General features: G+C 70.3%; 48 protein-coding genes, 1 tRNA gene and 1 pseudogene (2 of these 50 running past the window's edge). 25 read left to right on the plus strand and 25 right to left on the minus strand.

From position 1 onward, the window contains the following. Together ACIPC1_RS04585 and ACIPC1_RS04590 are read left to right on the plus strand one after the other, a co-directional pair. Positions 1-319, plus strand: a pseudogene (locus ACIPC1_RS04585) (ABC transporter ATP-binding protein); its annotated part reaches 341 nt to the left of the window's first position; the annotation flags it as partial. A gap of 149 nt (positions 320-468) precedes the next feature. After that, positions 469-1,812, plus strand: a complete 1,344-nt coding sequence (locus tag ACIPC1_RS04590) for an ABC transporter permease (protein ID WP_402513143.1) — start codon at positions 469-471, stop codon at positions 1,810-1,812. Positions 1,813-1,977: 165 nt separating this feature from the next. Here ACIPC1_RS04590 and ACIPC1_RS04595 read toward each other — a convergent pair whose 3' ends face one another. Further along, positions 1,978-2,514 (minus strand): HNH endonuclease, encoded by a 537-nt coding sequence (locus ACIPC1_RS04595; RefSeq protein WP_365436177.1) that lies wholly within the window; start codon positions 2,512-2,514, stop codon positions 1,978-1,980. A 272-nt stretch (positions 2,515-2,786) separates the two neighbouring features. On the opposite strand from ACIPC1_RS04595, the gene ACIPC1_RS04600 reads away from it, so the two are divergent. Further along, positions 2,787-3,878 carry a mechanosensitive ion channel family protein gene (locus ACIPC1_RS04600; RefSeq protein WP_402513144.1) on the plus strand — a complete coding sequence of 364 codons (1,092 nt, stop codon included), beginning with the start codon at positions 2,787-2,789 and terminating at the stop codon, positions 3,876-3,878. Positions 3,879-4,413: 535 nt separating this feature from the next. Here ACIPC1_RS04600 and murJ read toward each other — a convergent pair. Beyond that, positions 4,414-5,985: a murein biosynthesis integral membrane protein MurJ gene (murJ, locus tag ACIPC1_RS04605; protein ID WP_402513415.1), complete on the minus strand. Its 1,572-nt coding sequence runs from the start codon at positions 5,983-5,985 to the stop codon at positions 4,414-4,416. Between the two features lie 399 nt (positions 5,986-6,384). Between murJ and ACIPC1_RS04610 the strand changes: the two genes are divergently transcribed. The 13 genes from ACIPC1_RS04610 (at position 6,385) to ACIPC1_RS04670 (ending at position 24,271) form a co-directional block, all read left to right on the plus strand. Continuing rightward, positions 6,385-7,596, plus strand: coding sequence for an ROK family transcriptional regulator (locus ACIPC1_RS04610; RefSeq protein ID WP_402513146.1), 1,212 nt, complete (start codon positions 6,385-6,387; stop codon positions 7,594-7,596). A gap of 88 nt (positions 7,597-7,684) precedes the next feature. Next, positions 7,685-9,022, plus strand: a complete 1,338-nt coding sequence (locus ACIPC1_RS04615; protein WP_402513148.1) for an ABC transporter substrate-binding protein — start codon at positions 7,685-7,687, stop codon at positions 9,020-9,022. A gap of 7 nt (positions 9,023-9,029) precedes the next feature. Then, positions 9,030-9,974, plus strand: a complete 945-nt coding sequence (locus tag ACIPC1_RS04620; RefSeq protein ID WP_402513150.1) for a carbohydrate ABC transporter permease — start codon at positions 9,030-9,032, stop codon at positions 9,972-9,974. 4 nt (positions 9,975-9,978) lie between these two features. Next, on the plus strand, positions 9,979-10,875 hold the full coding sequence (locus ACIPC1_RS04625) for a carbohydrate ABC transporter permease (RefSeq protein ID WP_402513152.1): 897 nt from the start codon (positions 9,979-9,981) through the stop codon (positions 10,873-10,875). Between the two features lie 5 nt (positions 10,876-10,880). Then, positions 10,881-12,146, plus strand: coding sequence for a 6-phospho-beta-glucosidase (locus ACIPC1_RS04630; protein WP_402513153.1), 1,266 nt, complete (start codon positions 10,881-10,883; stop codon positions 12,144-12,146). Continuing rightward, positions 12,143-13,156 (plus strand): N-acetylglucosamine kinase, encoded by a 1,014-nt coding sequence (locus ACIPC1_RS04635; RefSeq protein WP_402513154.1) that lies wholly within the window; start codon positions 12,143-12,145, stop codon positions 13,154-13,156. The genes ACIPC1_RS04630 and ACIPC1_RS04635 overlap by 4 nt, the downstream gene beginning before the upstream one ends. Positions 13,157-13,556: 400 nt before the next feature. Further along, positions 13,557-15,065 carry a hypothetical protein gene (locus ACIPC1_RS04640; protein ID WP_402513156.1) on the plus strand — a complete coding sequence of 503 codons (1,509 nt, stop codon included), beginning with the start codon at positions 13,557-13,559 and terminating at the stop codon, positions 15,063-15,065. Between the two features lie 14 nt (positions 15,066-15,079). Continuing rightward, positions 15,080-16,105, plus strand: coding sequence for a glutamate ABC transporter substrate-binding protein (locus ACIPC1_RS04645; protein WP_402513158.1), 1,026 nt, complete (start codon positions 15,080-15,082; stop codon positions 16,103-16,105). 71 nt (positions 16,106-16,176) lie between these two features. Next, entirely contained in the window at positions 16,177-17,502 is a 1,326-nt protein-coding gene (locus ACIPC1_RS04650) for a hypothetical protein (RefSeq protein WP_402513159.1), read from the plus strand. 71 nt (positions 17,503-17,573) lie between these two features. Further along, the gene (locus ACIPC1_RS04655; RefSeq protein ID WP_402513417.1) at positions 17,574-20,081 is read left to right on the plus strand and encodes a tetratricopeptide repeat protein; all 2,508 of its coding nucleotides are present in this window, start codon (positions 17,574-17,576) and stop codon (positions 20,079-20,081) included. After that, the gene (locus ACIPC1_RS04660) at positions 20,082-21,431 is read left to right on the plus strand and encodes a protein phosphatase 2C domain-containing protein (protein ID WP_402513161.1); all 1,350 of its coding nucleotides are present in this window, start codon (positions 20,082-20,084) and stop codon (positions 21,429-21,431) included. 106 nt (positions 21,432-21,537) lie between these two features. After that, on the plus strand, positions 21,538-22,884 hold the full coding sequence (locus ACIPC1_RS04665) for a VWA domain-containing protein (protein WP_402513162.1): 1,347 nt from the start codon (positions 21,538-21,540) through the stop codon (positions 22,882-22,884). A gap of 73 nt (positions 22,885-22,957) precedes the next feature. Continuing rightward, a complete protein-coding gene (locus ACIPC1_RS04670) occupies positions 22,958-24,271 on the plus strand; it encodes an FHA domain-containing protein (RefSeq protein WP_402513163.1) in 1,314 nt (437 codons plus the stop codon). Positions 24,272-24,283: 12 nt separating this feature from the next. Here the strand turns inward: ACIPC1_RS04670 and ACIPC1_RS04675 are convergent, their stop codons facing one another. After that, a complete protein-coding gene (locus ACIPC1_RS04675; protein ID WP_402513164.1) occupies positions 24,284-25,264 on the minus strand; it encodes a methyltransferase domain-containing protein in 981 nt (326 codons plus the stop codon). A 106-nt stretch (positions 25,265-25,370) separates the two neighbouring features. Between ACIPC1_RS04675 and ACIPC1_RS04680 the strand changes: the two genes are divergently transcribed. Further along, complete coding sequence (locus tag ACIPC1_RS04680) at positions 25,371-25,775, plus strand: globin (protein WP_384373772.1); 405 nt, start codon at positions 25,371-25,373, stop codon at positions 25,773-25,775. Between the two features lie 21 nt (positions 25,776-25,796). Here the strand turns inward: ACIPC1_RS04680 and ACIPC1_RS04685 are convergent, their stop codons facing one another. From ACIPC1_RS04685 to ettA, 3 genes are read right to left on the minus strand one after another with little or no spacing between them, the layout of a single operon-like run. Next, complete coding sequence (locus ACIPC1_RS04685; protein WP_402513165.1) at positions 25,797-26,489, minus strand: hypothetical protein; 693 nt, start codon at positions 26,487-26,489, stop codon at positions 25,797-25,799. Further along, positions 26,486-26,896: an acyl-CoA thioesterase gene (locus ACIPC1_RS04690; protein WP_402513166.1), complete on the minus strand. Its 411-nt coding sequence runs from the start codon at positions 26,894-26,896 to the stop codon at positions 26,486-26,488. Before ACIPC1_RS04690 ends, ACIPC1_RS04685 begins: the two co-directional genes overlap by 4 nt. A gap of 6 nt (positions 26,897-26,902) precedes the next feature. Further along, positions 26,903-28,567 (minus strand): energy-dependent translational throttle protein EttA, encoded by a 1,665-nt coding sequence (ettA, locus tag ACIPC1_RS04695; RefSeq protein ID WP_402513168.1) that lies wholly within the window; start codon positions 28,565-28,567, stop codon positions 26,903-26,905. 179 nt (positions 28,568-28,746) lie between these two features. On the opposite strand from ettA, the gene ACIPC1_RS04700 reads away from it, so the two are divergent. After that, positions 28,747-29,019 (plus strand): DUF1876 domain-containing protein, encoded by a 273-nt coding sequence (locus ACIPC1_RS04700; protein WP_385732533.1) that lies wholly within the window; start codon positions 28,747-28,749, stop codon positions 29,017-29,019. Positions 29,020-29,085: 66 nt separating this feature from the next. On the opposite strand, the gene ACIPC1_RS04705 is transcribed toward ACIPC1_RS04700, so the two are convergent. The 5 genes from ACIPC1_RS04705 to ACIPC1_RS04725 all read right to left on the minus strand — a co-directional run bounded on the left by ACIPC1_RS04705 (position 29,086) and on the right by ACIPC1_RS04725 (position 33,737). Beyond that, positions 29,086-31,119 carry a sigma-70 family RNA polymerase sigma factor gene (locus ACIPC1_RS04705; RefSeq protein WP_402513169.1) on the minus strand — a complete coding sequence of 678 codons (2,034 nt, stop codon included), beginning with the start codon at positions 31,117-31,119 and terminating at the stop codon, positions 29,086-29,088. 114 nt (positions 31,120-31,233) lie between these two features. Then, positions 31,234-32,184 carry a class I SAM-dependent methyltransferase gene (locus tag ACIPC1_RS04710; RefSeq protein ID WP_402513171.1) on the minus strand — a complete coding sequence of 317 codons (951 nt, stop codon included), beginning with the start codon at positions 32,182-32,184 and terminating at the stop codon, positions 31,234-31,236. 92 nt (positions 32,185-32,276) lie between these two features. Next, on the minus strand, positions 32,277-32,870 hold the full coding sequence (locus ACIPC1_RS04715; RefSeq protein ID WP_402513173.1) for a helix-turn-helix domain-containing protein: 594 nt from the start codon (positions 32,868-32,870) through the stop codon (positions 32,277-32,279). A 10-nt stretch (positions 32,871-32,880) separates the two neighbouring features. Continuing rightward, positions 32,881-33,087 carry a hypothetical protein gene (locus tag ACIPC1_RS04720; RefSeq protein ID WP_402513174.1) on the minus strand — a complete coding sequence of 69 codons (207 nt, stop codon included), beginning with the start codon at positions 33,085-33,087 and terminating at the stop codon, positions 32,881-32,883. A gap of 2 nt (positions 33,088-33,089) precedes the next feature. Further along, a complete protein-coding gene (locus ACIPC1_RS04725) occupies positions 33,090-33,737 on the minus strand; it encodes a TetR/AcrR family transcriptional regulator (RefSeq protein WP_402513175.1) in 648 nt (215 codons plus the stop codon). Positions 33,738-33,931: 194 nt separating this feature from the next. Here ACIPC1_RS04725 and ACIPC1_RS04730 point away from each other — a divergent pair, with 194 nt between their 5' ends. Beyond that, complete coding sequence (locus tag ACIPC1_RS04730; RefSeq protein WP_402513177.1) at positions 33,932-36,130, plus strand: MMPL family transporter; 2,199 nt, start codon at positions 33,932-33,934, stop codon at positions 36,128-36,130. Between the two features lie 159 nt (positions 36,131-36,289). On the opposite strand, the gene ACIPC1_RS04735 is transcribed toward ACIPC1_RS04730, so the two are convergent. The 5 genes from ACIPC1_RS04735 to ACIPC1_RS04755 form a co-directional block, all read right to left on the minus strand. Further along, positions 36,290-36,481 carry a hypothetical protein gene (locus ACIPC1_RS04735; RefSeq protein WP_402513178.1) on the minus strand — a complete coding sequence of 64 codons (192 nt, stop codon included), beginning with the start codon at positions 36,479-36,481 and terminating at the stop codon, positions 36,290-36,292. Positions 36,482-36,755: 274 nt separating this feature from the next. Beyond that, entirely contained in the window at positions 36,756-37,391 is a 636-nt protein-coding gene (locus ACIPC1_RS04740) for a TetR/AcrR family transcriptional regulator (protein WP_402513180.1), read from the minus strand. A gap of 184 nt (positions 37,392-37,575) precedes the next feature. Then, positions 37,576-38,985 carry an aldehyde dehydrogenase family protein gene (locus ACIPC1_RS04745; RefSeq protein ID WP_402513181.1) on the minus strand — a complete coding sequence of 470 codons (1,410 nt, stop codon included), beginning with the start codon at positions 38,983-38,985 and terminating at the stop codon, positions 37,576-37,578. Between the two features lie 65 nt (positions 38,986-39,050). After that, complete coding sequence (locus ACIPC1_RS04750) at positions 39,051-40,520, minus strand: MFS transporter (protein ID WP_402513183.1); 1,470 nt, start codon at positions 40,518-40,520, stop codon at positions 39,051-39,053. Between the two features lie 492 nt (positions 40,521-41,012). Next, positions 41,013-42,224: an FAD-dependent monooxygenase gene (locus ACIPC1_RS04755; protein ID WP_402513185.1), complete on the minus strand. Its 1,212-nt coding sequence runs from the start codon at positions 42,222-42,224 to the stop codon at positions 41,013-41,015. Positions 42,225-42,876: 652 nt separating this feature from the next. Here ACIPC1_RS04755 and ACIPC1_RS04760 point away from each other — a divergent pair. Both ACIPC1_RS04760 and ACIPC1_RS04765 read left to right on the plus strand, forming a co-directional pair. After that, positions 42,877-43,611 carry a DJ-1/PfpI family protein gene (locus ACIPC1_RS04760; RefSeq protein ID WP_402513186.1) on the plus strand — a complete coding sequence of 245 codons (735 nt, stop codon included), beginning with the start codon at positions 42,877-42,879 and terminating at the stop codon, positions 43,609-43,611. A gap of 54 nt (positions 43,612-43,665) precedes the next feature. Continuing rightward, complete coding sequence (locus tag ACIPC1_RS04765; protein ID WP_402513188.1) at positions 43,666-43,908, plus strand: hypothetical protein; 243 nt, start codon at positions 43,666-43,668, stop codon at positions 43,906-43,908. Between the two features lie 40 nt (positions 43,909-43,948). Here ACIPC1_RS04765 and ACIPC1_RS04770 read toward each other — a convergent pair whose 3' ends face one another. From ACIPC1_RS04770 to ACIPC1_RS04800, 7 genes are all read right to left on the minus strand, one after another. Then, positions 43,949-44,245 (minus strand): PLP-dependent transferase, encoded by a 297-nt coding sequence (locus tag ACIPC1_RS04770; RefSeq protein ID WP_402513190.1) that lies wholly within the window; start codon positions 44,243-44,245, stop codon positions 43,949-43,951. Beyond that, a complete protein-coding gene (locus ACIPC1_RS04775) occupies positions 44,242-45,531 on the minus strand; it encodes an MFS transporter (protein ID WP_402513192.1) in 1,290 nt (429 codons plus the stop codon). Before ACIPC1_RS04775 ends, ACIPC1_RS04770 begins: the two co-directional genes overlap by 4 nt. Further along, positions 45,528-46,412, minus strand: coding sequence for a sulfurtransferase (locus ACIPC1_RS04780; RefSeq protein ID WP_402513193.1), 885 nt, complete (start codon positions 46,410-46,412; stop codon positions 45,528-45,530). Before ACIPC1_RS04780 ends, ACIPC1_RS04775 begins: the two co-directional genes overlap by 4 nt. Further along, positions 46,409-47,524: an acetyl-CoA carboxylase biotin carboxylase subunit family protein gene (locus ACIPC1_RS04785; protein WP_402513195.1), complete on the minus strand. Its 1,116-nt coding sequence runs from the start codon at positions 47,522-47,524 to the stop codon at positions 46,409-46,411. The genes ACIPC1_RS04780 and ACIPC1_RS04785 overlap by 4 nt, the downstream gene beginning before the upstream one ends. Next, positions 47,521-48,078, minus strand: a complete 558-nt coding sequence (locus tag ACIPC1_RS04790) for a hypothetical protein (protein ID WP_402513196.1) — start codon at positions 48,076-48,078, stop codon at positions 47,521-47,523. Before ACIPC1_RS04790 ends, ACIPC1_RS04785 begins: the two co-directional genes overlap by 4 nt. A 639-nt stretch (positions 48,079-48,717) precedes the next feature. Next, positions 48,718-48,900, minus strand: a complete 183-nt coding sequence (locus tag ACIPC1_RS04795; RefSeq protein ID WP_402513198.1) for a hypothetical protein — start codon at positions 48,898-48,900, stop codon at positions 48,718-48,720. Positions 48,901-49,645: 745 nt separating this feature from the next. After that, positions 49,646-49,721: transfer RNA gene (locus tag ACIPC1_RS04800), tRNA-Arg, on the minus strand. Between the two features lie 309 nt (positions 49,722-50,030). On the opposite strand from ACIPC1_RS04800, the gene ACIPC1_RS04805 reads away from it, so the two are divergent. The 4 genes from ACIPC1_RS04805 (at position 50,031) to ACIPC1_RS04820 (ending at position 56,084) form a co-directional block, all read left to right on the plus strand. Then, on the plus strand, positions 50,031-51,638 hold the full coding sequence (locus ACIPC1_RS04805) for a dynamin family protein (RefSeq protein WP_402513199.1): 1,608 nt from the start codon (positions 50,031-50,033) through the stop codon (positions 51,636-51,638). Further along, entirely contained in the window at positions 51,635-53,689 is a 2,055-nt protein-coding gene (locus ACIPC1_RS04810) for a GTPase (RefSeq protein WP_402513200.1), read from the plus strand. The genes ACIPC1_RS04805 and ACIPC1_RS04810 overlap by 4 nt, the downstream gene beginning before the upstream one ends. 273 nt (positions 53,690-53,962) lie before the next feature. After that, a complete protein-coding gene (locus tag ACIPC1_RS04815) occupies positions 53,963-54,409 on the plus strand; it encodes a single-stranded DNA-binding protein (protein ID WP_402513202.1) in 447 nt (148 codons plus the stop codon). 265 nt (positions 54,410-54,674) lie between these two features. Then, complete coding sequence (locus ACIPC1_RS04820) at positions 54,675-56,084, plus strand: Cys-Gln thioester bond-forming surface protein (RefSeq protein WP_402513204.1); 1,410 nt, start codon at positions 54,675-54,677, stop codon at positions 56,082-56,084. Between the two features lie 366 nt (positions 56,085-56,450). Here ACIPC1_RS04820 and ACIPC1_RS04825 read toward each other — a convergent pair whose 3' ends face one another. Both ACIPC1_RS04825 and ACIPC1_RS04830 read right to left on the minus strand, forming a co-directional pair. Continuing rightward, on the minus strand, positions 56,451-57,176 hold the full coding sequence (locus ACIPC1_RS04825; RefSeq protein WP_402513206.1) for a YcnI family protein: 726 nt from the start codon (positions 57,174-57,176) through the stop codon (positions 56,451-56,453). 30 nt (positions 57,177-57,206) lie between these two features. Next, positions 57,207-57,671 carry the 3' portion of a hypothetical protein gene (locus tag ACIPC1_RS04830; RefSeq protein WP_402513208.1) on the minus strand. The gene runs 117 nt beyond the window's last position, so 465 of the gene's 582 nt are visible here — the last part of the coding sequence; its start codon lies beyond the right edge, outside the window; it ends in the stop codon at positions 57,207-57,209.

A 57,671-nucleotide genomic window follows, 5' to 3' on the forward strand; every position in this document is an offset into this window, starting at 1 on the left:
GCGTACGGCGGCCCAGGAGCGGGCGGGCGAGTGGCTGGAGCGGTTCGGCGTACGCGGGCAGGAGATGCTGCGGCCCGGCGAGATGAGTGGCGGGCAGGCCCAGCGGGTGTCGCTCGCGCGGGCCCTGGTGACCGGCCCGAAGGTCGTCTTCGCGGACGAGCCGACCGGCGCGCTGGACTCCCTCGCCGGGGAGCAGGTGATGACCGCACTGATCCACACGGCCCACGAGTCCGGTACGGCGGTCCTGCTGATCACGCATGACGCGCAGGTGGCCGCGTACGCGGACCGGGAGGTCGCGCTGCGGGACGGGATGGTCGTCGGTTGCGAAGCCGAGCCCACAGCAGGCTCCGAAACCCCGTCCACAGCAGACTCGGAAGCCCCGTCCACAACAGGTTCCGAAGCCCAGTCCACAACAGGCTCCGAAGCGGTCGGCTCCGAGGCCGCCGACGCGTCCGCGGAGGTGACCCCGTGAGGACCGATCTCCGGCTCGCGCTGCTGCTGACCCGTGGTTCCGACCGGCGGGAGTGGTGGCGGGTCGCGCTCACGGCCGTGGGGGCGGGGCTCGCCACCGGCTTCATGCTGGCGGCGGCCGCGGTCGCCTCTCTGCAGGGGCGATACCACGTGTCCATCGGCAACGGTCTGCTCGACCAGCCCGGCGAGCGCTCCGGCATCGTCCTCGCGCTGCTCCTCCTGCTCGTCCCGGTGCTCGGCTTCCTCGGGCAGTGCGCCCGGATCGGTGCCGTGCACCGTGACCGGCGGCTGGCCGGGCTGCGCCTGGCGGGGGCCTCACCCGCCCAGGTCCGGCGGATCGCCGCGCTGGAGACGGGGCTCGCGTGCCTCGCGGGCTCGGCGGTCACCACGGTGTTCTCCGTGCTGCTCGTGCTGGGTGAGTGGCGGAATCCGCCCGCTCTTGCCTGGGCGGGGTTCGCGGGTATCGCGGTGGCCGTGCCCCTGCTGGGTGCCCTGGTCAGCACGCTCGCGCTGCGCCGCGTGGTTGCCTCACCGCTCGGCTGGGTGCGGCGGGTGCGACCGAGCAGGGGCCGGGGACCGGGCGCCACGTTCCTCGGGGCGGCACTGGTGATTCTGGTCGTGGGGCTCTTCACGGCCCCGGTCACCTTCGGCGGGTTCGACACTGCGCCGGCGCTCGTCTTCGGCGTGGTGATTCTCACCGGCGTGGGCGCCGTCTGGGTGACCGGCGCCGCCGCCCGCCTCACCGGCCGCCGGCTCGCCGCCCGCACCGGAAACCCGGCGACGCTCATCGCCGCCGAGCGCCTGCGCGACGACCCGTGGGCGGCCGCCCGCACCCACGCGGCGGTCCTGCTGGTGACCGTCGTGGGGACCGGTTTCACCGGCATCGGGCAGGTACTGCTCGACGAGCTGAACGGACGCGACCGCGACTCCCTCGCCGCGGACATCTCCTTCTACGCCACCGGGGTCAACCTCACCGGCGCCGCCATCCTCGTCGCCCTCGCGATCACCCTCTCCGGCCTCGCCGTAGGCACCGCCGAGTCACTGGCCACCCGCCGCCGCGGGCTGGCCGCGCAGGCCGCCGCCGGGGTGCCGTACGCCGTACTCGGCCAGGCGCTGCTCCTGGAGACGGCCCTGCCGCTGGCCCCCGCGGTCGCGCTGGCCGGCGCCGGGGGCATGGCGATCAGTACCTGGTACGCGTGGCTCGCCGCCGGCGGCGGAACGGTGCCGCTGCTGCCCCTGTTGGTCCCCGTGGCCGTGTACGCCGCCTGCCTACTGGCCGCCGCCACGTCGCTGCCGCTGCTGCGCCGCTCCGTCCATCCGACCGAACTACGCTTCACGTGACATTTCACACAGCTCCGGCACACGGATAGGTGCGGAAACGACCGCCGGCTCCCCGGGAGGCACAGGGGTCCTCCTGGGGAGCCGGAACGGGGCGACAGGGTGCCGCTCGACGTACCACGCCAGTGGCGCCGTACGACCGTTGACGGCAACACGAAGGCCCGGATCTCAGGCGGAAATGCCGTCGATCCGGGCCATCGCATCCTCCGCGCCGTACGGCTGCAGGTAGGGCAGCCAACGCGGGTCCCTGTGTCCGGTTCCGATGATGCGCCAGGCGAGCCCCGTCGGCGGGGCGGGTTTATGGCGCAGGCGCCAGCCGATCTCGACCAGGTGGCGGTCGGCCTTGGTGTGGTTGCAGCGGCGGCATGACGCCACCACGTTCTCCCAGGCGTGCTGACCTCCGCGGGAGCGCGGGATGACGTGGTCGACGCTGGTTGCGACGCCACCGCAGTACATGCACCGGCCGCCGTCGCGGGCGAAGAGCGCGCGACGGGTAAGTGGAACGGGCCCCCGATAAGGGACCCGTACGAACCTCTTCAGCCGGACCACGCTGGGTGCGGGGACAGTAACGGTCGCGCTATGCATAAAGGCGCCGGATTCCTCGAGGGAGACAGCCTTGTTCTCCAGGACGAGGACGAGCGCGCGGCGGAGCGGTACGACGCCGAGCGGCTCGTACGACGCATTGAGGACCAGGACGTGCGGCACGGATGCCTCCTTGTACGCCGGCGGCGCGTGGCTCGCGCCGGGACGATCTGTGGCCAGTGTCCCCGAATGCCTGGTGGAAGCGCCACCATGTGCTGGTAACGGGCTGGGAGTGTTTTCGACCACACCCTCTTCATCCCCAGGTGGGCACGGCCTCTCCCCCCAACATGGCAACGATCGACACACAATGCCCCGTTAGTGTGGTGGTTCTGCCCGATCGGTACCCCTCATATGTCCCTGCCGCGGGCGGACAGCTACGCCTGGAGGTACCCGCTGTGTCCTTGCACGTCCTACTCGCCGCCGTTACGCCGTCGCCGTCCCCCACCCCCTCGGCCACGGACCCGGCGGCGGCAACGCTTCAGGGCGCCCAGGAAAGCGCGACCAACGCCGCGAGCTGGGTCGAGCAGAACTGGTCGACATGGCTCAGCATCGGCCTGCGGGTCCTGCTGATCGTGGTCATCGCAGCGGTGCTGAGAGTGGCGGTACGGCGGGCGATCAGCAAGCTGATAGAGCACATGAACTCCACCGCCCAGGCGGTGGACGGCACGGCGCTCGGCGGTCTCCTCGTGAACAACGAGCGCCGCCGCCAGCGCTCCCAGGCCATCGGCTCGGTGCTCCGCTCGGTCGCGTCCTTCGTGATCATGGGCACGGCCTCGCTGATGGTCCTCGGCACGTTCGAGATCAACCTGGCGCCGCTGCTCGCCTCGGCGGGTGTCGCGGGCGTGGCGATCGGTTTCGGCGCCCGCAATCTCGTCACGGACTTCCTCTCCGGCGTCTTCATGATCCTTGAGGACCAGTACGGCGTCGGGGACACGATCGACGCCGGCGTCGCCTCCGGCGAGGTCATCGAGGTCGGCCTCCGCGTGACCAAGCTCCGCGGCGACAACGGCGAGATCTGGTACGTCCGCAACGGCGAGGTCAAGCGCATCGGCAACCTCTCCCAGGGCTGGGCCACCGCCGGCGTCGACGTCACGGTCCGCTCCTCGGAGGACCTGGACCGCGTCCAGTCCGTCCTGAACGAGGTCGGCGAGGGCATGAGCAAGGAAGAGCCCTGGAGCGAGCGCCTCTGGGGCCCGATCGAGGTCCTCGGTCTCGACACCGTTCTCCTCGACTCGATGGTCTTCCGCGTCTGCGCGAAGACCATGCCCGGCAAGGCGCTGACCGTCGAACGCGAACTCCGCTGGCGCATCAAGCGCGCCTTCGACGCCGCCGACATCCGCATGGTCGGCGGCCTCCCGGCCCAGCCGGAGGACGAGCCCGCGGCCGACCCGACGGCAGGCATGTCGGCCCCGTCCGCCTACGCCTCCTCCACATCCCCGCAGTCCCAGGCCGCCTCGCCACTGGCCCCGCCGAACGTGTCGAAGTAGGCGGCCAACAGCCGTAGCGGTTCAGCACGCTCGTTCGCGTGAACGGGTGCGGTATTTCTATGCCGTACGACGTCAGGGGTGCTCCATGGTTCTGCCGCGGCACCCGCCGCGGGCGTAGCCTGGCACCAGCCGGAAGCACGAGCTCGGGCCGGGGAATGAGCGGACCCCCCCCCGTCCGCGTACGGCATGGTCATCGGCCGCCTCTTCTGCTCGTTCAGCACCCTTCCGGCACGTGCCCACACTGGTGCTCTTCCCGTCGCTCCTCCGCACACGGGGGATGAACGCATCGAAGTCGCCCGAAGGCCCGATACTTCGCCTGTCCCCCACCGCCTGGGCGGAGTTCACCGCGTCGCTGGACTGAGTCAGTGCCACCCCGGCACCACGCGGCCGCCGCCCCGGCCGAGACGAGAGCCGAGAACCCCGGCCGGGCCACGATCACGCGCTCAAGAACCCGCCGAAGCCACCCTGCCGGGAAACAGCGCGGGACCCAGCCGACCGGAAGGCGAGTTACAAGTCCTGGTCTCGGTGTCGACCGTCACCTCAAGCCCGGAAGCCTCCGCAACTCGCTGATCCTCAGCAGTCGTGCGAGCAGCAGGTACGCCAGTGCCATGGCGGCCGTTCCTGCGGCCAGTGTGAGTGCGGTGCCCCACGTGCCCGTGTCCAGCGTGCCGGCGCAGACACGAGCGATTCCCCAGCCCGTGGCACCGGCCACCGCCGCAGCGAGTATCAGTTTGGCGTAGGTGCGGCGCAGTGCTCCGTCGTTGTCGATGCGGCTGCCCAACTTCTTGCGCAGCAGCCACGCGGTGAGTGCGACGCCGGACACGTACGACAGTGCGTATGCGGCTGCCATGCCGGTGACCGCCCAGCGTGCGGGCAGCAGCAGATGGCAGGCCGTGGCCAGCGCGAGGTTCACCACGGCGATCCAGGCGGCCATGAGGAACGGGGTGCGGGTGTCCTCAAAGGCGTAGAAGGCACGCAGGAGCAGGTACTGCGCGGAGAACGGGATCAGTCCGAGCCCGAATGCCTGCAACATCTGGCCAAGAGGCTGGGTGGACGCAGCATCCGCCGCGCCGTGGGCGAACAACACCGTGGAGATCTGCGGGCCCAGTGCGAGGAAGAGAAAGGCGGCGGGCACGATGACGACGCCGGTGATGCGCAGGACCCGAGACAGGTCGGCGCACAGATCCGGTATGCGGCCCTCTGCGGCTGCCTTGCTCATGCGGGGCAGCAGCGCGGTCACCAGAGAGACGGTGACGATCGACTGCGGCAGCATCCAGATGGTCTGTGCGTACATGTAGGCCGAGTAGCCGGCGCCGGCGTGTGGCAGTTCCTGGTCGGCGGCGTTTGCGTAGTTGGTCACCACGGTCAGGGCGACCTGATTGGCCAGGACGAACAACAAGGTCCACTTCGCGGCATGGATGCTCTTGCCCAGGCCGGTCCCCCGCCAGTCGAACCGGGGGCGGAACCGGAAGCCGGCGGCACGCACGAACGGGATCAGCGCGAGAGCCTGCAGGACGATTCCTGCTGTGGTCCCAATGCCCAGGAGCTGTACCTGTGTGGTGGTGATGTCCTCGACCCGTTCCGGGATCGTCATCAGCCCCAAGTAGGTGCCGAACATGCCGATCAGCACGATGTTGTTCAGCACCGGAGTCCACATCATCGCGCCGAACTTCTCGCGGGCGTTCAGGACCTGGCCAAGAATGCTGAAAAGGCCGTAGAAGAAGATCTGCGGCAACAGGAACCGTGCGAACACAACCGTCAGTTCGAACGACTCGTGGCTGTCGGGGGTGTCGCGCATGTACAGGCTCACGATGTTCGGGGCCGCCCACACCGCCAGCGCGGTCCCCACGCCCAGGACACACAGCACGAGCGTCACCAGCCGCTGCTCGTAGGCGCGGCCCCCGTCCGGCTGCGTCGTCCTGGCCCGGACCAGTTGGGGCACCAGAACCGCGTTGAGCGCCCCGCCGATCAACAGCGTGTACAGGCTCGTCGGCACGGTGTTCGCCGTGTTGTACGTACTGGCCAGCAGCCCCGTGCCCAAGGCGGCTGCCTGCAGTACCTGCCGAATCAGACCCGTGGCCCGCGAGACCATGGTGCCCAGCGCCATCAGTAACGACGAACGAGCCAATCCCCCTTTGGCCGCCTTCGTCACAGGGGCGGCATGCCGTCCACCTTCGTACTCGTCCGTCGACTGAGACTTCATCGCGGCCTTCACCCCTCCACCATGGCGCCAGCCTATGCCGCGAAGATCACCGGACCCTCATGCTCCGCATCTCGCCTGCCTGGCCCACCGGTTGGGCAGCGAGGTCGCCCCTGTCCGAGGGTGACCTTCCCGGCACCCCGCAGGTAACGACTTTGTTGCCACCGTCGGCCGCTATTGACGCCCCCATCTGCTGCGGCTTACTTTCCTCCCACCAATAGGAAACATTCCTAACAATGATCTTCCGGTGGACTTCCCGGCGGCCACGCTGAGAGGCTGTGCGGCGGAAAGGCAGGTGGCGCACACATGGCAGGATCCGCCGGCACGCCGGGCACTCCAAGCGTTCTGCGTGCCATGAACGACCGCGCCGCCCTGGACCTGCTGCTCGCGCACGGCCCGCTGTCGCGGACCAGGATCGGGAAGCTCACCGGCCTCTCGAAGCCGACCGCCTCCCAGCTTCTGGCGCGCCTGGAGGCGGCCGGGCTCGTGCTCGCCACCGGGACCATCGAGGGCCGCCCCGGCCCCAACGCCCAGTTGTACGTGGTCAATCCGGGCGCGGGTTACGCGGCGGGACTGGACGTCACCTCGGAGCGCATCCTCGCCGCTGTCGCCGACGTGACCGGGCGGACGGTGGGCGAGTACGAGCTCCCCACGCCCGGCAGGCGCCCCGCGCAGTCCGTCGTACGCCAGGTCACCGACGCCCTCGACGGCGCGGTGAAGGCGGCGGGGCTCGCCAGGGACGACGTCCGCCGGATCGTCATCGGGACGCCCGGCGCCTTCGACCCCAATACCGGGCGGCTGCGATACGCCTCCCACCTGCCCGGCTGGCACTCCGCCGGGATCCTCGACGAGTTGGCGGCGGCGCTGCCGATGCCCGTCGAGTACGAGAACGACGTGAACCTCGTCGCCATCGCCGAGCAGCGGCTCGGTGCGGCGCGCGGACACGAGGACTTCGTACTCCTGTGGAACGAAGAGGGGCTCGGTGCCGCGCTCGTGCTCGGCGGGCGGCTGCACCGCGGCTGGACCGGCGGCGCGGGCGAGGTCGGCTTCCTGCCGGTGCCGGGGGCGCCGCTGGTACGGCAGGTCACCAAGGCCAACAGCGGTGGCTACCAGGAACTGGCCGGTTCGCAGGCCCTCCCCAAGCTCGCCCGCGAGCTGGACATCCGGCCCGTACCCAGCGGTCCGCACGCCGAGGTCGCCGCCGCCCTCGTCCAGCGGGCCGCCGCCCACGACGACGGCCCCCACCGGCAGCTCCTTCAGACGTACGCGACCGGGCTCGCCACCGGTCTGGCCTCGCTGGTCTCCGTGCTCGACCCCGAGCTCGTCGTGCTCAGCGGCACCTCGCTCACCGCCGGTGGCGAACCGCTGCGCGCCCTGGTCCAGGCCGAGTTGGAGGAGCTGGCCGCGTCCCGGCCGCGCCTCGTGCTCGGCGACGTACATGAACACCCCGTGCTGCGCGGCGCGTTGGAGAGCGCCCTGGCGGCCACCCGCGACGAGGTGTTCGACACCTCCCGCTGAAACCCGTAGACCCCACTTCCGCAGTTCCGCCGAACCCGTAGCAGCACCTACCGCGAACACCTTCACCCTGCCCTAGGGAGACCCCGCCATGCCCGGAATGTCCCGACAGGTGGCCGTCGCGCTCGCCGCCTCCGCCTCCATAGCCCTCCTCACCTCCGCCTGTACCGGCCAGACCGAATCCGCCGCGAACGACGACGCGTCCGCGGAGACGACCATCAACTTCTGGCACGCCTGGAGCGCGCCGAGCGAGGTCGCGGCCGTGAAGTCCCTGGTCGCGGGCTTCGAGAAGGCGCACCCCAACATCCACGTGAAGATCGTCGGCAACATGACGGACGACAAGGTCAACCAGGCGCTGCGCGCGGGCGGCGACAAGGCCCCCGACGTCGTCTCCTCGTTCACCACCAACAATGTGGGCAAGTTCTGCTCGTCGGGCGCCTTCGTCGACCTCAACCCCTTCTTCGAGAAGGCGGGCATCGACCCGGAGAAGACCTTCCCGAAGGCCATGAACGAGTACACCCAGTTCGAGGGCAACCGCTGCACGGCGCCGCTGCTCGGTGACGCGTACGGGCTCTACTACAACAAGACCGCGTTCGAGAAGGCGGGCATCTCCAGCCCCCCGAAGACCTGGTCCGAATTCGAGGCCGACGCCAAGAAGTTGACCATCTCCAAGGGCGACAGCTACTCCCAGCTCGGCTTCATGCCGAACTACCACGGCTGGGAGTCGACGACCGAGCACTACTTCGGGCAGTTCTCGCCGACGTACTTCGACTCGGCCGGCAAGTCGAACGTCGCCAACGACCCTGCTTTCGAAGCCGGGTTCACACTCCAGAAGAAGCTCGTCGACGAACTCGGCGGCTTCCAGAAGCTGGAGACGTACCGCTCCAAGCTCGGTGACGAGTGGGGCCCCAAGCACCCCTTCCAGACCGGCCAGGTCGCCATGCAGCTGGACGGCGAGTGGCGGCTCGGCATGGCCGAGGAGGCCAAGCCCGGCTTCGAGATCGGCGTCGCGCCGCTGCCCGTCCCCGACGACCAGGCGGACCAGTACGGCAAGGGCTACATCACCGGCACCATCACCGGCATCGCCGCCACCAGCAAGAAGCAGAACGCGGCCTGGGAGTTGGTGAAGTACATGACCACGGACACCGCCGCCGTGGTCGGATTCGCCAACGCCATCCACAACGTGCCCTCGACGCTCGCCGCCCTCAAGTCGCCCGACCTGAAGTACGACCCGCGCTTCAAGACCTTCCTGGACATCGCGGCGAACCCGAACTCGACGACAACTCCCGCGTCGATCAACGGCGGTTCGTATCTCGTGACGATCCAGGAGCTCGGATACGACTACGAGAGCGGCAAGGAAACCGATCTGAAGGCGGGCCTGAAGAAGGCCGCCGCGCAGATCGACACGGACATCGCGCAGGCGAAGTAGCAGCGTCATGAGCGCCACGTACACACTGCGCGCCAAGCGCCGCCGGGCGGCGCTGAAGACGGCCGCCTTCATGTCGCCCTGGCTGATCGGTTTCGCGGTCTTCTTCGCGTACCCGCTGCTGTCGACGGTCTACTTCTCGTTCATGCACTACGACGGCTTCCAGCCGCCGACGTGGGTCGGGACGAAGAACTGGAAGTACGTCTTCGAGAACTACCCGCTCTTCTGGCCCGCCCTGCGCAACACCCTGTGGCTCGTCGTCATCATGGTGAGCCTCCGGGTCCTCTTCGGGCTCGGCGTCGGCCTGCTGATCACGAAGATCAGGACGGGCACGGGTGTCTTCCGGACCCTCTTCTATCTGCCCTACCTCGCCCCGCCCGTCGCCGCCACGATGGCCTTCGCGTTCCTCCTCAACCCCGGTACGGGGCCGGTCAACTCGATCCTGGAGAACATCGGGATCCCGGCGCCCGGCTGGTTCAACGACCCGGCCTGGTCGAAACCCGCGCTCACCATGCTGGCCCTGTGGGGTGTCGGCGACCTCATGGTCATCTTCATGGCGGCGCTGCTGGACGTGCCCAAGGAGCAGTACGAGGCGGCCGAGTTGGACGGCGCGTCGGCGTGGCAGCGGTTCCGGTACGTGACGCTGCCGAACATCTCGCCGATCGTGATGTTCGCGGTGGTCACCGGCGTGATCCAGACCATGCAGTACTACACACAGCCGCTGATCGCCGGGAAGGTCGCGTCTGGCGTCATCCAGGGCGCCGGAACCCAGTTCGTGCCCGGCTATCCCGACAAGTCGACGCTCACCCTCCCCCAACTCGTCTACAACCTCGGCTTCCAGCGCTTCGACTACGGCTCCGCCTGTGTGGTCGCGCTCGTGCTGTTCGCCCTGTCCATGGTGTTCACCGCGTTCCTGATGCGGCGCCGGGGCGGTCTCATCCAGGCAGGTGACTGACACCATGACCACTCAAGTACTGGACAAACCCACGGAGTTGAAGGTGCCCGTCTCGCCCGCCGAGCGCACCGCCCGCCGCAAGGCACTGTTGGAGTGGATCGCCGTCCACGCCCTCGGCGTCGCGACCGCCCTCTTCTTCGTACTCCCCTTCGTGTTCGTTCTCCTGACCTCGCTGATGAGCGACACCCAGGCACTCAGCCGCGATCTGATCCCGCACACCTGGGAATGGGGCAACTACAGGAAGGTCTTCGACACCCCGGGCTTTCTGACCTGGTGGAAGAACACCCTCCTGTACGCCGGTGTCGGCACCGTCCTCAGCGTCGTCTCCTCGATCCCGGTGGCCTACGCACTCGCCAAGTTCCGCTTCCGGGGCCGGAATCTGTCGCTGATGCTGGTCATCTCGATGATGATGCTGCCGCCGCAGGTCGTGATCATCCCGATGTACCTGTTCTGGGCGAAGCAGCTGGACCTGTCCGGCACACTCTGGCCGCTGATCATCCCGATGGCGTTCGGAGACGCTTTCACGATCTTCCTGCTGCGCCAGTTCCTGATGACGATCCCGAACGAGTACCTGGACGCGGCGAAGGTCGACGGCTGCGGAGACCTGCGGGTGCTCCTGAAGATCGTCCTGCCGATGGCCAAACCCGGTATTGCCGCGGTCGCCCTCTTCCAGTTCTTCTACGCGTGGAACGACTACTTCGGGCCCCAGATCTACGCTTCCGAGAACCCCGGCGCCTGGACGCTCTCCTACGGCCTGGAGTCGTTCAAGGGCGCGCACCACACCGACTGGAACCTCACCATGGCCGCGACCGTGCTGGTCATGGCCCCCGTGATCCTCGTGTTCTTCTTCGCGCAGAAGGCGTTCGTCGAGGGTGTCACGCTCACCGGAGTGAAGGGTTGACACGAATGAAACTCACCGTGGTCGGGGGAGGGTCGACCTACACCCCCGAACTCATCGACGGCTTCGCCCGGTTGAGGGACACCCTGCCCATCGAGGAGCTGGTGCTCGTCGACCCGGCGGCGGAGCGCCTTGAGCTGGTGGGCGGACTGGCCCGGCGGATCTTCGCGCGGCAGGGACACCCCGGCAGGATCGTCACGACCGCCGACCTGGACGCGGGCGTCGAGGGCGCCGACGCCGTACTGCTGCAACTGCGCGTCGGCGGACAGGCGGCACGCAACGAGGACGAGACCTGGCCGCTGGAGTGCGGCTGCGTCGGGCAGGAGACGACGGGTGCGGGCGGCCTCGCCAAGGCGCTGCGCACGGTGCCCGTGGTCCTCGACATCGCCGAACGCGTCCGCCGCACCAACCCGGACGCCTGGATCATCGACTTCACCAACCCGGTCGGGATCGTGACCCGCGCCCTGCTCCAGGCCGGCCACAAGACCGTCGGACTGTGCAATGTGGCGATCGGCTTCCAGCGGAAGTTCGCCGCGCTGCTCGGGGTCACCCCCGCCGAGGTGCACCTGGACCATGTGGGCCTCAACCACCTCAGCTGGGAAACCGGTGTGCGCCTGGGCGGCCCCGAGGGAGAGAACGTCCTCCCCAAACTCCTCGCCGAACACGGCGACACCATCGCCGACGACCTGCACCTGCCTCGCAGCATCGTCGACCGCCTCGGCGTCGTCCCGTCGTACTACCTGCGCTACTACTACGCGCACGACGAGGTCGTACGAGAACTGCGGACCAGCCCTTCCCGGGCCTCCGAAGTGGCGGAGATGGAACGGCAGTTGCTGAAGATGTACGGCGACCCGACGCTGGACGAGAAGCCGGAGCTGCTCGCCAAGCGCGGCGGCGCGTACTACTCGGAGGCGGCTGTGGACCTCGCGGCGTCGCTGCTCGGCGGGGGCGGCAGCCCCTACCAGGTGGTGAACACGTACAACAACGGAACGCTCCCCTTCCTGCCGGCCGACGCCGTGATCGAGGTGCAGGCCGCGATCGGCCACCAGGGGCCGACACCACTGCCGGTGCCGCCCGTGGACCCGCTCTACGCGGGCCTGATGGCGAACGTCACCGCCTATGAGGACCTGGCCCTGGAAGCGGCCCTGCGCGGCGGCCGGGACCGCGTGTTCCGCGCTCTCCTCGCCCATCCCCTCATCGGCCAGCACGCGTACGCCGACACCCTCACCGACCAGCTGATCGCGCACAACCGGGAGCACCTCGCGTGGGCATGACCTCATCGGGATCCGGCGCCGCCGCGGCCGCCGGATCCGCCCCCGTGGCCCTGGTCCTGGCCATCGACGCGGGGAACAGCAAGACCGACGTGGCTGTACTGGCCGCGGACGGACGGGTGGCCGGGACGGCACGCGGCGGCGGTTTCCGGCCGCCGGTCGTCGGCGTGGAGACGGCGGTGAACTCGCTGGCCGAGACCGTCGGCCGGGCCTTCGCCGAGGCCGGCGTCACCTCGGTCGCCCATGTCTCCGCCTGCCTCGCCAACGCCGATCTCCCCGTCGAGGAGGAGCGGTTGGCGGCCGCGCTGCACGCGCGTGCGTGGGGGGCGAGTGTGGAGGTGCGCAACGACACCTTCGCGATTCTGCGGGCCGGGATCGCCGAGCCGCGCGGGGTCGCGGTGGTGTGCGGGGCGGGCATCAACTGCGTCGGTATGCGGCCCGACGGGCTCACCGCCCGTTTCCCCGCGATCGGGCGTATCTCCGGGGACTGGGGCGGTGGTGGGGGGCTCGCGGAGGAGGCCCTGTGGCATGCGGCGCGTGCCGAGGACGGCCGGGGCGGGCCCACCGCTCTCGCCCGCACCCTCCCCGCCCACTTCGGGCTGGGGTCCATGTACGCCCTCATCGAGGCGCTGCACCTGGGACATCTCGGGGAAGCCCGGCGGCACGAGCTGACGCCGGTTCTGTTCGCCACGGCGGTCGACGGCGACCCGATCGCCCGCTCGCTCGTCGACCGCCTCGCGGAGGAGGTGGTCGCGATGGCGACGGTCGCCCTGACCCGCCTGTCCCTCCTGGAGGAGCCCACCCCGGTCCTCCTCGGCGGCAGCATCCTCGCCGCCCGCCACCCCCAACTCGACACCCATATCCGGTCCCTACTGTCCGACCGCGCCCCCAAAGCAGTCCCCCAGGTGGTCACAGCCCGCCCGGTCCTGGGCGCCGCCCTCCTGGGCCTGGACCACGTGGGGGCCCCGGCCGAGACACACACCCGCGTGCGGGCGTTCTACGAGGGTGCCTGAGAGCTTCTTTCGCCCCCTCCGCCCCTAAACCGCCACTCCTCAAACGCCGGAGGGGCTAGAGGTTTTCAGCCCGTCCGGCGTTTGAGGACGAGGCCGTCCAGGCCGACAGCGGGGGCCTGGGGGCGGCAGCCCCCGGAAACGGGACGGGAAGGGGCGGAGGGGGCGAAAAAAGCCCGACCCCGACCCCCGCCCCCCGAACGGGAACCGAACACATACCCGGCGCGTGTTCAGGGGAAGGGGGGCTTGCGGGGAGCTTCGCGCTGCGCTGTGATCCGAACAAGATCGAGTCAAGATCTGTGCGGATGGCGGTCCCTGCGACGATACTTGCGGCCGTGCACCTCGTCCGTGCTCCTCGCACACAGGACAGAGGTGCCGGACGGATGACCATGGGGGAGGTCGAGTGACACACCCGCCGAACGGCAGCACCGCACCACCGGGAACACCGGGGGTCCCACCGGCACGCCCGGCCGCACCCACGATGCCGGCCCTACCGCCGCAGTCCGGCCCACCGGCACCGCGACCGACAGGCCCCGAGAGGCCCAACAGCGCACACACACCCGCGCAGACCCCCTCCCCCGCTCCCCCACGCCGCACGGCCTGGGCGGAAGGCGTGGACACCCTGCGCGCCGCGGCGACGACGGAACCGGGCCGCCTACGGATCATCGGCGCCGTACTCGCCCTGCTGGTCGTCGCGTTCGGCGCGGTCACCGCCTGGCAGATGACGGACCGTTCGGCCGCCGCGGACGACGTGCTGAACAGCAGCCAGCCACTGAGCGCCAGCGCGGCGGACATCTACCGCTCGCTCGCGGACGCCAACACGGCGGCCTCCAGCGGCTTCCTGGCGGGCGGCCAGGAGACGGAGGCGTCCCGCATTCGGTACGAGGCAGACATCCAGACGGCCGCCGAGAAGCTGGTGACGGCCGCGGCCAACTCGGATCCGGGCTCCCCGTCGGCCGACACCATCACCAAGCTCAACAAACTCCTGCCGGAGTACAAGGGCCTGATCGAGCGGGCCCGCGCCAACAACCGGCAGGGCTTCCCGCTCGGCGGCGCCTACCTGCGGTACGCGAACGCGACGATGCAGGACGAGATGCTCCCGGCGGCCAAGGATCTCTACACCAAGGAGAACCAGCGCCTGGAGGCCGACTACGCCGACGCCACGCCCTACCCGTGGGCCGCGATCGGCCTCGGCCTGCTCGCACTCGGCGGCCTCGCCTGGGCCCAACGGCGCAACTACCGGCGTACGAACCGGGTGTTGAACCAGGGCATGGCCGCCGCCACCGCCGCCTCCGCGGTCGTACTGCTCTGGCTCGTGGTCGGGCACAGCGTGGCCCGGGCGGGACTCGACGAGTCCTACGACCACGGCGTCCGTTCCCTGAACGTGCTGAACGACGCCCGGCTGGCGTCGCTGAACGCGCGCGGTAACGAGAACCTGACGCTGGTCAGCCGGGGCGCGGAGACCAAGGAGTTGAAGGACGGCACGGTCGTGGACGCCTTCGACGACGACTTCCAGCGGGAGATGGACGACCTCACCAAGAAGCTGGCCGCCGCCTCCGCCCTCGCCGACGACAAGGCGGGCGAGCAGCCCGTGGCGACCGCGACGGGCAACATGGAGGAGTGGAAGGTCCGGCACCTGGACGCCCGCGCGGCCGACGACGACGGCAACTACCAGGCGGCGCTGGACAAGGTGATCGGTTCCAAGAGCGACAAGCCGACGGGCGAGTGCTTCGACGGCGTCGACAACAACCTGGCGCTGGCACTGGCGCACGAGGAGACCGAGTTCAAGCAGTCGGCGGGCAACGGCCTGGACGCGCTGACCGGTCTGCCGGTGGGTGCGGCGATCCTCGCGGTGCTGGCCGCGGCGGGCGCGGTGCTGGGCGTCGGACGCAGGCTTTCGGAGTACCGGTGAGAGGAGGAGCGGCAATGAGTGCACGACGTCTGAGGGCAAGCCTGAAGGGCTGGGGCGGCGTGGGTGCGATGGCCGTCGCCTGCGCACTCACCGCGGTGTTCGCCCTGTTGCTGCCGTTGAGCAACGCGCGCGGTGACGGCAGCACCGGCATCGGCGGCCAGGGCGCGGGCCAGGGCGAGCAGGCGAAGGCCGAGGAGTGCACCGATCCGCAGGACCAGAGTCTGACGCCGTCGAGCTTGGACGGGCCGGCGATCGAGGCCATCAAGAACCGGCCGGCCAAGGACCGGCGGCTGATCGTCGGCGTCGACCAGAACAGCTTCCGCTGGGGCTACCGCGACCCGAACAACACGGAGAGCGGCAGCGACCTCGAAGGCTTCGACATCGACCTCGTGCACGCGATCGCCGAAGACATTCTGGGCGACCCGTCCGCCGTGCAGTTCCGCGCCATCCCCACCAACCAGCGCATCCCCGCCATCCAGGAGGGCAAGGTCGACATGGTGGTCCGCACCATGACGATCACCTGCTCCCGGCTTGAGGATGTCGCCTTCTCCGCGCCCTACTTCGAGACCGGCCAGCAGGTCCTGGCCCCCATCGACTCGACCATCACGGGGTACGACAAGTCGCTGGCGAACCAGAGGATCTGCACGGCCACGGGCTCCACGGCGTACGAGAAGCTGGACGCCGACAAGAAGGCGGGCAAGCTCGCCTCCACCGCCGACATCTCGACGACGGTTCCCAACCAACTCGACTGCCTGGTAAGGCTCCAGCTCGGTGAGGTCGACGCCGTGGTGACGGACGGCGCGCTGGCCGCGAGCCAGGCCGCGCAGGACCCCACGGTCGAGCTCAAGGGCACGACCTTCACCACCGAGTACTACGGCGTGGCGATGAAGAAGGGCGCCGACGATCTGGTCCGCCGGGTCAACCAGGTCCTGGAGAACTACCGCCAGAGCGGCTGGCGGACGGCGTACGACAAGTGGCTCTCCCCGACCCTGGGGGCGGACTCCCCGTCGTCGAATCCACCCGCCGCGCAGTACAAGTAGCGGGACGGGCAGCAGCGGCAGTAGTGGTAGCGGTACACCTAGCCGGACCAACCGAAAGCGAGAGGTGATCGATGGGCGTCACGGGACCCCCCGAGCCGGTGCTGGACCGGGACGAGGTGGACCGTGCGCTGGCGCGGCTCGGCGCGGAGCACGAGGCCATCGAGACCTCGCTCCTCGCCCTCCAGGACCACGCGGGCCGCAGACTCCTCGAAGGCGCCGAGCTCACCGGCACGACGAAGGAGCGCTGGTCGGCCGCCGATGCCTCGATCACCCTGCTCTGGGCGTACTTCGACGCGTACACGGACGCGATGCACTCCGCCCGCGAGATCCGCTCCCGCAGACGCTGGTCGAGCCGCGAGGACCTGGTGGAGCTGACCGAGCTGCTGCGCGGCGCGAGCATCACGGTCGCCGGTTCCGCCACGGCGACGGCGAACGCGCCGACGCTCGCCGGCTCCGGCAAGCTCAGCGAGCGGTTCTCGCTGGTCGCGCTGGTGAACCGGATGAACGAGCTGTACGCGTCCTCGCTCGACATGATCATCGCCGCGGACGCGGTCTGGTCCGCGCTGCCCGCCAGGATCGATCTACTGGCCGCGGAGCTCCACCGCACCCGCCGGCTCGCCCACTCCGTCGGCGTACGCCCCGGTGAGCACCCTTCGGGCGACGACCTGGAGCGGATCACCCGCACGCTCACCACCCTGCGCGAGCGCGTGGTGTCCGACCCGCTGGCCTTCTGGCTGCCCGCGCAAGGGAGTTCGGCGCCCGGCGGCGGACGCCCGGACACCACGACGTACGACCGCGAGGCGCGTTCCCTGGAGGATGTGCGCCGGGAGATCGACGCGGTGCTCACCGTCCGGCAGGACGCCGAGGCGCGGCTGGTGAAGCTGCGGGACGTACTCAGCCGCGCGGACCGCACCCTCTCCGAGGCGAGGAGCGCCCGCGGTGAGGTGCTCGCGAAGATCGCCGCGTCCGAGGTGCCCGCGGTCAGCGGCCCGCCGACCGTGCTCCAGGAGCAGTTGGCGACGGCCGCCGAGTACCGCAGGCACGCCCAGTGGCACCGTCTCTCGCCGCTCCTGGAGGCGCTGGAGGAGAAGGCGGAGGACGAACTGCTGCGCGCCCGCGAGTCGTTGTCCGCGGTCACCCAGCCACTGGCGGTCCGCGCGGAGCTGCGCGGCCGCCTGGACGCGTACAGGGCGAAGGTCGCCCGGCACGGGCTCGCGGAGGACCCGTTCCTCATCGAGCGCTACGACGCGGCGCGCCGCATGCTGTGGAGCGCGCCCTGCGACCTGCGGGTCGCGGAGGACGCCGTACTGCGCTACCAGCACGCGGCGGCCGACCTGTTCAGCCCGCGGGTGCCCGAGCAGGGCAACGGGCCGCAGGACCGTAAGGGGGAATCGTGAGTCAGCAGTCTGAGTCTGTGGGTGAGCAGCAGAAGTGCCAGCGGCCCGGTTGCTCGGGTTCGTACGAGGACATGGGCGGCGGTGAGCTGTACTGCGACACCTGCGGTCTGGCGCCGGTCGTGTCCGCGGGCGGGATGGTGGGTTCGCCGCCGACCGGGATCACGGCGGGCGGCCGGAGCTCACGGGGTTCGGCCAGCTCCAACAGCCGCAGTTCACGGGCGAGTTCGCGTACGTCGTCACGCTCCTCGCAGTCGCGGCGCTCGGTCTCCGGGCGCCTCTCCCGCTCGCTGTCCGGCACCTCGACGAGCCGCTCGGTGTCGGTGCGCAGCTCCGGTTCGGCCGCCGGTTCCACCGGGCGCGGCCGGCTCGGTGTCGGCCTGGTCGAGGTGCCGGGGGTGCCGCGGCCCGACCCGCGCGGGATGGTCCAGGAGAACCCGGAGGTGCCCGAGCGCAAGCGGTTCTGCTCGCGCTCCGACTGCGGTGCGCCGGTGGGGCGTTCGCGCGGTGAGACGCCCGGGCGCACGGAGGGGTTCTGCACGAAGTGCGGCAACCCGTACTCGTTCGTGCCGAAGCTGTCCGCGGGTGACATCGTGCACGGCCAGTACGAGGTCGTGGGCTGTCTGGCGCACGGCGGGCTCGGCTGGGTGTATCTGGCCGTCGACCGTGCGGTGTCCGACCGTTGGGTGGTCCTCAAGGGCCTGCTCGACACGGGCGACCAGGACGCGATGGCGGCCGCGATCTCCGAGCGCCGCTTCCTCGCCGAGATCGAGCACGCCAACATCGTGCGGATCTACAACTTCGTCGAGCACCTCGACCAGCGCACCGGCTCCCTCGACGGCTACATCGTCATGGAGTACGTCGGCGGCAAGTCGCTGAAGGAGATCGCCAACGACCGTCGTACGGCGGCCGGGAAGCGGGACCCGCTGCCGGTGGAGCAGGCGTGCGCGTTCGGCATCGAGGCGCTTGAGGCGCTTGGCCATCTGCACAGCCGCAACCTGCTGTACTGCGACTTCAAGGTCGACAACGCGATCCAGACCGAGGACCAGCTCAAGCTGATCGACATGGGCGCGGTGCGCAGGATGGACGACGACGAGTCGGCCATCTACGGCACGGTGGGCTACCAGGCGCCGGAGGTGGCCGAGGTCGGCCCGTCGGTCGCCTCCGACCTCTACACGGTGGCCCGGACGCTGGCCGTGATGACCTTCGACTTCCAGGGCTACACGAACGTGTTCGTGGACTCCCTGCCGGACCCGGACAACATCGAGGTCTTCCGCCAGTACGAGTCGTTCTACCGGCTCCTGGTGCGGGCCACCGATCCCGACCCGGCCCGCCGGTTCGCCTCCGCCCAGGAGATGGCCGAGCAGCTGACCGGCGTGCTGCGCGAGGTCGTCTCCGTCCAGACCGGCCGCGCCCGTCCCTCGCTCTCCACCCTGTTCGGGCCCGAACTCAAGGTCACGGACACGGAGTTGTTCGGAGAGCTGGACGGGGACGTGTCGCGTCTCGGCGCGCGGGTCGTGCCGGTGGGGCGCCGTCAACGGGCAACTGTTGACGCGGCCGCGGCCGCGGCCGCGGCCAACGGCGGTGGACTCGCCATCACTTCGGCCGCCGCGGGCCGGGCCGGCACCGTCAGCCTGGTCAGGCCCGTCCCGGCCGCCGCCACCGCACTCGCGCTGCCCGTCCCCCGGGTCGACCCGGGCGACCCCAACGCCGGTTTCCTCGCCGGGCTCATGGCCTCCGCGCCCGCGGAGCTGATCACCGCACTGCACGCGGCGCCCACCGGCTCCCTGGAGCTGCGCCTGCGCGAGCTGCGGGCCCGTCTGGAGATGGGCGAACTGACCGCCGCGGCCAGGGCACTTGAGGCACTGGAAGCGGACCAGCCGGACGACTGGCGGGTGGTCTGGTACCGGGGCGTCGCGGCGCTGGCGAACGGCGAGCAGGAGACCGCGGCGCTGTCCTTCGACGCGATCTACGACGCGTTCCCCGGCGAGCCGGCGCCCAAGCTGGCCCTCGGCGTGTGCGCGGAGGTCCTCGGGCAGCTGGACAACGCCGCCGAGTACTACCGCCTGGTGTGGACGACCGACCCCAGCTATGTGAGTTCGGCGTTCGGCCTGGCCCGCGTGCAGCTCGCGTCGGGCGACCGCCGTGGCGCCGTACACACACTGGAATCCGTACCGGAGTCGTCGATCCACTACACGGCGGCGCGGGTCGCGGCCGTACGGGCGCGGCTGCGGCAGCGACTCGCCGAGGAGGCGCCCGCCGCGCCGTTCCTCGACGAGCTGACGGCGGCCGCGGGGCAGGTCGAGGCGCTGGGCGGATACGGTCTCGACGCGGTGCGACGCGAGCAGTTGTCCACAGAAGTACTGGGCTGCGCCCTGGACTGGGTACTCTCCGGTAGCCAGGTGTCCGTTCCGGCCTCCGGCGGTGGACGTGCGCTGCTCGGCAGCGAGCTGGACGAGCGCGGCCTCCGCTTCGGTCTGGAGCGCTCGTACCGGACGCTGGCCCGCCTCGCTCAGGGCGGCGAGGAGAGGATCGATCTGGTGGAACGTGCAAACCGTTACCGCCCCCGGACGTGGGTGTGATTGATGTCCCAGATGCCCCAGCCGACGGCCCTTTCGCGGTGCCCCAGTTGCGAGGAGCCGCTGGAGGCGGGTGACCGCTTCTGCGGTGCGTGCGGGTACGACCTGTCGGCGGTGCCCGCACCGCCGCGGGACGAACCGACGATCACCATGAACGGCACCGCGCCGCACCCCCCTTCGGCCGTCCCGTCCGTGGACTGGCCCGTCGCGCCGGAGGTGGACAGCTCCCACGCACCGGCGCCGGTGCACCGGGCGGCCGACATCCAGGGCACCGACTCCGGCGGCTCCGAACTCCCGCACCCGGCGGGCGAGTCCGCGGGCGTACGGTTCGACAGGCCACGGGAGCCGGACGAGTACCCCTTGGCTCCCCCGGCCGAGGCCTCTTCCGCGCCCCTGGCCGACCCGCGCACCGCCGAGCTCGCGACACCCGCCGCGGGCACCAGGCTGTGCGTCGCCTGCCGCTCGGGCAGTGTCGACAGCGACGGCTACTGCGAGAACTGCGGGCACGCGCAGCCGCGCGAACGCGATCACATGGAGCAGGAGTTGAGCGCGGTCTCCGCGGTCAGCGACCGGGGCCTGCGCCACCACCGCAACGAGGACGCGTTCGCGATCTCCTCGACCGCGCTGCCCGACGGCTCACCCGCCGTGGTGGCGATCGTCTGCGACGGCGTCTCCTCGGCGACCCGCCCCGACGAGGCCTCGCTCGCCGCGTCCCGGGCGGCCAACGAAGCACTCCTGGCGGCCCTGCCGCTCGGTACCCACCCGCAGCAGGCCATGCACGAGGCGATCATCGCCGCCTCGGAGGCCGTCAACTCCCTCGCGGACGCGCCCGCTTCGCACGACGAGCACGCCCCGCACGTGAACGCGCCCGCCTGCACCCTCGTCGGCGCCGTCGTCACCCCCACCCTGCTGATCATCGGCTGGGTCGGCGACAGTCGCGCCTACTGGGTTCCCGTCGACCGCGCCTCGCCCCCGGCCCGCCTCACCGAGGACGACTCGTGGGCGGCGCAGATGGTCGCCGCGGGCCTGATGAACGAGGCGGAGGCGTACGCCGACGAGCGCGCCCACGCCATCACGGGCTGGCTCGGCGCCGACTCCTACGAACTGGAGCCGCACACCGCTTCCTTCAAGCCGGACCGGCCGGGTGTAGTGGTGGTGTGCACCGACGGGCTGTGGAACTACGCGGAGGCGGCCGAGCACCTGGCCGAGGTCGTACCCCTCGACGCCGCCGAGCGTCCACTGCACAGCGCGCAGGTCCTGGTCGGCCACGCCCTGGACGGCGGGGGCCACGACAACGTAACAGTGGCGGTCCTGCCGTTCCCGGCCCCCACGCAGGGGGCAGGATCGGCCTGAGGCCGCGAACGGGGAGCGGCCTCGGACCGGAGGGGACCGGTCCGGACACAGTCATCACCCCGTAGTACGTACGTACTACGGGGGCCTTGAGGGGGACGAAGAAGGCATGGCCAATTTCTCGAAGTCGAACGTGCCGCAGTTCTCGGTCGACGTCTACCAGAACGAGTACCTGCCCGACGGCGCCCGCGAGGTCAGCGCGATCGTCACGGTGAGCGCGACGGGCGGCGGCACCATCGGAAGCGCGGTCGCCGCGCCCCACCTGTACACCGCCGGGCAGGGCCCGGACGCCGCCGTGGCGATCATGGTCGACTGTTCGGGCTCGATGGACTACCCGCCGACCAAGATGCGCAACGCCCGGGACGCGACGGCCGCCGCGATCGACACCGTGCGCGACGGCGTGCACTTCGCGGTGATCGGCGGCACGCACGTCGCCAAGGAGGTCTATCCGGGCGGCGGCCGGCTGGCGGTCGCCGACGCGGCGAGCCGCGAGCAGGCCAAGCAGGCGCTGCGCAAGCTGACCGCCGGCGGCGGTACGGCGATCGGCACCTGGCTGCGCCTCGCCGACCGCCTGCTGTCCTCGGCGGACGTCTCGATCCGGCACGGCATCCTGCTCACCGACGGCCGCAACGAACACGAGTCGCCGGAGGATCTGAAAGCCGCCCTCGACTCCTGTGCCGGGCGTTTCACCTGTGACGCGCGCGGTGTCGGTACGGACTGGGAGGTCAAGGAGGTCACCGGGATCGCCTCGGCGCTGCTCGGCACCTCCGACATCGTCGCCGATCCGGCCGCCCTCGCCGCCGACTTCACGCACATGATGGAGACGGCCATGGGCAAGGAGGTCGCGGACGTCGCGCTGCGGCTGTGGACGCCCGTCGGCACGGAGATCAAGTTCGTCAAGCAGGTCGCCCCCACCGTCGAGGAGCTGACCGGCCGCCGTACCGAGGCGGGCCCGCGTGCCGGTGACTACCCGACCGGATCCTGGGGCGACGAGTCCCGCGACTACCACGTGTGCGTGGAGGTCCCCTCGGCCGGCATCGGCCAGGAGATGCTGGCCGCCCGCGTCTCGCTGGTGATCCCGCAGAGCGACGGCAGCGTGCAGAACCTCGGCGCACAGGGGCTCGTACGAGCGGTGTGGACCGACGACATGGCGGCTTCCACTTCGATCAATCCACAGGTCGCGCACTACACAGGTCAGGCGGAACTGGCACAAGTCATCCAACAGGGCCTGGACGCCCGCAAAATGGGAGATGTCGACGGAGCAACGGCCAAGCTGGGACGTGCCGTTCAGCTCGCGAGCGCTTCGGGCAACGCCGATACTGCGAAACTGCTTGCGAAGGTGGTGGACGTGGTCGATGCCGCTGCAGGTACTGTGCGATTGAAGGCAAGGGTCGAGGAAGCAGACGAAATGACCCTTGAGACACGGTCCACAAAGACTGTTCGTGTAAAGAAGTAAGCGAGCCCGGCTCTCCCAGGAGCCGGAGTAACCCGGCCCTACCGGCCGGAAAAGGAGAGGGGGAAGCGCCGACATGCCGACCTGCCCGAACGGACACCAGTCGGGTTCCGACGACTGGTGCGAGGTCTGCGGTCACCGCATGGCCGGTGCCGTGCCCCCGCCCCCGCCACCACCGCCGCCCGCAGCCGGGTACGGCTACCCGGCGCCGCCCGGCCCCGGTGGCCCCGGCGGACGTGCGCATCTCTCCGCCGTGCCCGACCCCGTTCCGGAGCTCTGCCCGCAGTGCCGTACGCCCCGTGAGGGCGCGGCGCCGTTCTGCGAGCAGTGCCGGTGGAACTTCCTCACCAACACGGCGACCTCGTACACGCCTGCCGCGCCGCGCCCGCAGGGGCCGCTGCCGGGGTCACCCGGCGGCCCCGGGGGACCTGGCGGCTCTCCTGGAGGCCCCGGAGGACCTGGCGGTCCAGGGAGCCCGAATCCGGCGCAGCGGTTCCAGCAGGGACCGCCCACCGGTCCCGGTCCTGGTCCCGGTCCCGGTCCCGGTCAGGATCCGTACGAGTACCAGGGCTCGCGGCCCTCGCAGGTGAACCGCCCCGCCGAACCGATTCCGCCGGGTCCGCCCGCCCCGTACGGCGGCGGCCCCTCGCCCTTCGGCGACCCGTCACGTCCGGTCCCGCCGCCCCCCGGGCCCACACCCGGCGGCCCCGACGCCCGGCAGGCCTTCACCCAGCAGCCGGCCTCGCCCGGGTACCCCCAGACCACCCAGCCCGGTCCTCCCGGCCCGCCCTTCGGCGGCGGTGACGACGACTGGGTGATCTCCCCGCCGTCGGCGGGCAGTCCCGGCGGGCCGGGCACGCAGGCCCGCCCCGGCGGCCCGAACGGTCCCGGCCCGGCCCAGGGCGGCGGCTACGGCTACCCGCAGCCCGGCTCGCCCCAGGCACCGCCCGGCCCCGGCAGCCGCCCGCCCTACCAGCAGCAGCCGCTGTCCTGGACCGTGACGATCGGTCCCGACCGCGAGTACTTCATGGCGATGATGCAGCGCTCGGGCCCCGAGGCAGCGGGCCTGAACCTGCCCGCGTACTCGCCCGAGCAGCAGCGCCCGCTCACCGGCAACCAGATGACGATCGGCCGCCGCCGGCACTCCACCGGCGAGTCCCCCGACATCGACCTGTCGGTGCCCCCGGAGGACCCGGGCGTCTCGCACCAGCACGCGGTCCTGGTCCAGCAGCCGGACGGCAGCTGGGCGGTCGTCGACCAGAACTCGACGAACGGGACCACGGTCAACGGCGGCGAGGAACCCATCCAGCCCTTCGTGCCGATACCGCTCCAGGACGGCGACCGGGTGCACGTGGGCGCCTGGACGACGATCACCATCAGGCGGGGCTGACCGGGAGCCGCGTCACGGCAGCGGCCAGGCATACGGCCCCTCGGGGTCGTCCAGCCACGCCCAGGCGCGCTCGCCGCTGACCGTGACCCCGTACCGCTCCCGCACCGGCCGCTCCTCGCGCTCCCACAGCGCGTACGCCTCGTACGGATCCAGGCTGCCCGCCGTCAGGGTCAGCAGGAACCGGAACAGCTCGTCGCTCCTGGCCCGGGGCGGCAGCCCGCCCAGGTGCGGCGGCTCGGGCTCGGGCCGACTGCCGCCGCGCAACGGCACGAAGTAGGCGGCCGTGTGCAGAAAACGCCCCTCGGCGTGCCCGCCGTCCCGCACCCGCAGCGTGATCAGGCCCGTGGCCAGCGGCGCGAGGATACGGGCGCCGGGGGTGCACTGGGGCAGCCAGGCGTGCGGGACCGTGGGCAGCGTGCAGGTGACGATGATCCGGTCGAAGGGGGCGCGCTCGGGGACTCCGCGGGCGCCGTCGCCCGTGACGACGGTCGGGTGGTAACCGGCGGTGGCCAGGTGGCGGCGCGCGGACTCGGTGATCTCCGGGTCGAGGTCGACCGTGGTCACCAGCGCGTCGCCGAGACGATGGGCCAGGAGAGCCGCGTTGTACCCGGTGCCGGCCCCGATCTCCAGAACGGCGTCCCCGTCCCGTACCTCCAGCTCGGTCAGCATCTTCGCCATCAGCGACGGCTGGCTGCTGGACGAGAGCAGCTCACCGTCCCGTACCCGGGTGGCCAGCGGCCCGTCCGCGTAGGCGCCGCGCAGCCAGCGCTCCCGGCTCCGCGGGTCGGGATCCTCGCCCCACACGCGCTCGAAGCCGCCCCCTCCTCCGACGTAGTAGTACGGCACGAAGAGATGGCGCGGAACCGCCTCGAACACCTCCCGCCAGACCGGATCGGCGTCCCAGGCCCCACTTCTGTCGATCTCCCGCACCAGCGCCGCCCGTACCCCCGTGGCGAGGTCGTCGGGTTCCTGGTCGAGAGCGTGCGCGCTCATACCTCCACTGTGCTGCCGGAGGGACCGGGAGGCGAGCGCCGGGCCCACGGCCGCGGGTGGACCTAAGCCTTGAGTCCTCGGTCACCGCGTCTGAGACCATGGACGGGTGACAGAGATCCGGCGCGGCACGCTTCAGGAGCAGACCTTCTACGAGCAGGTCGGCGGGGAAGAGACCTTCCGCCGCCTGGTGCACCGTTTCTACGAGGGAGTCGCCGGGGACCCGCTGCTGCGGGCCATGTACCCCGAGGAGGACCTGGGTCCCGCCGAGGAGCGCTTCACGCTGTTCCTGATCCAGTACTGGGGCGGCCCGACGACGTACAGCGAGAACCGCGGCCACCCCCGGCTGCGGATGCGGCACGCCCCGTTCGCCGTCGACCAGGCCGCGCACGACGCCTGGCTGAAGCACATGCGCGTCGCCGTGGACGAGCTCGGCCTCTCCGAGGAGCACGAGCACACGCTGTGGAACTACCTGACGTACGCGGCGGCTTCGATGGTGAACACGGCCGGCTGACCTGGCTCAGGGCCCTGCCAGTCAGCGGACGCTGACGTCCAGGGCGCCGAGTCCCGCCCGGCGTACGGCGATCGACCCGAACGGGGTGCGCAGCCGCAGCCACGCGCCGGACGAGTACAGCCCCAACGGGCTTTCATCGGGCGGCATTTGGCGGGCGGGGCGCAGGAAGCCCAGGGACTGCGCCGCGTGCGCGGCCCGTACCGGCAGGCTGGTGTCGCCGATCGGCCGGGACCAGATCTCCCGCCCGATCCGGTCGAGTTCACCGCGGGTACGCCGCTCGACCGCCAACTCCTGCGTACGGAACCGGAATTCGGCCACGGCGGCGGTGACCATCGCCCGCACGGCGTCCGGCGCGGGCAGCCCCGGTTCCGGACGCCAGCCGCGGCGGGGCGGCAGCACCCCGGCCCACGGCGGCCCCGTGACGGCCCCCGGGACGGCCGTCGTGGCCGCCGACTCGTCGATGGACTCCAGGAGTTCACCGGCCGATACGGTCACGTCCAGCAGGACGTCGAGCCCGTCCTCGTACGGCTTGGCGAGGCGCGCCGTGCGGATGGCGAGGACCTCGAACGACGGCGGGCGCCCGAAGACCGCGAGCGTGCTGCCGGACGCCTGGAGCCGTACGGCGGCGGCGCGGTCGTAGTGGACCAGGCGCCCGAGGAAGGCGGCGAGGTCCGCCGCCTCCCCCTCGTCGGCGAGGTGCAACAGGGCCGTCATGCGGCGACGGCCTCGTCCTTGTCATCTCGGTACTCCGCGAGGAACTCCTGTTCCTCGGCGGTGAGTCGGCGCGGCCGCTGGGCCTCGAAGTCGAACGGCACGACCATGGTCGCGGCCCGGACGTAGAGCTGATCCGCGTCCTTGACCTCATAGGCGATCGTGAAGGACGCCGCGCGGATCTCCGAGACCCACAGCTCGATGTCCACCGGCGTGTGCCGGTGGACCAACTGCCGCTTGTAGTCGATCTCATGGCGTGCCACCACTGACCCCTGCCTGAACTCCTTGTCCGGGCGGTTCAGGAAGTCGATACGTGCCTCCTCCAGATAGCTGAGGAAGACCGCGTTGTTCACGTGGCCGTACGCGTCCATGTCCACCCAGCGCATTGGGCAGCGGTAGATGTGCCGCAAGATCGATCAGCCCCGGGTCAGCTTCTTGTAGGTGGCACGGTGCGGGCGCGCCGCGTCCGGGCCGAGTCGCTCGACCTTGTTCTTCTCGTAGGACTCGAAGTTGCCCTCGAACCAGTACCACTTCGACTCGCCCTCGTAGGCGAGGATGTGCGTCGCGACCCGGTCCAGGAACCAGCGGTCGTGGGAGATGACCACGGCCGCACCGGGGAACTCGAGCAGCGCGTTCTCCAGCGAGGAGAGGGTCTCCACGTCGAGGTCGTTGGTGGGCTCGTCGAGGAGCAGCAGGTTGCCGCCCTCCTTGAGGGTCAGCGCGAGGTTCAGGCGGTTGCGCTCACCACCGGAGAGGACACCGGCGGGCTTCTGCTGGTCCGGGCCCTTGAAGCCGAAGGCGGATACGTACGCCCGCGACGGCATCTCGACCTGACCGACGTTGATGTAGTCGAGCTCGTCGGAGACGACGGCCCACAGCGTCTTCTTGGGGTCGATGCTGGCGCGGCTCTGGTCGACGTAACTGATCTTGACGGTGTCGCCGACCTTGATGGAGCCGGAGTCCGGGGTCTCAAGGCCCTGGATCATCTTGAAGAGGGTGGTCTTGCCGGCGCCGTTCGGGCCGATGACGCCCACGATTCCGTTACGCGGAAGCGTGAAGCTCATGTCGTCGATGAGGACCTTGTCGCCGAACGCCTTGGAAAGGTTCTGGACCTCGACGACGATCGAGCCAAGACGGGGGCCCGGCGGGATCTGGATCTCCTCGAAGTCCAGCTTCCGCATCTTGTCGGCCTCGGCCGCCATCTCCTCGTAACGGGCCAGGCGCGCCTTGGACTTGGTCTGACGGCCCTTGGCGTTGGACCGGACCCACTCCAGCTCTTCCTTGAGCCGCTTCTGCCGCTTCTCGTCCTTGCGGCCCTCGACCTTGAGACGGGTGGACTTCTTGTCGAGGTACGTCGAGTAGTTGCCCTCGTAGGGAATCGCGCGACCGCGGTCCAGTTCGAGGATCCACTCGGCGACGTTGTTCAGGAAGTACCGGTCGTGAGTGACGGCGACGACGGCGCCCGCGTACTTCGAGAGGTGCTGCTCCAGCCAGTTCACCGACTCGGCGTCGAGGTGGTTGGTGGGCTCGTCGAGGAGGAGCAGGTCCGGGGCCTCGATCAGCAGCTTGCAGAGCGCGACGCGGCGCTTCTCGCCACCGGAGAGGGTGGTGACCGGCCAGTCGCCGGGCGGGCAGCCCAGCGCGTCCATGGCCTGCTCCAGCTGCGCGTCGAGGTCCCAGGCGTTGGCGTGGTCCAGGTCTTCCTGGAGCTTGCCCATCTCGTCGAGGAGCGCGTCCGAGTAGTCGGTCGCCATCAGCTCGGCGACCTCGTTGAAGCGACTGAGCTTGCCCATGAGCTCGGCGGCACCGTCCTGGACGTTCTCCAGGACCGTCTTGCTCTCGTCCAGCTGCGGCTCCTGCATGAGGATGCCGACGCTGAAGCCCGGCGAGATGTAGGCCTCGCCGTTCGAGGGCTGCTCGAGCCCCGCCATGATCTTCAGAACGGTGGACTTACCGGCACCGTTCGGCCCGACCACACCGATCTTCGCTCCGGGCAGGAAGTTCAGGGTGACGTCATCAAGAATCACCTTGTCGCCGTGCGCTTTGCGCGTCTTGCGCATGGTGTAAATGAACTCAGCCAAGAGAAACCGTCCGGACGCTTGAAATCGGCAGTGGGCAGATACACCCCATCTTGCCTGACTGCCAGGCCTGGGGGGAAACCAGTTCGGGCAGCCCTCCGTGACCTGGCCCTTCCCGGCGGTGCAGGAGGACACTCGTAGGCAGGGGACCCGTGGTGGACAGGGACCCGGAGGTGATCGTGATGGCGCAGACCGCTGTCGGATGGCATGTCGAGCTGGAGTTCGAGGAAGATCCTCACCGCACGCGAGCCGCCGCACTCGTACGGCTGCCGGACGGGAGCGAGGTGCGCGCGCACGGTTACGCGAGCCGCCACCCGTCCGACTCGAACCAGCCGCGGGTCGGCGAGGAGGTCGCGGGAGCCAGGGCGCTCAACGAACTGGCGATGAAGCTGCTGACCAAGGCGCATGACGAGATCGACCAGGAGTCGGGCAGGACCTCGCATCCGTTGACGTGAGGTGACGTGAGCCGGGCCGGGCGCCGTGCGAGTCACGGTCACCCGGCCCTCGGGCCCTCGGCGCCCTCAGCGTGGATGTGCCGTGAACACCTCGTGCAGTACGTCCATGTAGGCGCCGTGGCCACTGGAACTCGGCCAGTCCGTGCTCGACTCGACGGCCGTGCCCTCGCCCCACTCGTTGTACGTCACCACCAGCTGGAAGGGCTCACCCGAGGTGGCGACGGTGGTGGCCTCCTCGCGGAACCGGTCGAGGTCGCGGGCGACGGTCGGCTCCTTCGCGGTGTTCAGCCAGAAACCGGGTGACACGATCGCCGAGTACCCCTTCTGCACGTCCAGGCTGGAGGCGTACTGGTGCCAGCCCTCGGGCTGGTTCGCGCAGTCCCGGTAGCCGCCGAACACCTTCAGGACGACGTAGTAGCCCGCGGTCTCGTTGGCCTGCGACCAGCGGGTGGCCATGTCGCACGCGTCGCCGCTGCCGCCGTACACGAAGATCACCGGCTTGCCGTCGACGTGCAGCCAGGTCTGCTGGTCGGAGTACTTGCGCAGGTAGGTCAGGCTCTCCCTGATCTCCGCGGCCGAGGGGTTGGCGTACGCCTCGTGCTCGTAGTACACCGTCCAGGAGAAGCCGAGTTCCGCTCCCTTGGACATCAGGAGGGGCAGCCGTACGTCCTCACGCTTGCCCTCGCCCCACCAGGAGGAGATGCCGGCCTGGAGACCGCCGTACTGCATGTCCTTGATCTGGCGCTCGACGGTGGCCGGGTCGTCGACGTCGTACTTTCCGGCCGAGGGCGTGTACTGGCTGCCGCCGTCGGTGAAGTTCTCGTCGTACCAGGGGTAGTAGAAGGCCGCCCGTACCGGCAGCTTCGTGTCGGTGACGGTCGCCGCCTTCCCGGCGGCCGGTTTCGGTGCCGCGGCGGCCTTGGGCGAGGCCGAGGCCTTCGGCTTCGCGGTCGCGGAGGGCGAGGGTGTCGGGGTCGTGGAGGCGGTGGTGGACGGCTGGGCGCCGGAGGCCTGCGGCGCCGATACGGTCGTACCGGCCGAGGACTGTTCGCCGCGGTCGTCCGGCCCGAACACTCCGAGCGTGTAGGCGACGGTGGTGGCCACGAGGGACAGCGCGACGGCGGATGCCATGACGGCGGCCTTGCCGAAGGCCATGCCTCCCGACTTCACCAGGGCGTGGCTCGTCGCCCTGCCCGCCGTGGACGGAATGTGGAAGGCAGCGGTGGCCACGTCGCCTGCGCCCGCACCGGCGCCCGCACCCGCGCCCGCCCCCAACGCCAGCAGCCCCAGCAGAGCGGGCGGAACGGCCACCAGAGCCAGGTCGGCCAGCAGCCGCTCCGCCGGCACCACGCCGACCGATACGCCGCCGCACACCGGGCAGGCGCGCACATGCCGGGCGATCCGCTTGCGCCACAGGCCGGAGGGCCGCCCGTCCCAGCCGCGCAGCACCGTGTTCATCTCCGCACACCGCGGCACGGCCCCCAGTGCGCGGACCACCGCCCGCGCGGCTTCGAGCCGGGCCTTCATCCGCTGCACCGCGACCGCGGCATGCGGGGTCGGCACCTCCATCGCCGTGGCCAGTTCGGCCCGGGTCAGCCGGCCCGCGACCTCCATCCACCACAGGGACAGCAGCTGCCGGTCGTCGGCGTCCAGCCAGCGCGTGGCCTCGGCGGTCTCCTGCCGCTGACCCGACAGGTTCAGCACGGTGATCGTCAGGTCGACGAAGTCGGCTCCCGGGTCCGCGAGGAACGCCATCTCCTCCAACGCCTCGATCCCGGCGGTCGCCGGCGCGCTGCGCCGCAGCCGCCAGTGCCGACGGACCTGTCGCATCGCGATGGCCACCAGCCAGGACCGGAACGCCTCCGGGTCACGCAGTTTGGGCACGTCCCGGATCATCTGCAGCATGACGTCCTGCACGACGTCATCGGTGTCGGCGGGGGCGTCCAGCGCCCGTCCCACGATGTTGTAGATCAGGGGCAGGTAGTCGGCCACGAGTGTGTCGAGGGCACGCTGGTCACCGCCCTGCGCGGCCCGCACCAGGGCGGCCTGCGTCCGGGGCTCGTCCGGCCCGTCGTATCCGCTGTGTGATGTCTCGGTCATGACTGGAGGAGGGTTCCTCGTCGGCGTCGGCATAACAGAAATCTCTGCGCGCCATCATCACATCGCTCCATCAGCACTCACTCAGGGGCCCTGCGCCTCCCCCGCCCTCCCAGGTCAGGAGCGGCGGGCGGCCCACACCGTGCGCTCGGTGCGCACCCTCAGGTCGGTGCGGCGCAGGATGCTGTGCGGGCTGCCGGTGTCGAGCAGTTGGTCGAAGGCGGACAGGTCCTCGGCCGTGAGGGCGGATGCGACGCCGCCGCGCAGGCGACGCAGGCCGCTGAGTGCGTAGCGGCCCACCGCGTCGGTGTGGGGTGGGCCGATGTCGACCGTGATGGTGCGTTCGCCCTCGACGGTGAATCCGGCTGCTTTCAGCTTGGTTCCCCAGTCGGCGCCCCGGTGAAGGAGCTGCTCGGCGTGGCGGTGGTCGAGCACGGCATGGCAGCGCTCCTCAAGACCTGGAGCGTCTTCCGGGGCGTCTGCGGGCAGGAACCGGGGGAAACCGGCCAGCTCGACGACGGCGAACAGCCCGCCCGGCACCAGCAGGTCGTGGACCTGGCTCAGGGTGCGGTCGGGGTCGGCCACGTGGTGCAGGGAGGCCGACGCCCAGACCAACTCCGGCGCGCCGGGTTCGGACCGCGACTGCGTGCTTGTTTCGGACCGCGACTGCGTGCTTGTTTCGGACCGCGACTGCGTGCCGAGTTCGGGCCATGCCGACGCGTCGAGATCGGCCTGGACGGTGCGCACGCGGTCGGCCGATCCGGCCGCGGCCGCCTTCTCCCGCAGTCGGTCCAGGTGGGCGGTCGAGAGGTCGACGGCCGTCACCTCTGCCTCGGGAAAGCGTTCGAGCAGAGCCAGGGTGCCGGCTCCGGTCCCGCAGCCCAGATCCACGATGCGGCGGGGGCTGATCTCGATGGGCAGCCAGGCGGTGATGGACGCGATGTGCTCGGCGAGTACTTCGGCGTCCAGGTCGAGGATCTCCACCTGGTCGCCCGCGTCGCGGTCGCGGTCGCGGTCATGGTCATGGTCATGGTCATGGTGGGCCGTGTACGGGGAGGGGTGATTCATGCGTTCACGCTAGGCAGGGCATTCGCGTATGGCGTGGCAGCTTGCGGAACGCGCAAGACAATGACTCGCTGGACTGCGGAACACGCAAACGCTCACGGGGACGGCCGGTTGGCCTTACCCACGTCCTCGCCGCGTTGGTGACCGCGCCGGGCGTCCCGGTCGAAGACGCCCAGGATCTCGCACGGTCCGCCCTCCGCGCCGATGGCGTGCGGAAGCATCGTGGGGAACTCCGCCGCCTGGTTGGTCTCGACCCGCAAGCGCCGGTTGCCCAGGAGCAGGATCGCGGTCCCGGAGAGGACGACGAGCCACTCGCGGCCCGGGTGGGCACGCATGCGCGAGGGATGGTCGGGCGGCGGATCGGTCATACGCCGGCGTACGACGGTCATGCCGGGCTCCGCCTTGATGGGCCAGCGCATCTGCCCGTGGGCTCCGTCGATCATCGGGTTGGAGATGACGTCGTCCGTGGCGTTCTCGACCAGTTGGTCGAGGGAGGTGTCCAGGGCGCGGGCGAGGGTGACGAGCTGGTCCAGGGCCAGTCGGCGCCCGCCGTTCTCGATGCGGCTGAGCGTGGACTGGCTGACCTTGGCGCGGCCGGCCAGCTCTTCCAGGGACCAGCCCTGGGCCACGCGCAGGGCACGGATGCGCTTGCGCACCAGGCTGTCCAGGTCATCATCGCCTTGCGTCATAGGCAATATCTTATGCCCGTACGGCAAGGTGCGTCCGGTGTCGTTCGCCGCGGTCGGGCTCGGCGGCCCACCAGGGACGGTGGTCGGCGCGGTCCGGCTCGACAGCCCACCAGGGACGGTGGTCGGCGGGGCGCAGCCGGTCGATCCTCGGCATGTACGTCCATGACGAACCGGTCCCGTCGGTGAGGGAGTTCGTCGCTGCGCCGGGGCCACCCACACCTACCGCGTAAGTCCCGCGACAATCGTCGTGAGCGTGCGCTCGACCACCGCGTCACGCTGCTCGGCGGGCAGCCGGGCCAGCGGACCGTCGAGGATGAGCAGGGAGAGACCATGGACGGCCGACCAGGCGGCGACCTCGGCCGCGGGCCGGTTCTCCGGCCGCATCCGGCCCGTCGCCACCAGTGCGTCCAGCGTGCGCGACAGCTCCACGAACGCCGCGAACTCCGCCCTCTCCTCGGGGATTTCGAGGCCGGTGAAGTCGCCGCCCTCCGCGGGCGTACGACAGAAAGCGGTGCGGTAGAGCCCCGGGTGCTGGATCGCGAAGCGCACGTATCCACGCCCGATCGCCTCGGCCCTACGGACGGCCTCCTCACCCGGATCGTCGAGTGCGGGCAGTACACGCACCGCCTCGACCATCGATTCGGCGAGCGCCTGCTGACCACGGACCTTCACGGCCTCAAGGAGATCCCCCTGGCCGCCGAAGTGGCGATACGCGGCGGTGGGTGACACGCCGACACTGCGGGCCGCCTCACGCAGGACGACCCGCTCGGGGCCACCCTCGGCCGCGAGTTCGTAGGCGGCCTCGATCAGCGCGTTGCGGAGGTCGCCGTGGTGGTAGCGGGACTTGCCGCCCGTGATCGATTCCATGAGCCCATCCTGCCCCGATCCTGAGTCCATCCCGCCTCGGCTCCGGCTTCACCCCGCCTCGATCCTGGCCTCACCCCGCCTCGACCCAGACCTCATTCTGCCCCGAGGTGACGCCGTCGACCTCCCAAAGTTGACGGCGTTAACTTTATATGCCACGGTCCATGTTAATAGCGTAAACATCAAGGGGGATGACCATGTACGACCGAATTACGGAGCTGGCCCTCCGCCGGGGACGGCTCGTACTGACACTCGCCGTGGTGGCCGTGATCGCCATGGGGGCCATCGGCTTCGGGGCCTTCGGCAAGCTCCTCGGCGGTGGCTTCGAGGATCCGAGCGCGCCCTCGACCCACGCCCAGGAGCTCATCGACGAGAAGTTCGGAGGTGAGAGCAACCTGGTCCTGCTGGTCCGTGCCGACGACGGCGCCATCGGCTCCCCCGCCGCCGAGCAGGCCGGCAGCGCCCTCACCTCGGAGCTCAAGGCCGAGCCGACGCTGTCGAACGTGATCTCGTACTGGGACACCGGCGCCTCCTCGCTGACCTCCCGCGACGGGAACGAGGCGCTGGTGCTGGCCCACGTCAGGGGCGACGAGACCGAGCAGGCCGACAACGCCTCGGCGATCATCGACGAGTACACCGGCGACCGTAACGGACTGACAGTGGAGGCCGGTGGAGCGGCCGCGGTCGGCAAGGATGTGACCAGCCAGGTCGCCAAGGACCTCGCGGTGGCCGAGCTGATCGCCGTGCCGCTGATCCTCATCCTGCTGGTGATCGCCTTCGGCAGTGTCGTCGCGGCGCTGATTCCCCTGGTCATCGGGCTGATCGCGATCGCCGGGACCTTCGCCGAGCTCTACGTCCTCGGCAGCCTCACCGACGTCTCGGTGTTCTCCATCAACCTCACCACCGCCCTCGGCCTGGGCCTCGGCATCGACTACGCACTGCTCATGATCAGCCGGTTCCGCGAGCACCTCGCGGAAGGCACCGCCGTCCCCGAAGCCCTCCGGCACACGGTGCGTACGGCCGGCCGGACCATCACCTTCGCCGCGGCGACCGTCGCCATCGCGCTCTCCGCCCTGCTGGTCTTCCCGCAGTACTTCCTGCGCTCGTTCGCCTACGCGGGCATCGGCGTCGTGATCATCGCCGCCGCCGGCGCCCTGCTGGTCGTGCCCGCGCTGCTCGCCGTGCTCGGCCACCGGGTCAACAACGGCCGGCTGCCCTGGGCGAAGACCGTACGCAACGCGGAGGCGCCGCTCTGGGGCCGGCTGGCCCGCACGGTCATGCGCAGGCCCGCCCTGACCGCGCTGCCGGTCCTCGCGATCCTGCTGCTCGCCGCGAGTCCGCTGCTCGGCGTGACCTTCGGCACGCCGGACGAGCGGGTACTGCCGGAGACCGCCCAGAGCCGGCAGGTCGCCACCGCCGTACAGGGCGACTTCACCGGCAGCGACGAGTCCGCCGTGCAGATCGTCACGACCGGGCCCGTGGCTCCGGCCGAGCTGAGCGCGTACGCGACCGACCTGTCGCGGCTCGACGGCGCGGCCCGCGTGGAGACCTCCGCCGGCACCTTCGCCGACGGCCGGTCCACCCCGCCCGGCCCGGCGGCCGCCGCACTGGGCCGGCCGGACGCCCAGCGGATCACCGTCGTCAGTGCCCTCACGCCCAAGTCGGATGAGGCACAGGCCCTGGTCAAGGACGTACGGGCGGTCGATCCGCCCGCCGGGACCGAGGTGTTGGTCGGTGGCAACGACGCGCGGCTCGTCGACTCCAAGAACTCGATCGCCGACCGCCTCCCGTTCGCCATCGGTCTCGTGGCCGCCACCACCTTCGTGATCCTCTTCCTCTTCACCGGCAGCGTGATCCAGCCACTGCGGGCACTCGTCCTCAACGGCATCAGCCTCACGGCGGCCATCGGCGTCATGGTGTGGATCTTCCAGGACGGCCATCTGTCCTCCCTCCTCGGCTTCACGCCACAGCCGATGGACACCTCGATGACCGTGCTCATGTTCTGCATCGCCTTCGGTCTGTCCATGGACTACGAGGTCTTCGTGACCAGCCGGATCAAGGAACTGCACGACGCGGGCGCCGACACGGAGACCGCCGTCACCAGCGGTCTCTCCCACACGGGCCGCATCGTGACCATGGCAGCCGGCCTGCTCGCGGTGAGCTTCTTCGCCTTCGGCACGGCCAACGTCAGCTTCATCCAGATGTTCGGGCTCGGCAGCGGCCTGGCGATCCTGATCGACGCGGTGGCCGTACGCGGCGTCCTCGTACCGGCGGCCATGCGACTCCTTGGCCGTACGGCCTGGTACGCGCCGAAGCCCCTGCGTGCGGTGCACAAGCGGCTGGGCATCTCCGAGGCCGCGCCCGCCGAGGAGAGGCGGACGCCGGCCAAGGTCTGACACAAGCAGTTCATGCGGGCGCTCGGCCGGGGATTCCCGGCCGGCCGTTCTGCGTGGCCGTGGCCCACTGTCCCGTGCGTGGACGCGGACCAGTGGCCGTCGCGGCAGCGGCGGAACAGCGGGGCGCGGCCGTCAGGTGCCGCTGCCCCGCCGCCCTGTTCAGGTTCCGTCGACGAGCCGGATGGCCGGCGCGGGATTGAACTGGCCGGCCGGGGTGGTGGGCGCGATTCCGCACTCTCCGTCGGAGTTGCCGGGGGTTTTCACCCACAGCAGCATCTCGGCACCCCCGCCTGCCTGGGCCGGGACGCCGAGCTTGCGGCCGGGCGACATCTCGTCATCACGGGAAGCCATCTCGTCATCACCGGAGCCGTCTCGTCATCACGGGAAGCAGTAAGGGGAACGCCATTGGGATGAGGACGGCGAGTCGGGGACGGCGTTCCGCACTCACTCGCCGTGGCTGACGCCCGGGGCCGAAGGGGCGGCCGCCGCGTCGGCAACACCGCGGACGCGGCGGGAGCCCGGCACCCGCGGTCCGCACCCGGATCAGCACCTGCCAGGGGGCGGCTCCCGCGTTGCCGCCCGGCAGACGACGGAAATGCTTGGCAGCGCTCCGCCGAACCTCGGGTCAGGCCGACTCGGCGCGGCGGCGGTAGGTGCCGTACCAGTGGGACCGGGCCATCTCCCGTGCCACCGCGCTGTCGTCGTCCGGGTCGCCGAGGCTGATCTGCCGGGCGACGACCTGCTCGCAGCCCCAGGCGAGGACTCTCCCCGCGACGGCGGGATCGATATCAGCCGGGGTCCTTCCGGCGCGTTGCTCGTCTGTCAGCACGTCCGCGATGTGCTGTGTGATGCGGTCGAGCGCCCGATTGGTGGTCTCGCGCAGCGTCGGATCGTACGCGGAGACCTCGGCGATGGCGGTGAGGACGGGGGCCTGGAGACGGTAGTACGCGAGCTGCTCCCCGAAAACCCGCGCGAGGCCGTCGAGGCCGCCGTCCGGGCCGGTCGGTTGCCAACTGGTGGCGATACCGAAGAGCTCGTCCTTCATGTTCCCGACCAGCCGCACCAAAACGGTGACCTTGTCGGGAAAGCACATGTAGAAGGACGACCGGGCCACCCCGGCTTCCGCGACGATGCGCTGGACACCCAGCTCGGTGAAGCCGACCCCGTCCGCCAGCAGCCGCTCGGTGGCGGCGAGCACGGCGGCCTCGATCTCGGCGCGCCGTTTGAGTCGGCCCGAAGGCGGGCGAGTCACTGAGGCCATGGCTGTCTCCTACCGACGAGGTGTACGGAATTCTCGCTGATGCCTGCCTGCCCGGCTGCCTCTCGTCCGGCGGCCGATGACGAGCCGACGGGCTCCGCCGCGCCGCCGCCGGACGAGAGGCAGCCGGGCGCCCGGGAGCGGTGGTACGCCCCGATGCGTCCGGCCGGCCCCTGCGGGCGGGAGCTCACACGCGAGAACCCGGCGCGTTCTTGGCACGATAGATCACCTGGAAGTCGCTGAGGCCGTCCAGGCCGCGCACGCCGCCCTCGGTGCCCAGGCCGCTCCACTTGGTACCGCCGAAGGGCATCGCCGGAGAGAGGGCGGTGTGGGTGTTGACCCAGCTCAGGCCGGCCTCCAGGCGTTGTGCGACAGCCGCGGCCCGTTCTGTGTCGGCGCTCCAGACGGAGCCGCCGAGACCGAACGTGCCGGAATTGGCGCGCCGCACGGCGTCGTCGATGTCCGTGTACTCCACGATCGGCAGCGCGGGGCCGAACTGTTCCTCGTCGACGATCCGGACCCCGTCGGATACATCGGTCACGATCGTCGGCTCGTAGAAGTACCCGGGGCCGTCGATCGCCGTGCCGCCGGTGACCACCTTCGCGCCGTGGGCGACGGCGTCGGTCACCAGGGCGGCCACCCGATCGCGTTGCGGCGCGTTGTTCAGCGGCCCCAGTACGGTCCCGGGGAGGAAGCCGTCGCCCACCTTGACCGCCCGCGCCCGGTCGGCGAACGCGTCGACGAGGGCGGCGCGGATCTCCCGGGGGGCGTAGATCCGCTTGGGCGCCACGCACGTCTGACCGTTGTTGTTGAAGGCCCGGGGGAAGAGCTGTTCGGCGACCGCGTCGACGTCGACGTCGTCGAGCACGATCACCGGGTCGTTGCCGCCCAGTTCCAGAACCATGCGCTTGAGATCGTCCCCGGCCGCTGTCGCGATCCTCCTGCCGGTCGCGGTCGAACCGGTGAAAGTCACCGCCCGCGCCAGCGGGTGGGTGGTCATCATCGGCCCGATCTCGTCACTACCGCTGAGCACGTTGAGCACCCCGGCCGGCAGGACCTGGCTCAGGATCTCGCCCAGCTTGAGCGTGGTGAGCGGGGTGTACGGCGAGGGCTTGAGGACCACGGTGTCGCCGACCCGCAGGGCCGTGGCGACCTTCGCGAAGCCGATGATGATCGGGAAGTTGAACGGCGCGATGGCGGCCACGGCGCCGAGCGGCCTGCGGACGACCTCGACGCGGGCCTCGACGTCGTCCCTGATGATCTCCGGCGGCAGTTCGAGGTCGGCGTAGTAGCGCAGCCATGCCACGGTCCCGGCGAGCTCGCGGTGGGATTCGCTCAGCGGCTTGCCCTGCTCGGCGGTGAGCAGCGGGGCGAGTTCGCCGGCTGCGGCCACGACCGCGTCGGCCATGGCACGCAGCGACTGTCGGCGCTGCTCGTCGTCCTCACGCCAGGTCTGGAAGGCGCGGGTCGCCGCTTCGAAGGCGGCGTCGACGTGCGTACGGTCGCCGGCGGGCATCGACGCGAAGGGCCGGCCGGTCGACGGGTTGACGACATCGAGCGAGGTGGCGGTTTCGACGCCGGCTCCTCCGATCGTCATCACAGCCGGGGATGTGAGAGTGAACGGTTCCATTTCTTCTACCTCTTGTTCTTCTGCCTCTTGCATTACTTGTTGTGATTCCGGCTTCGCGGCCGGATCGGCGGGACACGGCGCACGGCGGGATCTCCGTCAGCGCGGCCCGGTCCTCTCTGAGCGGATGGCAGCAGCGTGGTCGCGCACAGCGCCAGCAGGGCTGCGGCTGTCGCGCAGAGGAAGGCGATGCGGAACGCGCCCAGGGTCGGGGTGCCTTGGGCACCGACGACGCCGGCCAGGATGGCGGCGACGACGGCGCTGCACGAAGAGGTGCCGATGGACCGCGTCAGCGTGTTCAGCCCGTTCGCCGCCGCCGTCTGCCCGGCGGGCACCGCAGTCGCGATCAGCATCGGCATCGCCGAGTAGGCCAGGGCCACGCCGGTCCCGATCACACAGCAGGTGATCGCCAGTAGCCAGAGGCTGTGCATGGACGCCAGCCCCATGATCCAGCCGCCCGCCATGAAGGCGCTGCCCGTCGCAAGGCACGCCTTCGCCCCGCGCCGGGCCATCACCCGGGCGGCCACCGGCGACATGGCCAGCATCACCAGCCCCGAAGGTGCGATGAGCAGCGAGGCGGTCAGTGCCGACTGGCCGAGGCCGTCATCGGCAGTGGGTGACTGGAGCAGTTGACTGACCGTCAGGGTCACCGCGTAGGTGGCGAATCCGAGCAGTACGGCCGTCCCGTTGACGATGAGTACGGTGCGGTGGATCGACGTCCGCACGTCGATCAGCGGAGCCGCAGACCTGCGCTCCCAGACCGACCATGCCGCCAGTACGACCACGGAGGCGGCGAACAGGCCAAGGGTCCGTCCTGCCGTCCACCCCCATTCCTCGCCTTTGGAGATCGGCAGCAGGAGACAGACCAGGCCGACCGTGAGTCCGAGCGCTCCGACCCCGTCGAAGGAGCCCGCCCGGGCTGCGGATGAATCCGCCGGGACGGCGACGACGACGCAGAGCAGGGCGGCCACGGCCAGCACGGCGGTGAACCAGAACAGCAGATGCCAGTCGAAGTGGGCCACCACCACGGCCGAGAACGGCTGACCGAGGGCGGCGCCGGCCCCCAGCATGGAGCTCATCACCGCCGTCGCGGCGCCCCTCTTCTCGGCGGGCAGCTGGTCCCGGAAGAAGCTGATGCCGATGGGGATGATCCCCAGCGAGCAGCCCTGTACGGCACGGCCGAGCACGGCCGGCACCACCGAGTCGCTTTCGGCACAGATCAGGGAGCCGATGGTGAGCAGCACCAGACTCGCCAGGATGATGAGCCGCTTGCCGTACAGGTCGGCCAGGCGGCCGGCGATCGGATTGACGATGGCGCCGGCCAGCAGAGCCGCCGTGACCACCCATGACGCCGAGAGAGCCGACGTGTGCAGCAGGCTCGGCCACTTGGGTATGAGCGGGACGGCGACAGTCTGGGTGATGGCCGCGGCGAACCCCGCGAAGGCCAGCGCCGCGATGAACGGGCCGGTGCGCTGTTCGGACGCCTGAAGTGCCAATGGCCGCACGACAACGCACCTCCTCGGGTAGACGAGCCGCACACGAGTTCCGTGACCACCCGACCCCTCAACCGAGGCCTCAGGAGATCACCTGACGACGACTGTAGCTCGCCTTGGACACTGTGTCCAACATAGTGTCGTCCCTCCTGTCCAAGCTCTGTCCAAGCTCTGCCCACGCTCTGCCCACGCTCTGCCGTCGGAGATTCGGAGATTCGGCGACGGGGTGAGGAGTGGAATGCCGTCCGGATCCGGGCGTCCGCACAGCACGACGCCCAGGAGGGGAGCCATACCCTCCTGGGCGTCGTGCGGCAGGCCGGACCGTCTCTCCGCGCTTTCACGGGGCCCCGAAAGCGCTCCGGAATTACAAGGTGACGGCGCGGGGCGGGCCCACGGTCAACGCCACCGGATGCCGAACCCATCGGGTGCCGAAACCCTCAGGTGCCGAACCCATTGGGTGCCGAAACCCTCAGGCGCCGAACCGACCGCCCCCGGAGCGACGGATCACCGCCGCATCTCGTATCCGCCGAAGCCCTTGGCGCCGGAGGCCTCGCCCCACCAGTGGTCAAGAGCCTGCTGGTCCATCGCCGCCCAGTCCGGCGTGTGGGTGACCTGGGCCCGCCCCAGCCTGCGGCCGAGCTCCACCGTGGCGCGGCCGACCGCCACCCGCTCAGCTCCGTACGTCTCCAGCGCCGACTCCCAGCTGTCGTCCGCCCGCAGCGCGCGTTCCAGCGCGGCAGCATCCTGCAGTGCCTTGACCGCGCCGCTGCCCGTGTTCGGGCGGCCGACCGCGGCCGCGTCCCCGAGGAGGACGAGCCGTCCGAGCGCGTAACTCGGCGCGACCATGTCGTACATCGGCTGTACGAAGGTGTCCTCAGGCTGGGTCCGGCGTACGACCTCCTGCCAGAAAGGAGGGAGGTGGTCCGCCACCAACCGCAGGTGATAGCGCCTCAGTTCATCGCTCATGAGCCGGGGCTGGACGGTCTGCGGATCGGCGAACTGGGATACCACGGTGTCCGGCGGCGTCGCGTAGAACACCCAGTTGACGGTCGTACCGCCACCGCCCGAGCCGGGTATCCGGTAGCTCAGCAGGTGTCCGCCGGGGAACCCGACGGTGGCCGCGTCCTCCTCGTGAAAGGCCTCCGCCGGGTCGGGGAGCCGCTCGGCGGGCAAGGTACCGCGCCAGACCACGAACCCGCCGTACTCCGCGACGGCCCCCGGGTGCATCGCGGCCCGCACCACCGAGCGGTAGCCGTCCGCTCCGATCACCAGGTCGAACCGCTCCTCCGTGCCGTCCGCCAGGTGCACGACCGCGCCGCCGGTTTCCCGACTCACCCGTGCCACCTGGGCGCCCGTGCGGTAGTCGACCCGCTCGGGTACGCGATGACGCAGCTCCTCCCAGAGCGACCCCCAGCTGTACGAGCGGAACGGCAACTGCAGGACGCCGATCTCGCGGCCCCCACGCGACGCGTCATCACGCACCACCCAGGGCCGCCGCGTCAGTTGAATCCACGGGATGGAGGCGTCGAGATACCCGGCCGCCGCCAACTCGGCATAGCGATCGTTGTGCAGAGCAAGACCGACTCCGCGTTCCTCGAGCCGAGCGGCAGCCCGTTCGAAGACCACCACCTCGTCCGCACCGATCCGCGTTGCCGCAAGTGCCGCCGCACAGCCCGCTATGCTCCCGCCCACGACACCGACTCGTCCTCCGACCACGCCCTGCCTCCTCGTCCTGGACCGCGATCCGACCTCGACGGTCGCCGCGGCGAAATTGCCGGCCATGTCAACGCCAGGGGCGGGCCCGGCGGGCAGGCCGGTGCGAGGCCCCGGCCCCTACGTGGAACGGCCCCCCTACCAAGACGACGCAGGAACCAGTAAGGGCGGGCGGTCCCACGCCTGCCGCCCTCGATCACCGCACCCATCCATCGCCCCGACTTGCCCTGCCCTGCCCCGACTTGCCCTGCCCTGCCCTGCCGCAGAGCCTGGGCGGACGTTGCCTCTCGCACCACGTCCACCGACCACAGCGCCCCGCCCGATGATCGACATCCACCCCGCCCAACGGCCCCTGGGAACCAAAAGGTTCCGCATCATGCACACGGCCGGTGAACCCACCGACGGGCCACCGAGGACATATCCGGATGAAGAGATTGCTGGAGACCGAGGAACGCGACCACGCCGACGGCCGTGTGGCGCCACGGCTGCGGTCCCTCAAGTGCCGCCACAACAAAGAAGACTGGCCCGAAGCCGCGGGAACTCAAGACCACCAGCGACCGACTACTGGTTCGACAGCGCAACTCGACACCTGCTGACCACCGTGCGAGGTCGGCAGACCGGGGCGCGAACTTCGGGCGAAGGTGGTTCGACACACGTGAAACGAAGACACCTGTTGCAGACCTCCGCGGCGGCGCTCGGCGCCCTCTCGGCGGCCCCGCTCACTGCCGGAGCCGCCCACGCGGCCGCCCCGGGGCCCGCTCGCGACGACAGTGGTGAAGCACTACGCGTCCACATCGTCACCTTCGACGGAGTGGAGGAGCTGGATGTCTTCGGTCCGTTCGAGATCTTCTCCGTGGCCGCCCGGGCCCATCCGGTCACGGTGAAACTGGTGACCTGTGGGGAAGCGGCCGAGGTGACCCACAGCTTCGGCACGAAAGTGGCCGCAGCGGCCTGGTCCCCGCACGACGCCGATCTGATCGTCGTCCCCGGTGGAGGCTTCGGCCGACGCGACGGCCCCGGCGTCTGGGCGGAGATCGACAAGGGGGAGCTGCCGTCCGCGCTGCAGGCGGCCCATGAAGCCGGAGTCAAGATCCTCGGCGTCTGTACGGGGGTGATCGTGCTGTCCGCCGCCGGTCTGACCACCGGCCGTACGTGCACCACGCACCATCTGGCCAGGAGCTACCTCGCCCAACAGGGGGCCCGGGTCGTGGACCAGCGGGTCGTCGACGACGGTGACCTGGTGACGGCCGGCGGGGTCTCGTCCGGCATGGACGGCGCCCTGTGGCTGCTGGAACGCGAGTTGGGAAGTGCTGCCGCCACCTATACGGAGGCGATCGTGGAGTTCGAGCGCCGGGGGACGGTGCTCCGGACGTCGACCACATCCACGTGATCGCGGAGCCGCGACCGCACCCTCCTCCCTCGTCGCCGAGGTCCGGAGAGCCGTGTGACACCAGAGTTGGAGAACGCCTTCGCCGCCATCGGAGCCGAGTTCGGTGCGGAATCGACTGCTCGGGCCGAGGACGAGCGCGTCACCGACGCCGACCTCACCGAACTCGTTCTCGATCACGGCGATCCGCTACCCACAGGCACGGACGAGGACACCACACCCAGGGTCGCCGAGGCCATCGGCAGGCAGTCCTGCTCAACCCCGGCCAAGTCGCCGCACTCCTCGCCTGGATCCGCCTGACCACGTGGCCGAAGAGGCCTCGAACCGGCGGTGCACCAGGTCAGGGGAGCGCAATGGTGATCGCGGACAGACCGGAGCAGGTTGCCACCGCAGCGTGGCCGCCCTCGAGTTCGGCCAGGGCTTCTTCAAACGCACGGCCGGTGGGGGTGCCGAAGCGGCCGTATACGGGCATGGCGCGTTTGAGCGGGTCCGCCTGGGAGGAGTCCATCGCGGCCATGTCCTCGTACAGCACGGTCGAGGCGCGGTGGACAGGCGGATTGACGTAGCCGCCTTGCCGTTGCGGGTCGGAGCCGGCGTGGACGAAGCGGGTGGGACGGGTGTGTTCGACCTCGGTCACGGCGTCACCGACCTGGTGAGCGTGGTCTCGGGCTCAGTGGCAGGTCCGGTGGGCGTAGATCCGTCGGGGAGCGGTGCGCGTCGGCTGCCGCCGAGAATGAGTGCCAGCACTGCCGCGGCGACGCACTGCGCGGCCACCACGATCCAAAAGGTGTCAAGGTCGCCCGCGCTCTGGAAGTGGGCGAAGACGAATCCGCCGACGATCCCCGACAGGAGTCCGCCGACGCCCGCGGTCAGCCGCTGGACGCCGAAGGCGAAGGCAGGGTGGCCCGGTAGCCGGTCGACGAGCTCGAGGTCGCAGCGGAGGAACAGGAATATCTCACCCCGGGTGAAGAGGGCGGTGCCCCCCAGCAACGCCGGAGTGTTCCCCAGAGACATCGCGGTCATGCCGAGCGCCATCAGGGTGAACGAGCCGACGACCAGCCGGCGGTAGTCCGCTTTCGCGATCCGGTCGGCCAGCGGCGGCTGGAGCAGTACCACCATGGCGCAGTTGAGCAGCATGACCCAGCCGAGGACCTGGATGTTGGACACTCCGGCGGCATACAGGCCCATGAAGCTCTGGAAGAAGAAGTAGAGGTAGAAGGCCAGGGCGGTGAAGAGCATGGGGCGGAGCGCACCCCGAAGCGATGGAAGCCTGCCTGTCGGGGGCGCCGCGGCGGGTGCTCCGGAGGCCGGTTGCGCTACGGGCGGCCGCCGGACGGCCTGCTGCAGCGCGATCTGGTGTCCCGCTGTGATCAGCGCGAACAGCGCGGCCAGCCCGATCAGCAGCGCGACGGGATCGGCGTTGATCAGGAAAGCTGCGAGCAGCGGCCCCAGCCCCATCCCGGCGTTGAGGGCCGCGCTGCTGATGCCGAGGAAAAGTGGGCGCAGTTCGTCGGAGACGCTGATGACGATGTAGGCCTTGTTCGCGGGAAGGTACAGCGCCGGACCGCCCGCGACGAGAACCACCGCCGGGTAGGCGATCCAGGGAACACGGACGGCCAGGCCCAGGAGGACGAGTCCGGTGGTCCGCAGGGCGAGGGCCAGGACCATCGTCCGCTTGAGCCCGAGCCTGTCGACCACCGGGCCGCCGAGAATACTGCCGCCGAACTGGATGAACGTCGCCACGGCTACGAGGATCCCGGCGACCCGGACGTCCAGACCGACGGCCTCGACCATGAGTACGCCGATGAAGGGAGTGACCATGTAGCTGCCGAGGGCGACGACGAAGGAGAGCATGATCAGCGATCGCGGGCCGGCCTCGAGACCGGTGAAGGTTCGCCACTTGGCGGTCAGCGCACCGGTCATGTCGACGTGCTCCCACCGGGTGTCTGCCCGGACACGGCGCCGACCGTTTCGCCTGTCACCACCGGCAGGGGTGAGGGCATGCCCCACTCGCTCCACGAGCCGTCGTACACAGTCAGATCGCGGAAGCCCGCCAGGTCAGCACCGAGCGCCAGTACACATGCGGTGACTCCCGAACCACAACTGAAGTACAGCTTCTCCCGGTCCTCGGCCACCGCGGCGAAGGCTTCCCGCAACTGCGTTGCGGGGCGCATCAGCCCGTCTTTCTGGAGGTCGCCGAAGGGCAGGTTCACCGCCCCCGGCATGTGGCCGCCGCGCAGGCCCGGCCGCGGCTCGGGGGCCGTGCCGACGTATCGCTCGTGGGTGCGGGCGTCGAGTACCGCCGCTTTGGGATCGGCCAGTGCGGCGACAACCTCGGCGCTGCCGACGAACATCCCTGGACGGGGGCGCGCGGTGAAGTCGCCGCGCGGGCCGTTGTAGGTGGCTGGTACGGGCTCGACGGGCTGTCCCGCGCCGGCCCAGGCGGGCAGTCCGCCGTCGAGTACGGCGACGCGGTCGCATCCCATGGCTCGCAGCATCCACCAGGCACGGGCGCTGGAGTAGATCCCGGCGCAGTCGTAAACGACCACGGTGTCCACGTCCCTGATGCCGAGATCGCGTACGGCCTCGGTGAAGGCCTGCACGCCAGGCATGGTGTGCGGTATCGGCGCGGTGTGGTCGGACAGGTCGCCGTCGAGGTCGAAGGGTCGGGCACCTGGGATACTCCGTTCGGTGCACCGGTGCGCCCCCACGGAGGCGTCCAGCAGCACCAGCCGGGGCGTGTTGAGCCGCTGTGCGAGCCAGTCGGTGTTCACCAGTGGTCCGGGCAACGATGTCGTGGTCATTCGATCCCCTCGATCAGCTCGGCGGGTCGCCACCTGGCCTCTCCGGAGAACCACTCGGCCACATGTTCAAGGCGCGCGGCCACCTCCTGCTCCGTGTCGCCGTCGACGATGTATCCGGCCAGGAAGAGACCTGACTTGACGCCTCCGCGGAACTCCTGGCCGGGCGACCCGGTGACCATGACCTCCCGGACGCACTGCGGCTCGTTTCCCGCGGGCAGGTGTTCGAGGACCCCGTGCTGGGGCGGAATGCACAGCGCCCCAGCGGGTCGGTAGGAGGGAGCCGGGAGGGTGGAGGGGAGTCCGCACTCCGCGTACAGCCATTCCTTGTCGAGGTCGATGCCAAAGGCGTGCCGGACCATGGCGCTGATCATGCCGCCGCCGGTGCGGCTGGCGACCTCGCAGAACACCGTTCGGTCGTCGGGGGTAATCCAGAATTCGGCGTGAAAGGCGGTGTGCTCGGGGGTGGGCAGTTCCGCCAGGATCGCGTGGGCGGCTTTGACCAGCCGGTCGTACGCCGGCTCCTGTGCGGTGAGCGGCAGGGTGGCGACCCAGTCGTTGTCCCGGAAGGAGAGGCAGTCGTTGAGGTAGCGGAAGGGGTGGGCGAACACCACTTCGCCGCCTGCCACCAGCCCGTCCACGTGGTACATCTGGCCGGGTACGAAGACCTCGATCTCGCTGGTTCCGGGCCATGGGCCGGCCAGGTACGCGTCCAGGTCCGGCTCGTCGCGAATGACGGCGGCCCCCAGCGAGCCGGACTCCGACACCGGCTTGATGACGACTGGATAGCCGTGTTCGGCGATGAACGCGAGGGCTGTGTACGCGGAGTCGATCCGCTGGTAAGCCGGGATGTCCACCGGCCCGCCCACGAGGTGGTCCTTCATGACGATCTTGTCGCGGAAGGCAACGGCGCTGTGGGTCCGCTGGCCGGGCAGGTCCCGCAGTTGAGCGGCTCGGATGATGTCTGCCTCGGCCCGGGCGAAGACCGCCTCCACCGCGAACTCGCGGGCGAGGCGCAGCGCGGTCTTCTCCACCAGTTGATTGGTGTCATAGGCGTCGAAGGCGTGCACGTACGGGAGATGGGCGTAGCCCGACGCGTACTCCGTCGCTGTCACGATGCCTCGACGCTGTACTCACGCCCCTCGGCGAACTGCTCGAACAGGGTCGCAGAGGTACGGCGGTCGGGCGGCAGCGTGCCGATGCCCTCAATCAGTGCGACAGCGGTGCTACCAACGCCGTCGACCGGTTTGGCCACTGCCCGCCCGTATGAGGCGAACAGCCGGGCGACCGCTGGGGCGTCGTCGCCCGCTGCGAAGGCCGGGTTCAGGTGCGGAGCTGAGCGCTCCAGGATCCGGCGCATCGTCAGCTTGTCCCGGGTGGCGCAGACGACGGCCGGCGTGACCCCCGTAACTCCGAGGTGCTGGGCGGCCATCGCGGCCGGTTCCATGCCGAGCTCGGTGAGCGAGACGATCGCCGTGGGTGCGAGCGGCCGCAGCACCTCGTCGGCAAAGGCGAGGAACGTAGGCGGGTCGCGGAAGTTGACAGCGAGGACCTGGTCCGCGCAACCGAGGGCAGGCGCTCCGGGCAGCTGTACGTGCACCAGCCTTCCGGGCAGGCTTTCCACGTCTTTCGCCACCGTCGGGTTGGCGCCGACGAGAACGAGGGTCACCGCGCGGACCTCGGGGTCGCCCTACATTCCACGCTCGCCGCTGTTTTCGTGATCCGCACGGCGGCTGCGGTATGCCTGTTCTGATTCATGTGCCCCCCTTGCCCCCCTTGCCCCCCTCCAAGGGAGGGCCGGGTAGGTGTAAACCGGCGATGCCGCGTCGGGCATATGTTCAATCGAACGTCGCCAGCAGGCTCAAGATCGCAGGAGATCTGGCACCTGTCAACAGCGTTACAAACGGCTGAATCCCATGCCCGGCATCCCCTCTGACCTCCCTTGACCTCCCTCTGACGCGGAAGTTGGGGTTCCGATAATGCGGCTGCGGTGAGCTCGTTCCAGCTGGCAGGCGGCGGCCTGGACCTGGCATCGTCGTCGCCACCTCGGCCGGCGCGGGATGTGTTCGGAGGTCGTGTCCGCGCACGTGGTGTAGCGGATCACATTCCGCTTCCGAGTAGCACTCTCGCGACCAGCACGTTGGGGCGCGAGGGGCTGGGGATGCAAGATTGGGTACACCGCTCTGCGGGACACACCCGCGCTCGCGGGCGACCTGCTCGCAGGCGTCGATGGTGTGTACGACCTTGGTGATCACGACGATCGGAGGAGGACCGATTGCGCTCCCCAGGCGTCTCGTCGATGCGCTTGTCATTGAGCCGCGGGGCCTTGACCTCGATTGCTCGGGCCGCCGACCGCGGTCGTGACCTCCTGTAGCTGGTGGAATCCGCTGCGCGCGGCAAGCCCCCGTCCGGACTCGTCCTGCTGGTCGGCCAACTTGGCTCCGAGCGCCAACCCGAGGCTGATCCACAGGCCTTGAGGATTTTTGCTCATCTTGGGCACCTGGCGACCTGGGTGTGAGAACCATGACGAAGCAGCGCCAGGTGGGAAGCATGTACGCGAATCGATACACGGAGGAGTGCATGCGGGACGCGATCGAGCTCGTGCGGTCGTAGGGCTGGGCGGTGACCAAGGTTGAACGGGCCCCGGGCTGAGCGCCGAGGGTCTGCAGGGCCGGACGGAGCAGGTAGGCCCGTGGCCCGGGCGGCGGAGGATAGTCCCCGTCTGGGTATCCGTGGTCGAGTTCGGCCGACTTCGGCGCCCCGCCGCCGGTGGGGCGGGAGGGCGCGTACGCCGAATGAACCTCCGAACACTCCCGAAGGATCCTCCGGATCGGCCGGTCAATCCCGGCCGCGCCATCGGCGTACGCGCCCTTTGACCGTTCGGGTTGAGTGCCTCACCGTGGACGGAGCCGAGGGTGAGGCACTGTAGCGCTACCAGATCCAGGTGATCTGAGCCGCGTTCCCGTGGTTGGTCGAACACCCCGATCAGGGAAGCAAGTAGAGCTGGTAGCACGAGGAGCCAGCCCTTTAGGGCATGCCCCGCAGGACTTGAACCTGCGGCTTGAAGGCATCCGGCGGAAATGGCCCCGGTGCACCCTCTGACCTGTGCCTTCGTGCCGCATCTGAAGGAGGGTGCGTCGTGTGCGCGCCCTACGGGGCACACATGTTCTGCCGCCTCGGCAGAGGTGGTCACAGGACTGACCTGCGGTTTTCCTCGATAACTCGGAGCCGCAGATTGGTGCCCCCGGCAGGACTCGAACCTGCGGCCAAGCGCTTAGAAGGCGCCTGCTCTATCCACTGAGCTACGGGGGCCGGGTGTGGTGGCCGGTGTCCTGGTGCCCGGTGTGGGCTGATCCCTGACCTTGCCGGGGACAAGGATAGGGCTCCTGAATCCCTGTCCCTCGCGCTTCGCCTCCGTGGCCCGATGTGGAGGTTCGGTGAAGCGGTCCTGATAATCGCAGGCGGGTACGAATCGCGCACCGCTTTTGGTGTCTCACGCATCGGGTGTTGTGCACTCGTTATGCCTGCGCCCCAGTCGCCCCTTCCGCCCCGTATGTCCTATCGGCGCGCAGACATACTCATATGCTTCAGAAAGACTCCAAAATTGGGCATTCTTCGCATGTGGTGACCTTGGACGTACGGCCTCAGCTGCTCGACGCACTCTCCGCCCTGCGCGACCGTGTCGCCGCCGCACGCTTCCCGCTGCCCCTGGCGGGGGCTCCACGCGCGCGCGCCAACCGCGACGAACTACTCGCACAGCTCGACGACTATTTGGTGCCCCGGTTGAGAGAACCCGAAGCACCCCTTCTCGCCGTCATCGGAGGTTCGACCGGCGCCGGCAAGTCCACGCTGGTCAACTCTCTTGTGGGGCGCCGGGTCAGCGAGGCGGGCGTGCTGCGGCCGACGACCCGTACGCCGGTCCTGGTGTGCCACCCGGAGGACCATCACTGGTTCAGCGGGATGCGGGTGCTGCCCGACCTCGCGCGTGTGTGGGCGCCCCATCAGGAGCCCGGCGACGATCTGCCCGCGCTCGGCGGGCGCGGCGAACGGGTGCTGCGGGTCGAGACCGCGGACACCCTCCCCCGCGGCCTCGCCCTCCTCGACGCGCCCGACATCGACTCCCTGGTCGCCGACAACCGCGTACTCGCCGCCGAGCTGATCTGCTCGGCCGACATCTGGGTCATGGTCACCACCGCCGCCCGGTACGCCGACGCCGTGCCGTGGCATCTGCTGCGCACGGCCAAGGAGCACAAGGCCACCCTGGTCACCGTGCTCGACCGGGTGCCCCACCAGGTGGTGTCCGAGGTCTCGCGGCAGTACGGCGCCCTGCTCACCAAGGCCGGGCTCGGCGAGGTGCCGCGCTTCACCGTGCCCGAGCTGCCCGAGTCCGCCTGGGGCGGCGGCCTGTTGCCCGCCACCGCCGTCGCTCCGCTGCGTACGTGGCTCACGCACCAGGTGCAGGACCCGGCAGCCCGGCACGAGGCGATGGCCCGTACCGCCTACGGGGTCCTCGACTCACTGAAGTCGCGGATGCCCGAGCTGGCCGGCGCAGCCGCCGCACAGTACGCCGCCGCGCTGCGGCTCACCGCGGCGGTCGACGGGGCCTACGACAGCGAGCACGCGCGCGTGAGGGGGCGTTTGCAGGCCGGGGCCGTGCTCTCCGGGGACGCCCTCAAGCGGTGGCGTGCCTATCCCCTCGACTGCACCGCGGGCGAACTGCTCGACGCGCTCGTCGAGAGCCTGGCCTCACTGCTGCTGTGCTCCGTGACGGCCGCCGACGAGCGCGTGGACGAGGCCTGGCGGCGTGAACCGGCCGCGGGTGCTCCGGGGCTGACCGACCGTGACCCGACGCCGGAGAGCGCCGAGCACCGGATCGGGATGGCCGTACGACGGTGGCGGCGCATCCTCGAGGAGTACGCCGAGGAGGAGGTGCGTGACCTCGACAGGAGTGTCGCGCAGGACGCCGAGGTGGTCGCCGCGCTGGTCGCCACCGCGCTGCTGGGAGGTCGCAGGGCGCGGTCCGCGGGCGAGGGACTCGCCGAGCGGGTCGGGGCGCACAGCGCGCTGCGGCTGCGCGACCGCGGTGGACGGCTGCTCGCCGACTACCTCGACAAGGCCCTGCACACCGAACGCGAACGCCGTCTCGCCCCGCTCGACGCACTCGACGTACGTCCAGAACCCCAGGCCGAACTCATCGCCGCGCTGTCCGTACTGCAGAAGGAGAGGTGACCGCGGTGACTGCCGTCACTGACCACACGGATCACGCCGACCGCCCAGACCAGCCCGGGGAGGACCGTCTCGAAAACGCCTCCTCCGAAGAGGCCACATCCGAGAACGACCTCCCCGGTGACACGAGCTCCGACGATGAGGACGAGGGGGCGAGCGAGGGCAAGGCCGAAGCCGAACAGAACCCCGGCGACAGCGAGCCCTCCGAGGAGGAGCCCCCGGGGAACGCCCCCTCAGGAGACGTCCACGCGCGCGCGGAGCGCCAGGAAGCGGGGAACGCACCCTTGGAGCGTCGTGAAGCCGGGCACGCGCGCGTGAAGGCGGAGGCCCTCTTCGCGCGCGCGGAGGGCGGCCCCGCCTGGGACGACGGGCTGATCGCACGGCGCGTGTCCGAGACGGCCAACGCGCAGGCGGCGCCCGTGGTGGAACCCAAGCCGGCGGTGCAGGCCCCGCCTGCCCCCCTCGCGTACGACGGACCGCTCCGCTCACGCCTCGACGCGCTGCGCGAGTTGGTGGGACTGTCCCGCACCCGGCTCGACAGCCGGACACTCGCCGAGGCCGGCCGCGTCCTCGACGAGGCGGCCGCACGGCGCAGGCTCTCCGGGCAGCACACCGTCGTCGCGATCGCCGGGGCCACCGGAAGCGGCAAGTCCCAGCTCTTCAACGCGCTCGCCGGGGTGGCCATTTCGGAGACCGGTGTACGCAGGCCGACGACCGCTGCACCCATCGCATGCAGTTGGAGCGACGGCGCGGCAACGCTCATCGACCGGCTCGGCATCCCCGGACGGCTGCGCAGACGCCCGTTGCAGAGCGCGGAGGCGGAGGCGCAGCTGCGCGGCCTCGTCCTGGTCGACCTGCCGGACCACGATTCGGCGGCGGTCCAGCACCGCGAACAGGTGGACCGCATCCTCGCGCTCGTCGACGCGGTCATCTGGGTCGTGGACCCGGAGAAGTACGCGGACGCGATCATCCATGAGCGCTATCTGCGGCCCATGGCGGGGCACGCGGAGGTCATGTTCGTCGTCCTCAATCAGGTGGACCGGCTGCCCGGTGAGGCCGCCGACCAGGTCCTCGACGACCTGCGACGGCTCCTCGACGAGGACGGGATCGCGCTCCGCGAGTACGGCGAACCGGGCGCGACCGTGCTCGCGCTGTCGGCGCTCACCGGGGACGGCGTCGGCGAACTGCGCGAGTCCCTCGGCCAGTTCGTGGCCGAGCGAGGCGCCGCCGCCCGCCGGATCTCGGCCGACCTGGCCGCCGCCACGGCGCAACTGCGCCCGGTCTACGCGACGGGGCGGCGGACCGGCCTCAGCGAGGAGGCGCGCGACGAGTTCGCCGCCCGGCTCGCGGACGCGGTGGGCGCGGTCGCGGCCGGCGACGCAGCCGAGCGCGCATGGCGCCGCAACGCCAACCGCGCCTGCGGCACGCCCTGGCTGCGGCTGTGGCGCTGGTACGAGGACCGGCGCGAACCCCCGACCGGACGGCTGACCGTACGGGCGCCCGAGGACGAGGAGGCCACCGCACGCCAGCGCGTCGAGCAGGCCGTTCGTACGGTGGCGGACCGGGCGGCGTACGGGCTGCCCGCCCCCTGGGCGCAGGCGGTACGCGAGGCCGCCGTACGTGGGGCGCAGGGGCTGCCCGAGGCGCTGGACGAGATGGCGGCGCGCGCCACGGCACCGGTGGGCCGGCCGCCGCGGCCCGGCTGGTGGCCGGCCGCCGTGTTCGCGCAGGCCTCGATGACGATCCTGCAAGTCATCGGCGGACTCTGGCTGTTGGGGCAGATCATCGGCATCAGCTCGCCGAATCTCGGGGTGCCGGTGCTCCTGATGGTGACCGGCATCATCGGCGGCCCGGCCGTCGAGTGGAGCAGCAGGATGGCGGCGCGCGGGCCCGCCCGGCGCTACGGACTCGAAGCGGAACGCCGACTTCGGGAGGCCGCCGCCGGCTGCGGAAGGGCACGCGTACTCGATCCGGTGGCTGCGGAACTTCTGCGGTACCGGGAGGTCCGGGAGCAGTACGTACGGGCCACGGGGGCGGCGGCGCCTGTCGGCTGACCCCACAACCACGCCCGCTCGACACGACACGCTCGTGTCCGTGTCCGTGTCCCTGTCCGCCATCGTGTTCGTGTTCGTGTTCGCTCGATGCGGCACCACCCCACCGGGTGACGCGGTTGTCCACAACCAGCGGGTAGCACACACCGCTCAGCGGGCCCGGCCCGGCGAAGGCAGTCTGAACTCGCGGCGATCGCAGCGCATGCGGTCGCCGCGACAGACGCGACTGACGCGTCGAACGCATCAGACGCATTCGTACGGGAGAGGGGTTCGGGGATGAACGAAACGACGGTGTGCGCAGTGGGCAACGTGGCGACGCCACCTGTGTACCGGGACATGGCCAACGGGGCGTCGGCGAGGTTCCGGCTGGCGGTGACGGCGCGGTACTGGGACCGCGAGAAGAGCGCGTGGACGGACGGGCACACCAACTTCTTCACCGTGTGGGCCAATCGAGCACTCGCCACGAATGTGGGGGCATCGCTGTCGGTGGGCGATCCCGTCATCGTGCAAGGCCGGCTGAAGGTGCGCACCGAGCAACGCGACGGCCAGAGCTGGACGTCGGCCGACATCGACGCGGTGGCGATCGGCCACGACCTTTCACGCGGTACGTCGGCCTTCCGGCGTCCCTCCAAGGGCGACACGGGATCGAGTCCGACCCCTCAGCCGGAACCCAGTTGGGAATCGGAGCCAGGAGCTCAGCCCGAACCGGCAGGAGTGACGTGATGTCAGGGTCGGAGACGACCTGACCGAACTGCGGCTTATCGACAAGTACATTCACAGCAACTCCATGGATTTGTCGATAAGCGCAGCTCACAGGCGTGTTCAGCGATAACGATTCCGAGTCGGATCGGTTATCGGATGACATCACTGGGGGGTGCGGTGCGCCGCGTCCTTAGGATGCCGGACATAGCTCATGGATCACTGGGCTTCTGATTCTGCTGGCGGGACCGTCCCCCCATGTCAACGGGTCCTGCTCGAAGGGGATTCTGTGTTTCTTTCGTTCGCTGCGTTGTCCGCGCGCAGGCGAGGGGCAGCTCGCCTCGCCGCCGCGACGTTGGTGTCAGGGCTCGTCGCCGCGGGGGCGATGGCCGCCGCGGGTACGGCCGTCGCCGACGAGACGCCGCAGAGCCAAGGGGGCGCGACGGCCACCATAGGCGGCCTGAAGACCTACGGGTCCGCCGTGATACACGACAACGGCGAAGACCTACAGGTGTCCGCGGGCCTGTTCGAGATGTCCGTCGACAACGGCGGCACCCTCCAGACCTACTGCATCGACCTCCATAACCCGACGCAGAAGGACGCCAAGTACCAGGAGACCTCCTGGAGCGGCACCTCGCTGAACGGCAACGCGGATGCGGGCAGGATCCGCTGGATCCTGCAGAACTCCTATCCGCAGGTGAACAACCTCGCGGCGCTCGCCCAGAAGGCCGGGGCGAGCGGGCTCACCGAGCAGGACGCCGCGGCCGGCACCCAGGTGGCCATCTGGCGGTACTCGGACGGCGCCGACGTGGACGCGGTGAACCCGCCGGCGGAGAAGCTCGCGGACTACCTGGAGAAGAACGCGCAGAACCTGGCGGAGCCCGCGGCCTCGCTGACCCTCGACTCGTCCGCGGTCTCCGGCCACGCCGGCGAGAAGCTCGGCCCGGTCACGGTGCACACCAACGCGGACAGCGTCACGGTGACGCCGCCCGCGGACGCCGCCATCAGCGGAGTGCGGATCGTGGGCGCGGACGGCAAGGTGACCACCTCCGCGGCCGACGGCAGTCGGCTCTACTTCGACGTGCCGAAGGACAGCACGGACGGTTCGGCCTCGCTGACCGTGCAGGCGTCGACGACCGTGCCCGTCGGGCGTGCCTTCGCCTCGGAGACCCGCAGCCAGACCCAGATACTCGCCGGCTCCAGTGAGTCGACGGTCTCCGCGACCGCGACCGCCAACTGGGCCAAGGAGGGCGCGATACCCGCGCTGTCCGCCGAGAAGAACTGCGCCAGGGGCGGACTGGACATCACGGCGGCCAACCAGGGCGACGAGGCGTTCACCTTCGAGCTGGTGGGGATCAAGCACACGATCCCGGCAGGCGAGTCCCGGACCGTGACGGTGACGCTCCAGGAGGACCAGGCGTACGACTTCACGGCCAAGGGCGACAACGGCTTCGAGCAGCGGTTCACCGGCATGCTCGACTGCGAGACACAGGGCAGCGCGAGCGATGTCACGACCCAGACGGTCAGTGAGCCGAGCCCGGCCACGTCGGCCAGTACCTTCAGCGACGGCACGGATCTCGCCGAAACCGGCAGCTCCAGTGCCACCCCGATCATCGGCGGCATAGCCATCGCCCTCGTCGTGGTCGGCGGCGCGGCGCTGATCTTCGTCAACAAGAAGAACGCCCCGGAGCGGCACTGAGCGACACACCACCTTGGCAACTCAACAGTGAGTGACCGCCGCGTCCGGGCTTCGCCGTCCGGGTCGCGGCGGTGGCGTACTGGCGGTCGGCCGAGGTGGAGCAGCAGTGGACGGTCCGCCCCCGCCGACGGGAGTTGAGGTCGGCGGGGGCGGCAGTCGCAAGCGGGCTAGGTCCTGTCGTCACATTCCCGTCTGCCTTGCGACGCCATGCACGCACTCTCGCCGCACCGGGCGCAGACCCAAGTACGTCCAGTACGAGGGCCCACGCCCGGCACACCGAGAGCACGCACCTACTGCGACACAGGCTGCTGCCGCAGCGGGCGCGAGGCCGCCCTCCGGGCGACGACGGGAAGGTAACGACAGGACCTAGGAGCGGGCGGCGCGAACGCGCACGAGGGCGAATCCGGCCGCGAGCAGGCCGAGGACGCCCACGACCAGGCCGGCGATGCCCAGGCCACGAGCGGTCGAGTCACTGCTCGATGTCGAACTCTCGGCGGTGGAAGCCGAGTCCGAGGTCGATGACGCCGTCTCTCCGGAGTCGGCCGCGGGCTTGGCCGTGAGGGTCAGCGCCGGCGCCGGGTTCTCCGGCTCCTCTCCGCCCTGTTCCGCCTCCTCGATCCACCGGACGACCTTGCCGTCCGAGTAGGTCTGCAGCGTCTTGAAGGTCAACTGGTTCACGTCATCAGGAAGTTGACCGAAGGCGACGTTGAAGTCCTGGTACTCGCCGTGGCGGATCCTGCCACCGGTCCAGGTGATCTCCGAGACGGCCTCGGTGATCGAGCCGTCGTCCGTCTTGACGGGCGTCTTCAGCTTGGTCGTCGTGACCTGTGCGGTCCAGCCCTCCTGCGGAGTGACCAGAACGCCCAGGACCGGATGGTCGGTGGGCAGGTAGACCTGCACCTTCGTGGTGCTGGCGGTGTCCTCCTCGTTGGGGACACGGAAGGTCAGAACACCGTCCGTGGCGCCCTTGGCGTAGCTCTCGGGGTGGACCGTCACATGGGCGAAGGCCGCGCCCGCGGCTGCCAGGACCGCGGCCGAGGTGAGACCGGCGACGAGGCCGGCCCGGCGCAGGGTGGTGCGTATGGGGGACATCAGGGAAGCTCCGTACTGGTGGGGATGAGGTCAGGGCGTGTACACGAGCCCTGCGGGCGGTCCCCGGCGGGAGACGGCGTGCCGCAGCAGCACCTGCCGAAGTGGCCGCGGCTCGGCCGTGTTCCGGTCTACGACGTTCCAGTGCGCCCGGGCGCGGGAAGGCCCCGTCCGCCCCCGCCACCAGGCGGCGAGCCCGGGCACGAGCGTCACCGCCCGGCGCAGCAGCGACCACAGTGCGGCCTCGCCGCGCCGCAGCCACCAGGTCGCAAGGAGAGCGGCCGTCAGGTGGGCGGCGTTGGCGTGGGACGTCATGGCGTGCTGGTGCGTCATGTGCGCGCCGTGCATGTGCATCGCCATGGACGGCCGGGCGGCCTCGAACCCGAGATGCAGTGCGGCCTGCGCGGCCAGCATCCCGCCACCGATGCCGACCAGCGACCGCTCCCGGCCGCTCAGCAGACAGCCGGCCGCGAAGAGAACGAGGACCCCGGCACCGTC

Origin of the sequence: Streptomyces sp. NPDC087263, assembly GCF_044744645.1 — a bacterium.
In the GTDB taxonomy this organism is placed as follows: Bacteria; Actinomycetota; Actinomycetes; order Streptomycetales; family Streptomycetaceae; genus Streptomyces.

Excerpts from the sequence above, each read along its gene's own strand:
- murJ (WP_402513415.1), bottom strand. The coding sequence starts at position 5,985 with ATGGCGCTGGGCACCATGGTCTCGCGGGCCACGGGTCTGATTCGGCAG.
- ACIPC1_RS04610 (WP_402513146.1), top strand. The coding sequence starts at position 6,385 with ATGGCAGGATCCGCCGGCACGCCGGGCACTCCAAGCGTTCTGCGTGCC.
- ACIPC1_RS04615 (WP_402513148.1), top strand. The coding sequence starts at position 7,685 with ATGCCCGGAATGTCCCGACAGGTGGCCGTCGCGCTCGCCGCCTCCGCC.
- ACIPC1_RS04620 (WP_402513150.1), top strand. The coding sequence starts at position 9,030 with ATGAGCGCCACGTACACACTGCGCGCCAAGCGCCGCCGGGCGGCGCTG.
- ACIPC1_RS04625 (WP_402513152.1), top strand. The coding sequence starts at position 9,979 with ATGACCACTCAAGTACTGGACAAACCCACGGAGTTGAAGGTGCCCGTC.
- ACIPC1_RS04630 (WP_402513153.1), top strand. The coding sequence starts at position 10,881 with ATGAAACTCACCGTGGTCGGGGGAGGGTCGACCTACACCCCCGAACTC.
- ACIPC1_RS04635 (WP_402513154.1), top strand. The coding sequence starts at position 12,143 with ATGACCTCATCGGGATCCGGCGCCGCCGCGGCCGCCGGATCCGCCCCC.
- ACIPC1_RS04645 (WP_402513158.1), top strand. The coding sequence starts at position 15,080 with ATGAGTGCACGACGTCTGAGGGCAAGCCTGAAGGGCTGGGGCGGCGTG.
- ACIPC1_RS04650 (WP_402513159.1), top strand. The coding sequence starts at position 16,177 with ATGGGCGTCACGGGACCCCCCGAGCCGGTGCTGGACCGGGACGAGGTG.
- ACIPC1_RS04655 (WP_402513417.1), top strand. The coding sequence starts at position 17,574 with ATGGGCGGCGGTGAGCTGTACTGCGACACCTGCGGTCTGGCGCCGGTC.
- ACIPC1_RS04665 (WP_402513162.1), top strand. The coding sequence starts at position 21,538 with ATGGCCAATTTCTCGAAGTCGAACGTGCCGCAGTTCTCGGTCGACGTC.
- ACIPC1_RS04670 (WP_402513163.1), top strand. The coding sequence starts at position 22,958 with ATGCCGACCTGCCCGAACGGACACCAGTCGGGTTCCGACGACTGGTGC.
- ACIPC1_RS04675 (WP_402513164.1), bottom strand. The coding sequence starts at position 25,264 with ATGAGCGCGCACGCTCTCGACCAGGAACCCGACGACCTCGCCACGGGG.
- ACIPC1_RS04685 (WP_402513165.1), bottom strand. The coding sequence starts at position 26,489 with ATGACGGCCCTGTTGCACCTCGCCGACGAGGGGGAGGCGGCGGACCTC.
- ACIPC1_RS04700 (WP_385732533.1), top strand. The coding sequence starts at position 28,747 with ATGGCGCAGACCGCTGTCGGATGGCATGTCGAGCTGGAGTTCGAGGAA.
- ACIPC1_RS04705 (WP_402513169.1), bottom strand. The coding sequence starts at position 31,119 with ATGACCGAGACATCACACAGCGGATACGACGGGCCGGACGAGCCCCGG.
- ACIPC1_RS04710 (WP_402513171.1), bottom strand. The coding sequence starts at position 32,184 with ATGAATCACCCCTCCCCGTACACGGCCCACCATGACCATGACCATGAC.
- ACIPC1_RS04715 (WP_402513173.1), bottom strand. The coding sequence starts at position 32,870 with ATGACGCAAGGCGATGATGACCTGGACAGCCTGGTGCGCAAGCGCATC.
- ACIPC1_RS04725 (WP_402513175.1), bottom strand. The coding sequence starts at position 33,737 with ATGGAATCGATCACGGGCGGCAAGTCCCGCTACCACCACGGCGACCTC.
- ACIPC1_RS04730 (WP_402513177.1), top strand. The coding sequence starts at position 33,932 with ATGTACGACCGAATTACGGAGCTGGCCCTCCGCCGGGGACGGCTCGTA.
- ACIPC1_RS04735 (WP_402513178.1), bottom strand. The coding sequence starts at position 36,481 with ATGGCTTCCCGTGATGACGAGATGTCGCCCGGCCGCAAGCTCGGCGTC.
- ACIPC1_RS04740 (WP_402513180.1), bottom strand. The coding sequence starts at position 37,391 with ATGGCCTCAGTGACTCGCCCGCCTTCGGGCCGACTCAAACGGCGCGCC.
- ACIPC1_RS04745 (WP_402513181.1), bottom strand. The coding sequence starts at position 38,985 with ATGACGATCGGAGGAGCCGGCGTCGAAACCGCCACCTCGCTCGATGTC.
- ACIPC1_RS04775 (WP_402513192.1), bottom strand. The coding sequence starts at position 45,531 with ATGACCGGTGCGCTGACCGCCAAGTGGCGAACCTTCACCGGTCTCGAG.
- ACIPC1_RS04780 (WP_402513193.1), bottom strand. The coding sequence starts at position 46,412 with ATGACCACGACATCGTTGCCCGGACCACTGGTGAACACCGACTGGCTC.
- ACIPC1_RS04795 (WP_402513198.1), bottom strand. The coding sequence starts at position 48,900 with ATGAGCAAAAATCCTCAAGGCCTGTGGATCAGCCTCGGGTTGGCGCTC.
- ACIPC1_RS04815 (WP_402513202.1), top strand. The coding sequence starts at position 53,963 with ATGAACGAAACGACGGTGTGCGCAGTGGGCAACGTGGCGACGCCACCT.
- ACIPC1_RS04825 (WP_402513206.1), bottom strand. The coding sequence starts at position 57,176 with ATGTCCCCCATACGCACCACCCTGCGCCGGGCCGGCCTCGTCGCCGGT.